Raw genomic sequence first — 52396 nt, forward strand, 5'->3', positions numbered from 1 at the left:
TAAGGCAGGGCAGCATCGTTGTCCATGCGGGCGCTGATGCGGCGCAGCACGGGCTGTTTCAGGGCCGGTCGCGCGAGGGTACGGGTGCTGCCAGCGGATGCGGCGGCGCCGGACGCGGGTGCGGCATCCACTTCGACCAGGTCGGCCGCCTCGATGGCGTCGACGGCGCTCGAGCGACGGGCGAGGTCAACGGCGAAAGCGATGAACGCGAGGGCGTAGACGGCCATCGCCGAGTACAGCGCGTAGAGCGAGTACGAGTTGAGCAGTGCGGGATCAGTCAGATTCACGATGTAAGCCTAGGTCATCTCTTCGGGGCGATTCGGGGGTGGCGACGACGGGTTGGTGGGTCTTCAACAGTTTGAGGTGACGGTCGGCCATGGCGGTGACGGCGGCTTCGAGGGCCGGGTCGTCACCACGGGCGAGGCCGGCGTATTCGAGGTGCACGCTGCCGTCGGGGCGGGTGCTGGCTTTCACCCAGACCCGGCGACGCGGCACGAGTAGTCCGGTGAACAGGCCGAACAGAACGAGCGCGGAGAACGAGATCAGCCAGACCTGGGTGGGGTCGTGGTGAATGTCGAAGCTCGCGAAGCGCGAAACTGACTGGGAGAAATCGCCGGCGGCGGAGGCGGCCGGGTCGTTGTCGACGAAGCTGACGGTGCCGAGCCCGTTCGGCAGCTCGGCCGATGCGCCCGGCTTGAGCTCGATCGAGTCGACGCCGGTGGCGCCGCCGGTCTGCTGCGTCAGGGTGTCGGTGGTGAGGGCATACACGGAGGTCGGTACACCGTCATCGAGTCCGAGATCACCGGTGTAGACGTTGAGGGTGAGCAACGGGTATTCCAGATCGGGATAGCTGGAGAAATTGGCGCCGGAGGCCATTTTGTCCTGGGTCGGGTAGAAGAAGCCGATCATGCCGAGCTGCTCGGCCAGGCCGTCGGGAACTTTCACGATGCCCAGTGAGGTCAAGTTGGCGTCCTGCGGCAAGAACGGCACCGAGTCGGAGAACACGACGGTGCCGTCGGGGGCGGTGACCGTGATGGTCGGCGCGTACCCGTTGCCGAGCAGGTAGATGTTGGTGCCGTTCGTGCGCAGCGGTGCGTTCACCTTGACGACGCCGGGGTCGGCGGCGCCACCCTTGGGGGTGACGGTCACGTCGGCGGTGAAGTCGATCGGCTGCCCGTAGGCCTGTAGGTTTTGCTGTTCGTAGGAGACAGCGAAGTCGTCCAGGTTCAGGGTGTACGGGTCGAGGGTGGCGTCGTCGAAGAACCGCCCGGGATTGAAGGAGTCGTAGGCGAGCAGGGTGTTGACAAAGGTCTGGCCCTCGACCAACACGCGTTGGCCGCTGAAGCCGTAACCGCCGCCGAAGCCGACGGTGATCAGAACGCCCACGAGAGCGGCGTGAAAGAGCAGGTTGCCGGTCTCGCGCAGGTAGCCGCGCTCCGCTGAAACGGATGACTCGCTCGCTGCGTCAAAGCGGGCGACGCGGTAGCCGCTGGATTTCAGCAGGGTGCGGGCGTGCGTGATGGCGGTGGCGGCATCCGTGTGGGCCGGTGCGTCGCGAGTGGTGAAACCCGACAGGCGGGCGAGGCGTGCCGGGGTGGTCGGCGGTTTGGCGCGCAGGGCCTGGAAGTGGTGCTTGGTGCGCGGAATGACGCAGCCGATGAGTGAGATGAACAGCAGCAGGTAGATCGCCGAGAACCAGGCCGAGCTGTACACGTCGAAGGCCTGCACCGTGTCGAGCACCGGTGCCAGGTCGGGGTGGTCGATAAAATACTGGGTGACGCCGTTCGGGTCCGACGTGCGTTGCGGCACGAGCGATCCGGGTATGGCGGCGATGGCGAGCATCAGCAGCAGGAACAGGGCGGTGCGCATGCTCGTGAGCTGACGCCAGAACCAGCGCAACCAGCCCGTGATGCCGAGCTTGGGCTGCACGACGCCGGCCTGCGGCGTTTGCGGGCGGGAATCGATGTGGTCAGATGGCCGGGACAAAGCTGCCAATCACCCCTTGCAGGTCGAGGAGCCAGGTGTTCCAGATGCCGCTCACCATGAGTACTCCGATGACGACGAGCAAAACCCCGCCGAACAGGTTGATGGCACGTATATGCCGTTTCAGGAATGCGACGGACCCAGTGGCCCAGTTGAGGCCGAGGGCGATCAGCAGAAACGGGATTCCGAGGCCGAGGGAGTAGAACAGCGCGAGCAGTCCGCCCTGCCAGGGCGAACCGGTGCCGAGGCTGAGCGAGTTAATGGCGGTGAGGGTCGGGCCGGTGCAGGGGGTCCAGCCCACCGCGAACACCGCGCCGAGCACGGGAGCGCCGGCCAGGCCCATTTTCGGACGCCAGTTGGTTTTGATCGTGCGCTGCATCGCGCCGAACTGGCCGACGAAGACCAGGCCCAGCAGAATGACAACGATGCCGGCGAGCCGCGTGATCAGGTCGCGATAGGAGTTGAGCCAGAATCCGGCGGCACCGAACACCACGCCGGTGAGTACGAACACCACGGTGAAGCCGAGCACGAACAGGCCGACCCCGGCGAGGAGCCGGGTGCGACCGCGCCGATCCCGCTTCGAGGCGCCGGTGCGTCCGTCGGTGAAGCCGCCGATATAAGCGAGGTAGCCGGGTACGAGCGGCAGGATGCACGGGGAGGCGAAGGAAACCAGACCGGCGAGCAGGGCGATGGGGATAGCGAAGAGCAGCTGACCGCTGAAGACGATCTCTCCGAAGGGATTGTTCACTCGGTGCTGCTGGTCTCGGTGGGGCTCTCCGCGATCGTGTCGCGAATCAGGGTTTCCAAAATGGACGGCGAGGTGAGCTGGCCGAGGATGCGCGCCGCGACCCGGCCTTCGGCGTCGAGCACGAGGGTGGTCGGCACAGCGTTGGGCGGAATGCTGCCGCTGAAGGCGAGCTGCATGGCGCCGGTGTCCACGTCGAGCACCGAGGGGTAGGTAACGCTGTAGGTCTCGTTGAAGGCGAGGGCGTTCGGGGCCTGGTCACGCACGTTCACTCCGAGAAAGCTCGCGCCCTCGTTCTCGAACTGCGCGTTGATGCTCTGCAGATCGGATGCCTCGGCACGGCACGGCGCGCAGCTCGCGTACCAGAAGTTGACGACGAGAACCTCACCGAGCTTGTCTGTGCTCGACACGGTCTCACCCGTCTCTGTCACGCCAGAGAAGTCGATGGGCTCGCCACGATCGGCGAGGGCGATCTCGGTCACACTGCCGTCGCCGGCGATGAACCCCTTGCTCGAGCCTTCCCGGTACTGGTCAGCGAGGGGGTCGGAGGAGCAACCGGTGAGCAGAAAGGCAGCGGCAGCCAGGGCAATCAGTGAAGAGAGACGGCGTTTCATACAGCACCCACATCATTGCTCGGGTCGAGAAGAGCCAGTGCCGGACTGGCATAGGCGGTTTCAGCGAAGTGGTCGCCGTGCCAGGAGACCGTGGTGATGCTCGACAGGTCACAGCGGCGTTTCCGCGGATCGTGGGCGAGGCGTTCGTGGACCAGCGCGCGGTGCACCATCCAGATCGGTAATTGGTGGCTGACCAGCACAACGTCACCCTCATCGACCGAGTTCCAGGCATCGTCGATAGCCGCGAGCATGCGGGTGGAGACGGAGCGGAACGGTTCGCCCCAGCTCGGCCGGAGCGGGTTGATCAGGGCCGGCCAGTTGCGAGGGTCGCGCAGCGCGCCGTCAGGGCCGCGCATCCGCTTGCCTTCAAACGCGTTCGTCGGTTCGATGAGCCGTTCGTCGGTGTCGATCGACAGTGCGAAGGCCGCGGCGATCGGCGCGGCCGATTCCTGCGCGCGTTGCAGCGGCGACGCGATGACGCGCACGACGGCGCGGCCGCGTTCGACCAGTTCCTCGGCGGCGGTGGCCGCCATGAGCACGCCCCGCTCAGAGAGCCGATAGTTCGGCAGCCGTCCGTAGAGCACGCGATCGGGGTTCAAAACCTCACCGTGACGCACGAGATGCACTTGACTGGCTACCACCCGACCAGTCTACGGAGGGGCCAGCCTAGAATCCGCCGTGAGAGCGGCCCGCGACAGCTCCGGCTAAACTCGAATAGTGACTTCGCGCGTATTGATCAAGAACCTGTCCGCTCTCGATGACGGCACCGTTTCGGTGTCGGGTTGGGTCGACACGGTGCGCGACCAGAAAAAGGTGCAATTCGTCGTGCTTCGCGACGAATCCGGTGCCGTGCAGCTGGTCAATCCCCGCAGCACGGATGCCGACGGCCAGGTTGTCGCCGACGAGCCGGCCACGAGCATCTCGGGCCTCGCCCAGGGCACCTTCGTGACCGTCACCGGGCAGCTCAAACACGACGAGCGAGTGAAGCTCGGCGGCATCGAAATTAAGCTCGCCACCCTCGAGGTGGTGTCCGCTGCCATTCCCGAGACGCCGATCGCGGCCGACTCGAGCCTCGACAAGCGGATGGACTGGCGCTTCCTCGACCTGCGCAACCCGAAGCAGAACCTCATCTTCCGCATCCAGACCACGTTCGAGCACGCGCTGCGCACGTACTGGATCGAGCACGACTTCATCGAGCTGCACACCCCCAAGCTCATGGCCAGTGCGAGCGAGTCGCGCGCCGAACTGTTCGAGGTGGGCTATTTCGACACCAAGGCGTACCTCGCGCAGAGCCCACAGTTCTTCAAGCAGATGGCCCAGTCGGCCGGTTTCGGCAAGATCTTCGAGGTGGGCCCGGCGTTCCGCGCCGACCCCTCGTTCACGAGCCGCCACGCCACCGAGTTCACCAGTATTGACTCGGAGATCAGCTGGATCGACAGCCATGACGACGTCATGGCGCTGCACGAAGATCTCATGGTCGCCGGCTTCACCGCGGTCAAAGCGAAGCACGGCGACGAGGTCAAGGCCCTGTTCGACGTTGAGGTGACCGTTCCGAGCACGCCGTTCCCGCGCATCCCGCTCGCCGAAGCCAAGGAGATCGTGAAGAGCCGCGGCTACGAGGTTCCCCGCGACGACGACGACATGGACCCGGAGGGCGAGCGTCAGATCGCCGCCTACGTGGCCGAGAAGTATGGGCACGAATTCGTGTTCCTCACCGACTACGCCTCGAGCATCCGCCCGTTTTACCACATGCGTCACGAGGGCGACGCGTCGATCACCAAGAGCTACGACCTCATCTTCAACGGCACCGAGATCTCCACCGGCGCCCAGCGCGAGCACCGCATCGAGGTGCTCGAAGCCCAGGCGATCGAAAAGGGTCTCGACCCGAAGGAGATCGGGGGCTACCTCGACTTCTTCCGCTACGGCGTACCCAGCCACGGCGGTTTCGGCATGGGCCTCGCCCGCGTGCTGATGCTCATGCTGCACCAGGCCTCGATTCGGGAGGTCACCTACCTCTTCCGCGGCCCCACGCGCCTCGAGCCTTAAGCCTTTAGGGCAAACTTCAGGGCTCACCGAGCCGTGAGTGTTGGCTTGTTTTTCGCCGGCAAACTCACGGCTTGCGGCGATCTGGCTCGGCAGCTGCACTTTTCGTTGCGGGGACGAGCACCACCACGGCCGTCTCCATTGACCGGCGACGCGCAAAGTTATCGAGTTCTTTGTCGAGGGTGCGCCAACGGTCCCACAGCCGATCGCGCTCGGCGCCGGTCGCAGCGTGCGCGACCACCCGACGGGGACCGTGAGCGAGTTGAACGTCGGCCTCCGGGTGAGCCTGCAGGTTGAGCCACCAGGCTGGTTCCCCCTCACCCCACCCGTTCATCGCCATGGTCACCAGGTTCGGCCCATCGTCGAGGTAGCCGACGATTACCGGTCGCTCCTGACCGCTGCGGCGCCCGATCGTGGTGAGGCGCAGTGTGCCCCACTTGTCGACTCGGGCGGGCCAGAGGCCGCGGCGTCCCCCTGTTGCTCGGTACAGGCCACGGTGAACCTTCCACGCCAGCTTGATGAACCATCGCGGAGGCAGCGGCGCCTTGCGCTCTGCGGTCATGATGACTCTTCCTGAGCGGATACCGCACCGACGGCTTCACAGTCGGGCGCTGGCACCATCGCGACCGTTTGAGGCGAGCGGCATCGGCGAAGACGTCGAGTGTCGGGTCGAGCGCCCATGGTCATTGTCTCCCTCAGCCGGAATCACCTGTACGGCGTCGCTCGGCAGGATCCGTCCCGCCGATTGCGACCCTACCGGCGAATCGCGCCTCGGGACAGTGGCTAAAGCCGTTTTTGCGACTATGTGCGAACACGGCGCGCCAACCACGGGCAGATCCCGCGAATGGCAGTAGGTAGGGGCGCTGAAAACGAAGGATGACTCCGGCTTCGCGGCTCGCAGCTGGAGTCCATAGGCGCCGCCCCGGGTGATCGACAGCGACAACACACTCCTGGCCATCGCCGGCGGCGGCGTCACGACCGGAGGTACGGCATCCGCTGCCCTGATCGTGCTGGGCTTTGGCGCGCTCCTGCTGCTCGTGCGCCGTCTCCCCCGCCTCCGTTAGTTCGCCGAAGCTCGCCGACCCGTGAGTCTCGACCCGTTTTTCGCGAGAATTGAGCTGAAACTCACGGCTCGGTGGCGCTGTCAGACCTTGAGGTCGACGGCGAGACGGTCGGCGACAACGGTGCGAATGAACGCGCCGACCTTCTTGTGCTCTGGGTGCTTCTGGTAGCGATCGAGCGCGTCGAGGTCGTCGAAATCGGCGATCAGCGCGACGTCCCAGTTGTCATCACCGGCAACATCCGGTCCCACGGTCAACGCACGAATTTCGGGAACGACGCCCACAAGAGCCTCGAGGCCGGCCACGATGCCCGCAGCGTCGTCAGCCTTTCTGCGCGGGGTGAGAGCGTTCAGTTTCCAGCAGACGATGTGGCGAATGGTCATGAGACCTCCAGTAGAGCACTGCGCAGGCGCACGGGGTCGATGCGCCAGTAATTATGCACCTTGCCGTTGATGAGGAGCACCGGAATGTCCTCAAGATAGCGTTCGTGCAGTTCGGCGTCATCGAGGATGGAACGTTCCTCGAAAGTGATCGTGGGTGCTGCCGCGACGCCTTCGAGCTTGGCGACGACACTGCCGACGAGGTCACGTGCGTCGTCGCAGAGGTGACAACCGGGCTTGCCGATCAGGGTCAGGTGTGCGGTGGCCATTGTTCCAGCCTACGACGTTCGGTGCCGGTGCCCGGTCGCCGGAAAGCAAAAAGCGCCAGTCCCGAAGGGCTAGCGCTTTGCTTATAGAACGATCTACTTCTTATTGCGACGCTGGTGGCGAGTCTTGCGAAGCAGCTTGCGGTGCTTCTTCTTCGCCATACGCTTGCGTCGCTTCTTAATTACAGAACCCACACGGACCTCACAAGTATTGGTTTAGTCGCGGGGCCCGCGACTGACACGAAAACACCATTCTACCGGACAAAACCGGCTCCAACTACTCAGCCGCCGGATCGGGGCTGATCTAGCCGTTTCTGCGCCACTTTTTGGCGGTGGCATCTTTGACGACATGCGACATTTGTGAGGCGTCGGCGAAGGCCTTGCCGATGGCGGAGGCGAACGCACGCTGCTCGTCTTTCAAACCGGCGTCGGTCTCCGGCTCGGCGCCCTTGACGGCCTGATCGAAGTCGACGCTGAGGAAGGGAATCAACCAATCCTCAATCTCTTCGAGCGGAGCATATTCGAGTCGGTAGAAGCGGTGCTGGCCGTCTTCGCGCACGGTGACCAGGCCGGCTTCGCGCAGCACCTTGAGGTGCTTCGAGACGGTGGGCTGGCTCAGTCCGAGATGGCCGACAATGTCGGACACGCTCAGTTCGCCGCGGGTTTCACCGGAGGGTATGTAACGCTCTAAAAGGATGCGCAAGATGTCCCGTCGCGCCGAGTCCGCCACCACGGTGAAGATGTCTGCCATACCTCAGGGTAGTCATTACTGCTGGTTAATCACCACCGCCGGGTAGTACCATGTCAAACTGGCAATGGTCGCAGGTCAATCGGGGGTTCCAGGTGTTGTCTCGAAGTGGAACCGAGTATTTTTTTCCGCGCCCGGTCTCCCTTTTGGTGCGGGTTCGGGATGGCGTGGATTCGCTCGCCCACAAGTCGCCATCGCGGTTCGCGATCCTGGTGTTCTCAGCGCTCATCATGGTATTCACCGTGTTGTTCTCCCTGCCAATCGCCTCGGCGGATCGTGCGATCACGCCGCTGCACGATGCCGTGTTCACCGCCGTCTCGGTCATCTGTGTCACCGGCCTGGCCACGGTTGACATGGCCACCCACTGGTCGCCGTTCGGCAACATTCTGGTATTCGTCGGCGTCAATATCGGCGGCATCGGCGTGCTCACCCTCGCGTCGCTGATGGGACTCGTCATCTCACGCCGACTCGGGTTGCGCGCCAAACTTATGGCGGCGAGCGACTCCAATCCCTCGCGCATTCACGCCGGGCCGGTCAATGAGGGCCAGACCGTTCGGCTTGGCGAGGTCGGCAGCCTGTTGCTCACCGTCGCGATCAGCGCCATCGTCATCGAGATCGCGGTCGCAGGGCTGCTCTTTCCTCGTATGCTGCAGGCCGGCGTGCCTCTCGGTGAAGCCTTCTGGCACAGCTTCTACTACGCCGCAATGGCCTTCACCAATACCGGGTTCAACCCGAACATCGGTGGCCTCGCACCGTTCGCGGACGACTACTGGTTTCTCGGCGCTCTCATGATCGGCGTGTTTCTCGGCAGCCTCGGCTTTCCGGTGATCTACGCCTTCGCGCGTGGCTGGCGCCGCCCGCGTCGGTGGTCGGTGCACGTGAAACTCACCCTCGTGACGACGGTGGCCCTGATGGTCTTCGGCATGGTCTTGTACATCGTCCTCGAGTTCGATAATCCGAACACGTTCGGGTCGCTCAATGCCGGCGATACCATCTTTCAATCGTTATTCATGTCGGTGATGACCCGGTCGGGCGGCTTCGCCACGATCGAGATCAGCGATCTGAACGGATCGAGTTTGCTGCTCAGCGACATGCTCATGTTCATCGGAGGAGGGTCAGCGTCGACCGCGGGCGGTATCAAGGTCACAACCCTGGCCATCCTCTTTCTCGCCGCCTTCGCTGAAGCCCGCGGCAAGCAGGAGATGGAGGCCTTCGGTCGCCGCATTCCCAGCGATATTCTGCGCCTGTCGGTCAGCGTCGTACTGTGGGGGGCCACCACCGTGGCCGTTGCGAGCATCCTCATTCTGCACATCTCGAAACAACCGTTCGACCTGGTGCTGTTCGACGTGATCAGCGCGTTCGCGACCTGTGGGTTGTCGACCGGGCTTACCGGCGATCTACCGCCGGAAGGTGTCTATGTCATGGCGGCGACCATGTTCATGGGCCGCGTTGGTACAGTGACTCTCGCGGCAGCACTGGCCGCGAGTCATAGCAGGCAATTGTTCAAACGCCCGGAAGAGAGACCCATCGTTGGTTGACCGCATCAAACACGACGCCCCCGTGCTCGTCATCGGACTTGGACGCTTCGGCGCGGCCACCGCCGGTCAGCTCGACCGGCTGGGCCGCGAGGTACTCGTCGTCGACACCAGCGAGGCGCTCGTCTCGAAGTGGTCGGAGCGGGTGACCCACGCCGTTCAGGCGGATGCCCGCTCGCTCGAGGCTCTGCAACAGATCGGCGCTCAGGACTTCTCCATCGCCGTCTGCGCGACCGGTTCCTCGGTCGAAGCCAGCGTGCTGATCGTCGCCAATCTGGTGGACCTGAAGATTCAGCAGATCTGGGCCAAGGCGATCTCCAAGTCTCATGGCAAGATTCTCGAACGTATCGGCGCCAACCACGTCATCTACCCCGAGGCGGAAGCCGGCGAGCGCGTCGCCCACCTGGTGTCAGGCCGCATGCTCGACTTTATCGAGTTCGACGATGACTTCGCCCTAGTGAAGATGTACCCACCCAAGGCGATTCGCGGACTCAACCTCGTCGATTCTGCGGTGCGCCGTAAGTACAACGTCACCGTCGTCGGCGTCAAGAGCCCCGGACAGCCGTTCACCTACGCGACCGCGGAGACCGTCGTTTCCAACCACGACCTCATCATCGTGTCGGGCGCCGAGGCCGATATCGAACGGTTCGCAGCTCTCGGTTCGTAACGCTCCCCCCTATTCGGGGGATTCGACCGGCTATTCTCCTACTACGGACATTTCTCAGGCAGTTCACCCGTGGCTGCGCGCTGACGAGGTGTGCGTGGACGGAAAGGCTCTCCCATGTCACCCGACGTGCCCGCTCTCACCAATACGACGGCCGACATCGTCGCCGCAGTTCAGACCGACACGACGGGCGAGGTGACCATTGACGGCTCCAGGCACCGCGTCACCGGCACCGATGAAGCCGGCGTTCGCGAGGAGATCATCGGCCTCGTGGTCGAAACCGCTCGCAATCGCGGGCAATCCGTTCTGTTGCAGGTCAGTGACGAGCAGGGCGAATGGCCGCTGACCGTGCACCCCAACGGACGAGTCGAGTCGGCCGGTCCGGTCGTGCTCCCGAGCCGGCCGACGGCGGGCGTCCTTCCACCCCCGGTTGTGCCGCCGACCCACGCACCGACACCGGCGGCCACGTTGGTGCAGCCTCCCGTCGCTGCGCCGACAAGTGCCCTGTTCGAATCGTTGCTCACTCCCCCAGCGGATGCTGCGCCCACGTTCGCCGCTCCTGTCGCGCCCAACCTGGCCGACTTTCTCAGCTCGCGGCCACCGGCACCCGCCGGACCCGCCGAGCAGGGCTGGCAGGGCGTGCTCCGACGCCTCAGCGGCGGGCTGGTCTCACCAACGCCGAGTTCCGCTGAACGCGCACAGCGCACCGCCATCGCGGCCGTGCAGCGCAGCCTGAACGGCCCACGCACGATCGTGGTGCTCAATCCCAAGGGTGGAGCGCACAAGACGACGGCGACTCTGCTCATCGCGGCCACGTTCGGCATCTACCGCGGCGGATACACCCTCGCCTGGGACAACAACGAGACCATGGGCACCCTGGGTGTGCGCGCCCAGGCCGCCCGGCACACCAATACGGCCGTGGACCTGCTGCGCGACCTCGACCGATTCGGCGATGCCCGTTCCCGGGTGGGCGACCTCGACAACTATGTGCGTTCGCAGGGCGATGCCCAGTTCGACGCGCTCGCCTCCGACCTCGATCCGGCGGGTGCCGCGAGCATCGACGACGACGCTTTTCGCAAACTCCACACGACGCTGAGCCGCTTCTACCGGGTGCTCGTCATCGACACCGGCAACAACATGCGGGCCAGCAATTGGGAAGCGGCCGTCGATACCGCCGACCAGCTGGTGATCGTGTCGACCATCCGCGAAGACACCGGCTACGGTGCGGCATCACTGATCGACGGTCTGCGGCAAAAGGGTCACGCCGCCAAGGTCGCCCAAGCGGTGACCGTGCTCGCGTCGCCGTCGAAAACCGCCGACGAACAGCTCTCCAAGCGTCTGCACGACCACTTTCGCCAGCTCACCCGCACGGTCGTCGACGTTCCCTACGACGCTTCACTGGTCGGTGGCGGCCCGCTCAATATCGACGCCTTGGCGCCGCGCACCCGCGCCGCGTGGCTGCAGGCGACGGCCGCTACCGCCGAAGGGCTGTAGCGCGCGCAGCGTTCTGGGCCCGTTCTAGGAGGCGGCGAGTTCCCTGGCGCGCGCGAGGGCGGCATCCGTTGCGGTGTCGAACAGCTCCTTCAGACCGCCCTTTTCCAGTTCCCCCACGGCCCGCTCTGTCGTGCCGGCCGGGCTGGTGACCTGACGGCGCAGTTCGCTCGGCGACTTGTCGGACACAGCCAGGAGCGCGCTCGCGCCGAGGAAGGTGCCGTTGACCATGACCGCGGCCTCTTCGGGGGTGAAGCCCTTACTGATAGCCGTTTCGGTGAGCTGTTCGATGAGGTAGAACACGTAGGCCGGGCCGGAGCCGGAGATGGTACTGAGGGCGTCGAGCTTGCTCTCCGGAACGACCAGTACGTCGCCGACGGTGGCGAACAGGGCGCTAGCGAGCGTGAGGTCCGCCTCGCTCGACCGGGTGCCGGCGCTGATGCCGGTGACGGCCATGCCCACGATGGCCGGAGTGTTGGGCATGGTGCGAATGACGTGCACCGAGTCGGGCAGCAGGGACTCGAAGGTATCGATCGTAACTCCGGCCGCGACGCTCAACACGAGCGTACCGGGCGCGAGGGAGGCGCCGATTTCGGCGAGCAGATCAGCGACCATGTAGGGCTTGACCGCGATGATGACGATCTGGGCGCCATCGACGGCTTTGACGTTGGCGAAGGCGTCGACCTCGGTGGCGTAGGCGGTGACGCCCTCGGTGCCGGCCAGCTCAGCGGCCTTCGCCGCGGTGCGATTGGTGACACGAATGCCGCCGTTCACGGTCACGCCGGGCTTCTGCAGACCGGCCAGAATGGCGCGGGCCATGGAGCCGGCGCCGAGGAAGGCGATCGTGGGCAGAGTCACATTCTGGGGAGAAGTCATTAGACCAGTCTACTTTTCTGCGCCGCGGGTGCCCGAAACGGTGCGCCGGAGGCGTGCGTCGGTGATCCTGCGTGCAGTTCTAAGATGATTTTATGAGCGCATCGGGTGGGAACAAGGCAATCGTCGCGGCATTCACGGCCAATCTGGGCATCGCCGTCACCAAGTTCGTAGCCTGGGCCTTTTCCGGTTCCTCCTCCATGCTCGCCGAGGGGGTGCACTCGGTAGCGGATGCCGGCAATCAGCTGCTCCTGCTGCTGGGCGGTCGCAAGTCAAAGAAGCGGGCCGACCTGGAGCATCCGTTCGGCTATGGGCGGGAACGTTACGTCTACGCCTTCGTGGTGTCGATCATCTTGTTCTCGATCGGCGGTGTCTTCTCGCTCTATGAGGGCTTCGATAAGCTGCAGCACCCGCATCCGTTAGAGAATGCCTGGCTGCCGATTCTGGTGCTCGCTATCGCCATGGTGCTCGAAAGCTTCTCTCTGCGCACCGCGATCAAGGAATCGAATCATGTGCGCGGTAACGAGTCCTGGGTGCAGTTCATCCGCCACGCCAAGGCGCCCGAGTTGCCGGTCGTGCTGCTCGAAGACGTCGCGGCCCTCACCGGCCTCGCCTTCGCTTTCGTGGGTGTCGGCCTGACCGTCATCACCGGTGAGCCGATCTGGGACGCCATCGGAACGCTCTTCATTGGCGCACTGCTCGTGCTCGTCGCGATCATTCTCGGCATCGAGACCAAGAGTCTGCTGGTGGGCGAGGGGGCCAGCAAGAAGGACCTCGACGCGATCAAAGCGGCTATTCTCGACGGCCCGGAGACCAAACGCATCATTCATCTCAAGACGCTCTACCTGGGCCCGGATGAAATTCTGGTCGGCGCCAAGCTCGCCTTCGACGGCGAGCACCGCTTTGCCGACATCGCCGCCGACATCGATGCCGTCGAAAGCCGCATTCGCACCGCGGTGCCGCTCGCGCGCACGATCTATCTCGAGCCCGATATCTTCTTCGACCCGAACCTGGCCAATCCGCCGACCGACACCTTCGTGATCAAAGGACTCGAATAGGAGTCAGCGCCGCGCGGGATCCTCGAAGAACGCGCGCAGGATCGCCCCGCACTCGGTCTCGTTGACCCCGGCGAACACCTCGACGCGGTGGTTGAGTCGACGGTCTCGCAGCACGTCGTAAACGCTTCCGGCCGCTCCGGCTTTCTCATCCCAGGCGCCGAACACGACGGTGGGCAGCCGTGCGGCGAGAATGGCACCGGCGCACATGACGCAGGGCTCGAGCGTCACGATCAGGGTGGCGCCGGTCAGGTGCCAGTCGCCGGTGTGTGCAGCGGCCTGCCGAATGGCGACGACCTCGGCGTGCAGGGTGGGGTCCTGATGCAGTTCCCGCTCGTTCCGGCCTCGGCCGATCACCGTGCCCGCAGCATCGACGATGACGGCGCCGACGGGAACGTCGTCGGAGATCAAGGCCGCGCGCGCCTCGGCCAGGGCGAGCAGCATCCACTCGGTGTGCTGATCTCGAGCGCGCATCTGTCACCTCAAACCGTAGGAGTGCCTCTAGTAGAATTGAGCCTATGCGAGTCCATGTTGCCGACCACCCGCTCATCACGCACAAGCTCACCGTGCTTCGCGATAAGGACACGCCGTCGCCGCTGTTCAGATCGCTCGTCGAAGAGCTCATGACGTTGCTCGCCTACGAGGGCACGCGCGGCGTGCGCGTCGAGGCGGTCACCGTACAGACGCCGGTGTCGGCCGCGCAGGGTGTGCGCATCAGCGACCCGAAGCCGCTCGTCGTACCGATTCTGCGCGCCGGCCTCGGCATGCTCGAGGGCATGGTCAAGCTGCTGCCGACCGCCGAGGTCGGATTTCTGGGCATGGCGCGCAACGAAGAGACGCTGCAGCCCACGACCTACGCCGAACGACTGCCCGATGATCTCTCAGATCGGCAGTGCTTCGTGCTCGACCCGATGCTTGCCACCGGCGGTTCGCTCATCGCCGCCATCAACTTTCTGTTCGACCGCGGCGCGGTCGACGTGACGGCCATCTGCATCCTGGCCGCGCCGGAAGGCCTCGCCGCCGTCGAGAAAGCCCTGGCCGGCCGAGAAGTGACCATTGTGCTGGGCGCCGTCGACGAGAAACTCAACGAGCAGGGCTACATCGTGCCCGGCCTCGGCGACGCCGGAGACCGCCTGTACGGGTTGGTCTGACGGCCGGACCCACCAAGCCCGGCCGGGCGCACGCAGGTTCTGCGACCGGCGACACGCCAGGCCGGGTTCAGATCAATAATCTTTGACAACAGCCGAATTCAGTACGGAATATTTCACAAAAACGTGATTGTGCTTGGAATCGCCTAAATGGGCGTGGCCGCGCGAACGTGATGCGCGTCATCCGGAGACATACCGCGACATCGAATTGACACACAGCGTCACATTCCGCTTTACTCGCAGTTATGACAACCAGCGCACGCCCCCTGACCTCCCTCGAGGCCCCCGGGACTGCCGCCATGCTGATGGCCGGCACTCCCGCCATCCGCTGTTGCCGAATGTGCCGCTAACCGAGACTTTTCTCCGCGTCCCTGCCTGACTTACCTCTGAACGGTCAGGCCGACGCCCCGAGTGCTTGTTTGAAGCACTCGACCTCCGGCCCTGCGGGCCATCCGGAGCTTCTACGACGAACATCGCGCTTTCGCGCTCCCGTCGGGCTCCCTTCGATCAAACAGTCAAGGACCCCCATGTCTCTCGCACACATCCACGCCACCCGCCCTACCCCGTTCAACCGCCCGGATCTCACCCTGGCTCCGCCGGTTGCCGCTCCCCGAATTCGCGCCGTACCGACCGGCACCGAGGCCCGCGGCTTCGTGCTCTACGTCGGCATCGACGAGGCCAAGGCGGCCGCAGCCGGTACAAGCCTGAATCGCATCGTGGAGGCGCTCAAGGCCCTCGCCGCCGACCTCGCCCCCTCGGCCGAAACGTACGCCGCCGTCGCCCTGGCCCCCGAGGGCGCCGGCGGCCGTGACGTGGACGTCGTGCGACTGGCCCTGCAGGACCCGGCCGCTCTGGCTGCGCACCGCACTGAGCCGGAGGAACCGGACCGCGCCCGCAGCGGCGTCGTCGTGGACATCTCCCGCAAGCGCGTCATTCTCGACAACGAGACGGCCGCGCTGACCTACAAGGAGTTCGAGCTGCTGCAGTACCTGGTGCTGCGTGAGGGCCGCACGATCGACCGTGCCGAGATCATTGCCTCCCTGTGGAACTCCGCCGACGATGAAGACACCCCGAACGAACGCACCATCGACGTACACGTTCGTCGTCTGCGCTCCAAGCTCGGCCGCTACGAAGACATCGTGCGTACCGTGCGCGGCGTCGGCTACCGCTTCGACCGTCACGCCGACGTCGCGATTCGCCAGTCGACCACGCCGAGCCCCGACCTGTTCTAAACCATTCGTGCCGGTGTGACGCCGGTAGGTGCAGGGCCGCTTAACGTGATTGAGGGCCAGTCGCAGAGGCTACGACTGACCCTCTTCCCTTGCACCAAGAGTGTCCTGCAATCACATTTCACGTCGTCCGCCACAGCAAACGGTTGACGCACCTAAAACATATAACGAATAGGTAACGGGCGCCACCTTTCGTTCAGAAAATCACCTGCGAGTTTCATGCCAAGCACCTGACCGTTTCCCACTCAAGCGGATGCAGCACCCACAGCACGTCCGGTGCCCGCCGGCCTCCCCAAGTCTCTATCCTTGGAGAACGACGTGGTGAACGAGGCGAGGAGCCGCAGGTGGTGGATCGAACGATCGCGGTGGGCGCGTGGGAATCCCTGTTTCGGGCCCAGGTGGCCATCATGCGCAGTCTGGCAGCGAATTTTCCCTCCAAGGAAATCTCACTCAACGAATACGACGTGATGTTCAACCTGTCTCGGCAGCCGGACCGGCGCATCCGCTTGCGTGAACTCAACCAACACGTGCTGCTGACCCAACCGAGCGTGAGCCGCCTCGTGGACCGGCTCGTCTCGCGCGGATACCTGCACAAACACACCGACCCGACCGACGGGCGCGGTGCCATCGTCGAGCTCACGGATGCCGGGCTGGCCTTGTTTCGGCGGGTGGCCGTCGACCACATGGGTTCAATCGCCGCGCGCATCGGCGAAACCCTCAGCGAGACCGAGCTGGAACAGCTGACAGCACTCTGTGACAAGCTGCGCGTTGATTGCCCAGGCGACGGTTCAGCGCCCCCCGAGTGACCCCGGGGATGGGGCGATGGAACGAGGGCCCTACCCCTCGCCCCACCGAGGCAGTCCCTCGCAGGAATGCCTTCCTCACCGGGCGCCCGAACATTGCCCGGTGAGAAACTCAGGCACAAGCACGTATCGGATTGTGCAAATCAGAACGAATGCAAACTAGTGAATTTTACTCACATCTGCCGATGTTAGCCCAGCTTGGGGGTGGAAAGCCTAATCTTGCGCAACCACACAGCATCCCGCCTACGCTGAAGGTATGACTTCTCTCGCCGGTTCCTCCATCCTCGTCGTCGGCGCCACCGGGGGTCTGGGCCGCGAAATCGCACAGATTCTCAGCGCGGAGGGCGCCCTGCTCACCCTGCACGGACGCACCCCCGAGCGCTTGGCAAGTCTGGGTATCGCAGCAGCGCGGGTCACCGGAGATCTGCTTGAGCCGGAGACGGCCGCCCAGCTCGTGGCCGCGTCCCTCAACGCGCACGGGCGCCTCGACGGCGTTGTCAACGCGGCTGGAGTCGTGGCCTTCGGACCGATGGCGGAGGTTTCAGACGACACAATCGACACGCTGATGACCGTGAACGCCACTGCGCCGATGCGTTTACTCCGCGCCGCCTATCCCGCCCTGGCTGAGTCCTCCGGCAGTCACCGTGACCCGTTCTTCCTGACGCTCAGCGGAGTCGTCAGTGAGAGTCCGACGGCGAACATGGCGGCCTATTCGGCCTCGAAGGCCGCACTCGCCGCATTTGCGAAAGCGGCGGGACGTGAACTGCGTCGGGACGGCATCCGCTTTCTCGATGCCCGTCCCGGCCACACCGAAACCGGACTCGCCACACGACCGATCCAGGGTTCCACCCCGCGACTGCCGGCCGGCTTCAGCCCAGCGGATGTGGCCCGTCGCGTTGTCGACGCGATCGTCGCCGGCGAGCGCGACCTGCCGAGCACCGCCTTCACGTCGTAGCACGCGCTACCAGTTGGTGCGCTCGCGCTCCTGAGCGACGACTGCGTCGCGGTCCACGAGACGCCGCAGGCCGGCGAGCGGTTGGGCCATGCGGTGATTGCCGCGGATGCGCGGCTCCACCCGATCGAGGAATGCCCAGTACCCGGCGGTGAACGGGCAGGCCTCCGGCCCCAGCCGGATCTTGGGATTGAACCGGCAGCTCCCGCAGAAATCGGTCATCTTCGAGATGTAAGCACCACCGGACGCATACGGCTTGGTCGCGACGATTCCGCCGTCGGCGTGCTGCGACATGCCAACGACGTTGGCCGGCATGACCCACGGCGTTCCGTCGACGAAGGCATTGATGAACCAATCCGACAGTGCCGACGGCTCGTACCCGCGCTGCAACGACCAATTGCCCAGAATCATCAGCCGCTGAATGTGATGCGCCCACCCGGTGCGAGAGACCTCATCGAGCACGTGGCTCAGGCACCGCGCTTCGACGGCATCACCGTTCAACTCCAGGAAGGCCGGCGGAAGCGGTTCGTGGGCGGCGAGAAAGTTGCTCTCCGCAACGTAGTTCTCGCCGAGGTGCCAATACAGGTGCCAGACCCAATCCCGCCAGCCCATGACCTGGCGCACCACGGCTTCGGTGCTGGCCAGCGGCGCCTGGCCGGAGTGGTAAGCCTCCACGACCGCGTCGATGACTTCCTGCGGATGCAGCAGGCCCAGGTTGAGCGGAACGCTCAGCCGCGAGTGGGCCATCGTGCTGTCCCCGATCAGCGAGGCGTCCTCGAACGGCCCGAAGTCCGACAGCCGCGTCTCGATGAAATCGTGAAGCGCCGCGAGTGCTTCCGCTCGGGTGGCGGCGAACCGGCGCGGGCCATCCGCTCCGATCAAGTGCACTCGCCCCTCGGCGACGAGACGGTCGAGGTCTCGGCGCACCTGCTCGTCGATGTCGTCTTCGACGGGAGCCCACGGATCGGGCAGGCCGAGACCGACGGCATTTTTCGGGGGCGGCTGCCGGTTGTCGTGATCGAAGTTGAAGCGCCCGCCCTCCGGCTCCGGGCCGCGCATGAGGATTCCCGTGCTCGTGCGCACGTGTCGGTAGAACTGCTCCATCACGAGACGTGATGCTGGCCGGCCGTCGGCCCAATGGGCGAAATCCTGCTCGCTGGTGACGAAGCCCCGACTCGGCAGAACGGATGCCCCGAGTTCGGCTACCAGCGCCCGCGCACCCCACGAGGTGGGATTGACCACCTCGAGATCTCGACCCTTGAGCACATCCCGGTAGTGCTCGGCGTGCAGCAACTCGACGCGATCACCCAGCTCCCGCGCGCGATGGCGGAGGGCGCTCAGAATGAGGTGGGCTTTGGCCCGATGATAAGTGCGTCGCCCCAGCACGGCCGTCGCCTCGACCAGCACGATCGGCCCGCCGTCGTCGTAGTGCGGGCCGAGCTGATCGGCGAAGAGAAAGCGTGAAGGAGGCATGCCACCGAGTCTATGGACGCGGCCTGTGCCCGTCCGGAGGCCGGCAAGAGGGTGGGCATAAAAAAGCCCCGCTCGACGCTAGGTCGAACGGGGCTAAACCTGTGCGCCCGAAGGGATTCGAACCCCCAACCTTCTGTTCCGTAGCCCAGAGCAACTGGGAGCTGGCGGCATAATGGCCACGATCATCGAGACAGACGACGGCGGGTTCATTGCTGGCGACCCACCCGAAACGCTGCCAGAGGGGCACCACTGGTGCGCCTATTGCGCCGGATCGGGCCTTGAATACGGCGACAGCGGCAGCGTCGAGATTTGCAGCGGGTGCCATGGTGCCTGCACGGAGGGGTGCGACAAAGACACGTGCGACGAGCACGTCCACCTCAAACGTCACGCGCCGGCGGGAGCCGAAGCGTGACCGTCTCGACCTACAGGTCGTCGCGCCGCCCGGCCACCTTGCGCTTTGCCAAGTCAGCGCGGAATGCGCCCAGCGCGGATACGACACGACTCCACCGCTTCCGACGATCCGCGTCTGAATCGAAATACAGATACCGATTCCCATCTGCGGGCCGTTTCCAACGAACCTGCACGACATCCACACTCTGGTGGATGGGCCGATCGATTGTGAAGCTCACACTTTCGCCGTCATGGACAATGTCCCGCTCAAACAAGAATGATCCACCACCCGGAAACAGGTTCGCTGAAACGTGGCTCGCGTCCTCTCCTGTGCGGTTGATCACAGTCCCCGTGTCGTGCTTCGCGTGGATTGTCCAGTTCGCGGCGTACTTCCTTGCCCGGCGCTCCGCTCGAATGCCAAGAACCAGCGCGCCGAAAGCGACACTCCAAGTTCCAAGCCATCGCGCCAATTCCCACCCATCAACCATGCGTTCATGCTACCGGCTGCGCGCTAGACGATGCCGCGCCGGCCTCCTATCTGCGGAACGTCCGATTCGGTGGCCAGTTAGGAAGGTGATTCAGAATGTCGCGGTTTCGTGATCCGCGTCTGATCAGCTGGAAGGCATGAACCCCCCGCAACATTACGCTCGAGGAACTTTGACCGATGACTGGCTCGCGGTGATCGACCGCTACCTGATCCACCAACGCGCGGGAGGGTCGCCGGAGACCACGATCAGCACGCGTCGACAACACCTCCAGCACCTCGCCCGCCGGATCGAGTGCGGGCCGTGGCAGGTCACCGGCGACCTGCTGCTGGAGTGGACCGGGGCGCAGACTTGGGCGCGCGAGACCCGCCGAGGTCGCCGGTCGACGTTCCGCAGTTTCTACGGGTGGGCGCACGGTCGCGGCCTGATCACCGTCAACCCCGCCATCGACCTCCCCCGCGTGAATGCGAGCGAGCCGACGCCGCGGCCGGCACCCGATCGGGTATATCACGAGGCGCTGCTGCACGCGGGCCCGCGCGACCGGCTGATCCTGCGGCTCGGCGCGGAGATCGGGATGCGGCGCGGAGAGGTCGCCGTGGTGCACTCCGACGACCTGGTTGAGGACCTGGTCGGCTGGTCGCTGCTCGTGCACGGGAAGGGATTGAAGAATCGCACCGTGCCGCTGACTGAGGGTGTGTCGATCGACCTGAGGAACCTTCCTGCCGGGTGGGCGTTCCCGGGGTCCGTTGACGGGCACCTGTCGCCTCGCTGGGTCGGCAAGATCGTAACGCAGCTCATGCCCGGCAAGTGGACGATGCACACGCTGCGGCACCGGTTCGCCACGAGGGCGTATTCGGTCGATCGCGACGTGTTCACCGTCCAGACCCTGCTCGGGCACGCCTCCCCCGCGACGACGCGACGCTATGTGCAGCTCGACCAGGCGCAGCTGCGCCGGACCGTGGTGGCCGCATCGGCCTGATTGTAGGTACTCCACAAGCCCGTCCGGGACGATTCGGACGGGCTTGTGGCATTACTGCACGATCACGTGGCAATCGTTGCCGATACCTCCGAGCGACCTGGTCGCGATCGCTTCGTCGACGCAGCGGCCGCGGTGGCCGGCTGAGAGGTTTCCTCTAAACGTGCTTGCCCGTCGTGATGAGGGCGTCGACGTCGTCGGTCGGGGCTCCGGGCTGGACTGCGTGGAGGAGGTTGGTCAGGCGGGTGTTTTCGGCGAGTAGGGCGGTGGTGGTGCCGTTGGTCTGCTTCTGGATCGTCTCGATCGTGGCGGTCTGTTTGCTGAGCACCTCGCCCTGCTTGCCGAGCGCGTAGAACGTGACGACGCCGGTCGATGCGAGGCCGAGGATCGTCACGACCAGGCCGATCGCGGTGGCGGCTGCCTCGGGCCGGACGAGGAGCACGAGGATCGCCCCGGCGAAGCCGAGTATGGCGAGGGTAATGAAGGCGAGGGTGACGGCGGTCTTGTTCATCATTATTTCAGACCGTCGACTGCCATCGTTTTCCATAGGTCAAATTGGCGGTCGTTTCCATTGAGGTGCTTGGTGACGAGGGGGTGGGATTGTTCAACCTCCTCGTTGCTGGTGAGGTGGCGGTAGTAGCCAGCGCCGATCAGGGCGATCCCCCGGCCAGGTGATTGAATGCGTATCATTTCGAACTCTCCTAAGGGTTGGTTTGGGATGGGTGTTGTGGCCGCGCCGGATGTTGCGGAGACACCTGTCGGCGCTGCGGACGTGTGGGCATTGATCCAAACGAGCGGGTCCTGCACGTGGCCGCTCAAGACGCCCGTGATGTCGTCGCCAATTGTGTAGTGCAAATGTCGGCCGGTCTGCGCTGTGCCGGTCGCGCCGATTGCCGCCCCCACGGATTCGCCGCGATTGACGTAGACCCCGATGGCATAGGTTGACGGGGTAGCGAGGTGGCAGTATCCGCTGTACTTGCCATCGGCGTGCTGAAGCACGACGATGTTACCGAGGGCCGCAGACCAGATCTTGCGGACGATGCGGCCACGGGCCACGGCGAGGGCTGGTAGGCCGCCCGGGGCGGTGTCCTGCCCGCGGTGGGGGCCGCTGCGCCCCTTTGTTGCTCCATATCGGTCGCCACGGGACGACGGATATGGCTCAGAGTATTGGACGTAGCTCATGCGGGGCTCAAATAGTTCACGTCGAAGTAGGTATCACCATCAGTGGCGCCGATGGCTGAGGCGTTACCTACGAGGTTCATGACTCGCAATACGTCACCGGTCGTTAGCCGGGCAAACGCTGTGCCGATAGCTGATAATCCGTACAGCTCACTTTTAAGAATCATGCCTGCTGCATCCGGAGAGGTCGTGTTTCGTGACACTTGGATGGAGCGCCTGCCGTCAACATTGTTGTTGGCAATCTGATAGGCGGCGGACACGTGATACAGGCCGGTCTGGGCGATTGTCAGCGCACCGAAGTTGAACCCGCCTACACCCCGACTGATGCTCGGAGGACCCCAGATACTGTTGAGCACGGTCCAGGTGCTGTTTCCGCCATTCTGGGGACCGCCTTTTCTGACGTGGAAGCTGGGAAGCTTCCCTGCGATGGGGTACCAGCCTGCTTGAGGTAGTCCTTGCACGTTGTTCAGTGAGTGGTACGTCGCGTAGTACATCTCCGTCCAACCCGTGTCGGTGCGAACGACGACGGCCCCCTGCGCCTGAAGCGCGAGTCGATCGGCTTCTACAAATGGAGTGCCGAATATCTCATCCCGGACGGCGGCTGACGCAGCGGGAGTGAAACGGCTCTTTGCCAGCTGATCAGAAATTGACCTCGTACCTTTGTTCATGTAGTCGGACCACGGGCTCACCGGGTCATCTTCGGCGTAGATGAACACGCCCTGGGCGTCAAGTGTTCCTAGCATTTTGTACTCCTTATTGCAACAGGTCGTTGGTGCGGATGATCATGATGTCGGCGGGGTACTCGAATTTCACGGCTGTGGTACGAGCCATCTGGGTTCCACCGTCGAAGATGGTTAGGTTGACGGTTCGGCCCAGAAATACTGAGTAGTCGGCGATGGCCGTGATGGTGTTTTCTCGAGCACGGCGCTGGAACGCAGCAACAAAAGCTGCCGCCTGGCCGGGTCCCGGATACGGGCTCTCATAAGTTTCCGTAAACACCCGTGCGGGGTAGGCATTGAGGGTATGGACATCGTATTGAGTGCGATTGACGCCGACAGAATCAGTCCACCGGTACGTGAGCACTGCCGCCGTGTACCAGTCCGCGTCACGGCTGATGTCATCCGCGATGTCTTGCACGTTCACACTGGTGTCCAGAGCGTACGGCGGTTCCCAGACAGGTCGCCGGTCCTGCAAATGCCAGCGACTTTGACCGTCGGCCCATAATGACAACCCAGCGGCTTTGACCTGAGAATAGAGATATTCGAAGGAGGTAATTCCCGGCTGCCAGACCTTTAGGTCAGGGTGCAGCATTGTGTCCCTGGCTGGGCTGCTCATGTCGTCAATCTCGGTCCCTATGCGGTTCAAGACATAGTTGACCACCTCCCACAAGTACGTGAACGGCGGCGTCCATGGGGTGGCTGAGATATGTGCATCATCCTGCAGCAGTGTCTCTTGACTGGCGAGCTCAATAGTTACTTCGCCGTCGGCGTAGTTGATTCTCCGCCGACGTAACGACAGCCGACTGTGTAGCTGCGTCGGCGGCTCATAGGCTCCGCCTGATTCGTCATAGGAGTGGTAGCGAGCCTGGGTCAAGGCGTTGGCGACCTCGCCCGTGTGCATGGTACTCAAATATTCGGACAACTGACCGACCAGCTCCGCCGTCAGGCTAGCCGCCGTGTCCCGTGCTCCATAATGCTGATCTATCTGTACTTCAACGGTACGGCCTGGCAGGGGGTCCAGCGCTGTGAGGAGCGCTCGGTCCGTTAGGGCACACACCAGTGTTGCCTGTACCGATGGCGCCCACGCTTCGTCATTGCCCAGCGTGGCCGACTTGATGTCTAGCTGCAAGAATGGAGCTACGAGCCAGGCGAAAGCGGTGATGGTGCTGGGGCGTTGCGGCGCCATTACGCTACCTCCTGAAATGGGACGGATACGATGCATCGTCGACGGGTGTCGTCCAGCGTGATATCGGTTGTATCCGTGGTGATGTAGCGCATACCGGCGGCGGGGAGGTCCGTGTCAGTGAACGTGAAAATACCGGCCGTTTTGTGTGCCAGCTCGCACGCGTGAGCGGTCGCGAAGTCCAAGAAAAACAGTTCCAGGACACCCGTCAACCGACCGGCCGGGCGTAACGTGACGGCCGGGTCCGGGCTGTCGAGCAGCTCGTGGACGACGTTTCGACTGCGCCGGCTGGCCGCATAGCCCAGGACCAGCTGCGGCACGATGGTGCCCCCGTCATAGCTAATCGTGCTCGTCATCAGATGACCGGCCTTCCGGCCCGGTCGACGACGGTCGCGACGACCTTCACCGACCGGGCCTTGTCGATCAGCCTGTCCAGCGCCCGCTCGGCGGCAGCTACGTCGGCCTGCGCGGTGATCTTGGCCGTGTAGGTCTTGGCCGCTGCGGCCTTCAGGTCGGCCTCGGCGGTGGTCGTTTCGGCCTTGGCCGTCACCTTCGTGCCGCGCTCCTTGTCCTCCGTCGCCTTCAGCTTCTGCTCGGCCTCGGTCAGTTCGGGCTTTACTTCGACCGACACGGAGAGGTCGGTCGCGAGGGTGCCGTCGATCGCCGCGTTACCGGCGTTGGCGGCGGCGGTGAACTTGGTGTTGAAGTCGGTGATCATCGCGTCGCCGCCGGAGAGGATCGACGCGAGCATGGGCGCGAAGTCGATGCCCTGGTCGACGAGGTATTGGTAGGCCTCGGGGCTGAGCCGATCCTGCGCGGTCTGGAGGTTCGCGGCATACCCGATCGCGGCATCCATTCGCACCTGGATGCTCGCGAGGTAACCGGCTGGGTCGATCGCTTTCTCTTCAGTCGCGGCGAAGTCTTCCCAGCTCCCAGCAGCGTCGTCGATGCCGGACTGGATATCGTCTATCAAGTCGTTTTTCAGCTGGAGTTCGGGGCCTCCGACCGCTGCCCAATCGGCTTCTTGTTGACGGGCTTCCTCCGTGGCCTTGGCAACCTTTTCGAGTGAAGTCTTCTGCTCCTCGAGAGCGGTGACCTTGGCCGCGGCATTGAGGTCGTACTGGTTGTACTGGGTGACGTTCTCTCGATAGTGGTCATTCTCTTCATCGATCAGATCCTGCACAGCTGCGATCTGGTCTTCGATGTTGGCCGTTCCGCCGGCGTAGGACTGAGCGAGATCTTTGAACGGGATATCGAGCTTCTCGGCCTGCGCGCGGATCTTCGACAGGCTGATCTCGCCGTCATCTGACTCGGTGGCAAGGTCCTTGAGCCTGTCGGCGATATACCCGATGGATGCTCCACCGCTGGTGCCCGTATCGATCAGGTCGGTAGCGAGGTCCTTGACGCTCTGCCGGAATTCTTCGTTGTCGACGTTCGCCTGGTCGAGGGCGGTCATGATCAGTCCGATGCCGATTGCGCCGGCGGCGCCAGCCGCTGCGCCGATCGGGCCGAGGCTGGACACGACGCCGCCGAGGGTGCCCTGGATGGCATCCCCGAAGCTCGACGCCGAGCCGTCGAAAGACGAGAACGTTTCGGCGGCATTCTGCTTGGCTTCGTTGCCCAGCTCCTGCAGGTCGCGTTTGGCGGCGCTCGTGCCGTCGGTCATGTTGCGCTTGAGCGCTCCGCTGCCGTCCGACGAGGCCCGGGCCATGGATTTGCCTAGCTCTGTTTGTTCCTTGGCGAGGTCTTCCGTCTCCCGCTGCGCGCCCTCCATGGCCTTTTCGAGCTTGTCTCCGGCTTTGTCGCCGTCGCGGGCTACGTCGTCGAGGGTGTCGGAGGCGTCTTCGAGGGGCTTGATGACGCCGGTCTTGACGCCCTTGGAGAATTCGCGGGTGTCGGAGGCTACTCCGATGCTGATGCCCTTGGCCATGCGTTATCTCTTCTCAATCAGTTCGTAGAACGTGCGGACGGTGGTCTGTACCCAGAGGGCGGCGATCCGTGGTATGACTTCGGCGACGGCAGGGAACACGACGTAGCCGGTCGCCTTGCGGGGGCGGAGCTGATGCTGGGTGCGGCGGGTGACGTTGAACTGCTTGCCCTTCACCGACCGGGCGGCGTAGGTCCGTTTGACGCCTTGCTCGGCTCCGAACTCGACGCCGCCGTAGCTCTCCGAGGGTTTGAGTCCCCCGGAGAGGGTCTTACCGATCGCCGCCGACTTCAGTGTCACGTTCTGGTCACTGACGGCGACACGAGCGGTGTTGGCAAGCACGCGGGCTTCGAGTCGGGTCGAGGTGTTCTCGGCCACGGCTTTCTGCCAGGCGGGCTGGATGACGGCTTTGGTCTGCTGGCGGATCTGCTTGGCGACCTCACGGTCGAAGCCCTTCATGGCGACGATGACGGCCTGCAACTCCTTCGAGTTGAAGACGCTGATGCTCGACGCCATGAGGGGCTCCTGCCGGTGTTGGTTAGGCGTAGGTGAACGAGGCGGTGGTGGTGGACTGGCCGGAGGCGTTGGTGACCTTGACGGGCTTGGACCCGGCTGCCTGTGCGGGGGCGACGGCGACCAGCAGCGAGTCGGAGATCTTGGTGAAGCTCGACGCGGTGAGGGTGCCGAAGAAGACGGCGGTCGCGCCGAGCAGGCCGGAACCGGTGATCTGGACGAGGGTGCCGCCGGCAATGGGGCCAGTGGTCGGGGTGGACGTGGCGAGGATGGGGATGCCCGAACCGGCGGCGATCTTGATGGGCTTGCCGGTGACGGGCAGCGTGACCGAGCCTTCCGCGACGGCGTTGCCCGCGCCACCGATCGGTCCCGGGGTGAGGGTAACGACGGCCTGGTAGCTGGGGCCACTGCCGCTTTTGGGCTTGAAGATCATGGTGACCTGCGAGCCCTCGTTCATGTACAGGTAGTCCGAGAGGCTGCCGACCGTTTCGTGGTCCTGTGCGTAGTTGATCCCGGCGACCCAGTCGGCCATGGGCATGTCGCTGTAGGACGCGCCGGGGCTCATCCCCTTGAACACGACCGGCGACGCGGATGGGGTCAGGGTGACCGAGGAGACCTGCTTTTCGAAGTTGTCCGCGCCGATCTGCACGAGCACGTCTTTGAGGACGATGGGGTTGGGACTGATCTGGGTCATGGCTATTCCTTCTTTGAGATGAGGGTGAGGGTGATGTCGTAGGCGAGGCGGGTGCCGTCGAGGACCTTCTCTGCGGTCGTCCAGGCGATGCCGAGGCCGTCGAGTGCGTGGATGAGGGTGTTCACCTGATCATCGAGCGCGTCTTCGGCTTTCTCGAAGTCGTCGTGCGGGGAGCTGATCGTGACCGTGAAGCCGATGTCGTGCGCGCCCTGGGGAGCGGCAGCGGTGCGCTCGATGCGGGTTTGCTTGAGCATGACCACCACGGTCGCCGGGCTGTCGAGGGTGACCTGGTACGGGACGATGCGCCACGCGAGCGGGAGCAGCGGCTTGAGGAGCTCAGCGAGCACGTGGCGGGGCGCGGCGCCCATCAGCCAACCGCCGGGACTGCGGTCACGGGGCGGATGATCTGCTTGATCATCCAGTCGAGCGGGAAGGGTCGCATGACGAAGGTGTCCTCTCCTTGACCGCCGGATGCCGGGTCGACCTTGCCGGCGTTCCAGAGGTTGCGTGCCTGCATGAGTTGTGCTCGTAGGTAGTTCAGGGGTGGGTGTGCTCCCTCGGCGAGCTTCGGGCCGTAGGCGACGACCTGCTGCCGCGCCGACCAGAGCAGCTCGTACAGCCACGAGTCGAACCCGGGGGCGTCGCGCCAGTCGTCCCGGCACGATTCGAGGGTGTGCCAGCCGTCGTCGATGTCGGCGACCAGGCGCACGGCGGGGACACGCTCGCGCGTGTCCGCCGTCGTGCTGCTGAGGGTGAGCCGGAGGGAGTAGATGCCGGCTATGGCGAACGGGCTGGTGCCGGGCCATTCGACGACGATGGTTTCCGGGCCGAGGGTACCGAGGAATCCCGGCCCGTCGACGAGGACCCCGGCGGGGTCGTAGAGCTTCACATCGACTTCGTCGAACGGGGCGAGGTCGATGGGCTCCTCACGGCGGACAGGCTCGATGACGAGGTCTTGCGCGGGGATGTCTCCGACGTAGTAGCCCATGATCGTGCCTGTCCTTCCGGGGTGTGTGGGGCGGGTGCTGCCGGTGGTTAGACGGTGGCGGCGGTGACGAGCTGGAGGCCGGCTGCATCGTTGACGACGACGCCGGCGTAGCCGAATGCGGCCTTGTCCACGCCACCTCGGGCGAGGTCGAGCGCGTCGACGCGGATCGGGACGCCGGGCAGCTCGTAGACCGTGACGGCCTCACGGGCACCGACGAGGACCTTTCCGGCGGCGATGCTCGCAGACGGTCGGATGATGAACCCTTCCAGCGATCCCTCCTCGAGGCCGAGGGCCGCGTTGAGGTAGCCGATGACGTTGGACTGGGGCATCTTCACCATCTGCTTCCAGAGCGCCGTGGCGACCAGGGCGAAGGTGGGCAGCGTGCCGGCGGTGACCAGCGCGGTCGCGCCGTCGATGATCGCCGATGCGGCCGACCCGATGGTGCCGCCGGTCGCGCCGGGCAGCGTGCTGAGCGCGTCCCCGGCGAGGGCGGTGGCACCGGCGAGAACCTTGGTGGCGACCTTGCCGTCGGCCCAGCGGGCGTAATCCTCAGTCACTGCGGCGGTGTAGGACTCGAAGAATCCCGGGACGTTGAAGTCCACGAACTCGCGGGCGATGTCGTGACCGATCGCGTACCGGTCGGCGCTGCCGGTTACCGGGGCGACGACGAGCGTGTTCGACGGCACGTTGCCCTTGTTGCCGAGCCAGTCGCCGCCGGCGGGCTTGGTGGTCCACTTGAACCCGTTCAGCGTGAGCGAGGTCAGGTTCTCGTGGGCGAACAGCGGGAGGACCTGCTGGCGGTAGTGCAGCGCCGACCAGGCCTCACCGATCCACTGCGGCTGGGTGATGGTCGGGGCGAGTCCGCCGGTGCCGTCGAACTTCACATCGGACAGCGCGGCGAACATCGACGCACCGTTGTTGGCCTGGAGGGCTTTGCGACCGGTGTCGTCGAGGGTGCCCTGGTTCGCGGCGAAGAGGAGGCCTGCCATGTCGCGGAGGGACAGCGGGCGGTCGGTGGTGGCCGTGGTGGCCGCCAGAGTGTTGGGTACGGTTGCAGCGGGCACGGCGGGGTCCTGTTCTGTGGTGGGGTCGGTGATGGTGGTGGTCGTGTCGATGGTCGTGGTCGACCCGTCGATGGTCGTGGTGGTGACGGTTTCGCGGATGCGGGTCAGCCCGTTCTCGTCGGTAAATTCCTCGGAGGTCTTCTCGACCGTCACCACCGGGCCAGACGCTGCGGCGGGTGGTGGGTCGGTGGGGAGCGTGCCGACATCGGCAGCCATGAGCGAGGCCGAGGGGAATGCGCCCTTGGCGACGAACGCCGCGCCGAACAGCTTCCCGGCGAGTAGCTGGCCCTTGCGGATGACGGTGTCGGCGACTTCGACGGACAGGTTGCGGCGGGCGGTTGGGGAGTCGGATTCGATCTCGGCGAGCAGCGCGTCACCCTCGGGGTTCTTACCAACGACGAAGCTCGCGACGAGGCCGGCGGCGGTATCGACGGCGGTCAGGAACCGGGCGACGGGGTGTTCGCGGCTGTGGTCGGTGTTGGCGGCGAGCACGGTCACGTCGGCGGGGATCGTGACGACGCCGGGGGCGACGGTGAACTTGCCGAGGTTGGTGTTGCCGACCTCGCCGTAGGGCAGCAGCAGCCCGGAGACGATGCGGTCTTGCCGGTTGGCGGTGAGCGTCCCGGCCTCGATCTGAGCGGTTGTCATGGTGTTAGTCCTCCTGGATGGGGCCGGTGGCGGTGGGCAGGTTGTAGGCCTCGTACTTGTCGAAGCGGGAGCGCTGGCCGCGCGGGAGCACGTCGTCCATGGACAGGCGTGCCTCGATGGGGTCAGTCCAGAACGGCAGGTCGAACTCGTAGAAGCTGTTCTTCTCGCCCTGCGTGGTGGAGTACGTCAGCGAGTCGACACCGGCGGTGCCGTCGAGCATCGACGCGCGTACGTTTAGGAATGAGCCGACATCGGTGCGGACAGCGTTGCGGCCCTCGACCATCAGGTCGGCACTGACCTCGCCGTGGGTGCGGATCTCTAACCCGGACGGGGTGTAACCAATCGCTCCGTTTTCGCTTCGCCGGGCGAGGCTCCACGCGTCGACGAACGCGGGGATCTCGGTGGTGTCCATTGCGTCGTCGGTCTGGTGCAGTTCGATCAGGGGGATAGGGTTGCGCGCTCGTCCGACCCATGCGGCCTCTTGGTCGCGGGCACCCTTCAGGGTGCGGTTAGCGATGTTCAGCAGGCCCTCGAACGGGAAGTTGAAGAAGATCACGTCGGCGGCGTCGACCGGCTGGTCGTGCACGAGGATGCCGCCGTCGACGATCTTCCAGTCGCTCATCGGGCAGTACGCCGCGTGGAGGATTGGGCGGCGTCCGCTGGAGTCGGGAGCGCCGCGCTCGACAAGCCACAGCGCGTAGCCGTAGAAGATCCCGTCGTCGACGGTCCAGACCATCCGCTCGTAGGGGGTGACGTTGCCGTTCGTGCGGAACATCCATGACGGCTGCACGGCGACGAGCCCGGCGGTGTCGAGGGCTCGGAGCGGGAACTTGGCAATGGTCGACACGAGCAGGTTGCGGGCCTTCGACACGGCGGGGATGGTGATTGCCTCGGCGCGGCTGAGCGGGAGCGAATCGATCAGCTCCGCACCGTAGATGTCGGAGAGCACGACCTGTGTCAGGCTGTGCTCTCCGCTCGCCCAGGGGGACGTGACGCCGAGATCAATCGACGACGCGAGAAAGTCAGACGCGCGCTTTCCGACTCCGAGTCGATCCAAGATTCCCATGTAGAGAATGCTCCGGACTCCGTGGGGCATTGATGGAATCGGCGGCGTGTCGCTCCTCACGCAGACGCCGGTTTTTGGCGACTTGACGGCGGAATTCCCAGTCGTCGGGGTGCACGTTTTCCTCGTGCTTTTCGCCGGCGCGTTCGCCTTCCTCGCGGTCCCAGGCGAAGGCGCGCCAGTGGCCGCACTCGTCGCAGTAGACGACGACGGAGACGGGTGATGGATCGAGTCTGATAGTCATGCGGTGTTCCCCTACTTGCCCATGATCGGTGTGGTGCTGCTGGCTTTGCCGGCAAAGTGTTGGTCCCAGTTGCGCAGCGCCCGTGTCGCTGCGTCGAGGGTGGTGATGTCGGGTAAGACCGTGGACTCGCCGGAGCGTTTCGGTGTCCACAGCCACACGCCCTGGTCTCCGCGCACTTCACGCTTCGCGGCGTTGTCGACGGCGGCGTTCAGGCCGGGGTCATCGAAGTGAATGAGGTTGTTACGTTCGAGCTCGCGGAGGATCTGCACGCATCCGGCGGCAATCTCGCGGTACGTCTGCACCCGGAGGCGCGGGCGCGGCGTGAGGAGCTGCATTTCGGTGGCGGTGGCTTTGCCCTCGCCGATGTCGTCGTAGGCGATGGTGCTGCCGCGGTACTTGCGCGTGAGCTCCTGCGCACGGATCGGCATCCAGTCCGTGCCGGATCGGTGCTCGATGATCTCGACGTAGGCCTTGCCCCGGGAGTTGCGCCATGCAGCGGCCAGGCATGCGACACCGCCGCCGGGCTTGATCGCCATGCCGAACGCGACGCGTGCCGGGATGGGCACGTGTCGGCCAGCGGTGGCGTTGGCCCAGAGGGTCGGGTCGATCGCCCGGGTGCCGAAGGTCTCCGGCCAGAGGCTGAGGTATTCGCGGGCCCACTGCGGTTTCGGCAGGGCCCGCCAGTTCTTCCGCATCTTCTCCAGCGTGGTCAGGGTGCCGATGCCGGGGTGGTGCTGCTTGAGCAGCTCCATGGCCTGGTCTTCGTCTTCGATGACTTCCCACGATGTGTCCTCCGGGGCGCAGTAGTCGACGCCGCCGATATCGGGGGACGCGTTGCGGAGGCGGTCGAGGATGTCCCAGAGCACACCGACACGAGCCTCTCCGGCGGTGCCGCTGATCACGATTGCGGAATCCATTTTCGTGTCCTGGAGCGGGACGATCCCGGCGAGTAGCTCGGCGCCCTCGGCGGGGTCGATCTCCTGCGCCTCGTCGAGCCAGGACACGTCGGCGGCTTCACCACGGTAGGCGTCGGCCTCGGGCTTGAGCACGAGAAACGACGAGCCGTTGTCGAAGTAGATTCCCTTCCCGACTTCGCCGCGCATGATGCGGAACCCTCGACCCTGCGGGGTGGCAGAGGCGGGCAGCACGTCCTCACCGAACAGGGCCACGGCGCGCTGTGCTGCCTTGGTGGGGGCGCGGGGACGGCCTCGCATCCACGGCGGCAGGTTGGCATCGTCGATGGGGTTGACCGCGTCGAGGATGCCCGCCCACTCCCGGAGCCGACGACTGCCGGCGGTGCCGCTCTGCGCTGAGAACGTGACCTGGTAGCCCGGGCGGGACTTCATCCGACCGAGCAGCCACGCGAAAATCGTGGTGGTCTTGGAGGCGCGCCGCATGATCTCGACGACGTAGCTGTCGTAGGGCATGTTCAGCGCGTCGGCGATCCACAGTTGCTGCGGTTGGATCGGATGCCGCGCCGGCGTCATGGCCTTGAGCCGCGCGAGCTCGTCGAGATCGTCGAGATCTACGAGCTCCAAGCCAAGCAGCCGAGCACCCTCGAGGAACTCAATTCGAAGCTCGGCCGAGTCCGAGAACCCTCCGTCGTAGTTCGGGTGAATCCCCCGGTCACGTACCGTTTCCCACAAGTAGAGAGAGAAATCCTTGCTGCCCTCAGGCGGAGGTATGGACGATCTGTCAAAAGACTCGATCGACGGCGCGACGATGGTCATCGGACGCTCCGAGTGCCGACGCGACCGCCACAGATGCACTCGTGCTCGTCGACGTGATCGACCGCGAGGTAGCAGCGGCATCGGCTCGACCAGTGCTGATCGCGGGGGAACCGGAGGGCGCACACCTCGGCTACCATGCGCGGCGTCCGAGCGCGGTGCGCTTGGCTACGTTGGTGACTGCGGCGCCCATCTTGCCACCGGCCCGGAGGTTGCACTTGGCATGGGCGGGGCCGGTGTTGGCCGGCGTCGTGCGTCCACCCTGACTCGCAGGTTGGATGTGCGCCACGTGCCACGCCTGGCCACGCTCGACCAGGTGGCCACAGCCCTCGACGCACGGCATCGGCAACCGCGCCTCGATGCTGGCCCGGATCTTCGGGCTCGCGGTGGTGTGCTTCGTGCGGCGGTGGTGCTGGCTCATGACTGAGCCATGGTGACTACTCGGGCAGGAAGATCCTGTCGAACTCGTCTTGACTCATCGACTCCAAGTTCTCGAGACATTTGTCGAGCACGTCGCCCGACTCCAACACCGGCGCCACGTCGACCCCACGCATCGTCAACTCGGTAATCATGTACGTGACGCAGTCGTCGACCGTGGCGTGAGCGGGTGCGCAGGCCGTCAACGAGGCGAGCACGAGCAGCGGCAAGGCGAGCACGAGCACTCGGGGATGTTTCATACCACGAGACTATCGCCCAGCCAATCCACAGGATGACCGCGACCGGCACAGCGAACCAGACCGGCAGCGTGTCGACGGGCATCATGAGCTGCGCCGAGCTGCTCGTGATTCGTGGACCTGGTCCATGGCTCGTTCGGCGCTGAAGGTGCGCCAGAAGATCCCGTGGCTGATGCGCTGCCCGATGCTCAGCGGCTGGCGTTTGACCAGGGCGTGCAGTATCCCGGCGCGCCCGATCGCCAGCGGCCACTCGACGGCGAGGAACGCCCCGATGGTCGACCAGGTCTCGACGCGTTTGGTCAGCATGTTGGCTCCATCGTCGGCGCGGCCTGCTCGTTTGCGAACGCGAGGGCTGCGGCGTGAGTGGGGAAGAATGCGCCGACCTCGGTCGTGACGCACGTGGCGTACCATCCAAGCCCGTAGCCGATCCCTCGGGCCGCTCCAGCCCGCTCGACGCGCCAGCGTTGACCTGACGCTCTCGGGAACGGGGCGGGGGTCGGTGTCGTGGGCACTGTGTGGCTCCTGTCCTTGGCCGCTTTGGCTTTTGGTATCTGAATGTGGATCATGCAGCTCATGCGGTCTCCTGATAGCTGGGTGGGCGTTTGCCGCAGACGGCGCAGCATGAGCCGTCCGCGACGAGGTCGTGAAGGTGGCCGAGGCGTCCGCAGCCGACCCAGTAGGGTCTCGGCGCGGCAGACGCGGCAGCGTCCCGGAGGGAGTCGCCGGAGGCGTCCGTGTTGCTCTCGTGCGCTTGCGCACGTTCAGGAACTAGAGCTGTTTTCTTAAGTGTGGTTAAGTTAGTTCTCTTAGTTCCTAGGTGAACCTCAGTTGTCACCCCGTTTGTCACCCCGTGAGTACCTGTGGAAAACTCTGTCACCCCGTGGAAATCGCTCCATTCGTTGAGCGCGTCGGGGTTCGGAACGTCCTCGCCGTCTTCGGGCAGGGGTAGCTCTGGCTGCCCGAACTCGCGGGCGTATCCAAAGTTCAGGTCGTAGACCGTAGGGCGGCGGTCTGCCCTGATGTGGGCCAAGATGCGTTGGTCGCCCTTGTGGATGAGTTCGGCGGTCTCAAGCTCGCGGAGGGCCCGCATGATGCTGCGGCGGTCCACCCCGAGTTCGGTGGCGACCTCCCAGCTGTTGCGGTAGGCGGCGGTGCCGTCCTGGGCTGCGACGTTGGCCAGCTTAAGCAGCATGCGGATGGCGAGCGGTTTGGCCACGTCGTACGCGAGGGAGTCCATCCACGCGGAGGCTTGCCAGCTCATGAGGCAAGCAATTCATCGATGCTGAAGTCAAGGCACTCCGAGAGCGCGTGGAGGGTAGTAACCTTTGGCAGCGCATCGAAGTTTTCGAGACGCACCATGGTGTTGACGGAGACGCCGGCGTAGGCGGCGACCTCTGATCGCGTGAGGCAGCGTGCTTCTCGCGCTTTTCGTATTTTCGCGCCGGGGCTCGTTTTTGGCATATCGCAATTAGAACACAGACGCACCCACTTGCGCTTGCACGGTCTCGTCACATATCATTTCTGGCATGTCGCAAAAAACATCAGTTCACATCTGGATGCCCAACGGGCGCAACCTTTGCGACAGGCACGACAGATCGACCGCGACACCTGTCGAGGATGCCAAGCTGCCGCTGTGCGGGTCATGCGTGATCGTTGCGGAGACCCTGTACCGTCATGCGCTCCGGCTCTTTGAGCGCCACGAGGCACCCGCCATCGATCCATTCGCGGCCACCGAGTTACTTCGTACCACGGGATGGACGAGGAGCTTCAACCTAGACGAGCTCCTGGAAAATCTTGCGAAGGCTTCATATTCGTACCCGACAGTTGAAACTGGAGAAGCATTATGACAATCACAATGAACCGAACCGTAACCTGGGGGGACGCGCTCGTCGTGGCCGCATTCCACTCCCCCGGTGGCCTCAAGTCGGCCGTGACCGCTATCGCACGCGAGGTGGGCCCACACATTGGGAACCGAAACACGTTCGCAAAGCTGCTGCGGGTCACGAGCCCGACAGACCTCTCGGAGAAAGACCGCTGGAGGGCATGGCTCCTGTTGGCTGCATTTGGTGAGGATCCCCGCGACTGGGGGATCCTCGACCAGGTCGTACCGACCTCGATTGACCGGCCTGCCTTGCTGGAACGTCTTACTGTGCGCCCGAAGGGATTCGAACCCCCAACCTTCTGATCCGTAGTCAGATGCTCTATCCGTTGAGCTACGAGCGCATGTCAATCCCGCGAACTGTAACGCCCGGAGACAACTTGAAAACTATACCAGCTATCGGAGGCCCTTCGCGCCCCAGCCCTGCTCGATCGCGCCGACGCCGTCAAAATCAACCCCTGTTATCGCTTGCAGTCGGATGATTTACTAACCAGATGAATGCGACGAGTGGTGCCGAACGAGAATCCTACGACTACTCCGGCCTGCGCGCCGTCTTCATCAACTGCACCCTCAAACGCAGTCCTGAGATCAGCAACACCCAGGGAATCGTTGATCTCAGCGCCCGGATCATGCGGGAACAGGGAGTGCAAGTCGAGCTCATTCGCGCCATCGACCACGACATCGCCACCGGGGTCTACCCCGACATGACCGAACACGGCTGGTCAACGGATGCCTGGCCGTCGCTGTTCACGACGGTGCAGGCCGCCGATATCCTCGTGTTGGCCGGACCGATCTGGCTCGGCGACAACGGCTCGGTGACCAAACGCATCGTGGAACGCCTCTACGCCCACTCGGGTGAATTCAACGACAAGGGCCAATACATCTTCTACGGCAAGGTCGGCGGGGCCATCATCACCGGCAACGAAGACGGCGTGAAGCACTGCACATCAAACCTGCTCTACAGCCTGCAACACATCGGCTATTCGATTCCACCCGCCGCCGATTCCGGCTGGATCGGCGAAATCGGACCTGGCCCGAGTTACCTCGACGAGGGGTCGGGCGGCCCACAGAACGACTTCACCAATCGCAATACGACCTTCATGAGCTGGAATCTCATGCACCTCGCCTCGATCCTGAAGAAGAACGGGGGCATTCCGGCCTTTGGCAACCTGCGCCAGGACTGGGACCGCGGCGAACACTTCGGGTTTGAGCCGAACCCGGAATATCGGTAGCAATCCGGAGCTCGATTCGACAGATCGGGGAACCCAGTGGTACTCCAAACACTTTCGTCCGAGTCTTCCTTCGCGCCGCCCTTGCCCGCGCCGGGCGCACTCGACGTGCGCGTCACCGGCGCCTGGCCACGCCGGTCATGGTGTTCGTGCACGGTGGCGGCTACAGCACCGGGTCAGCCCAGGATTTTCCGGGACAGGGCGAAGGGTTCGTGAGCAGCGGCCGGGTGGTCTACGTGAGCTTCACCTATCGGCTGGGCGCCCTCGGCTACCTCGACTTCAGCCGGTATTCCACGCCCACCCGCCCGATCGAGAACAATTTGGGGCTGCGTGATCAGGTGGCCGCTCTCCAGTGGGTGCGGGCAAACATCCGCTCTTTTGGCGGCAACCCGCACAACGTGACCGTGTTCGGCGAATCGGCCGGCGGCAACGCGATCATCACCCTCATGGCAACACCCGCCACACAGGGATTGTTCGCCCGGGCGATCGCGCAGAGCCCGCCAAGCAACGCCGCCTACACGAGTGCGCTCACCGACGAATGGGCTGAACATTTTCTCAGCGTGCCGGGCGGTGATGGCGACCCCATCGAACTGCTGGCGACCGCCGAGGTCAGCGCCCTGACCCGGGCGGCGCTTGCCCTGCAGGTGCGCACCCCCGACGCGAATCCGGGCACGTTCTGCCTGGCGCCGGTCATTGACGGAATCATGCTTCCGGAGCATCCGCTCGAGGCCTTTCGCGGCGGTCGAGCACACCGCGAACCGCTGATCATCGGCACCTACGATCGAGAGGGCGCAACGGTTTCTGTCGCGACTGTGACCTCTAGCATGGGGTGATGGTCATCGCCCGTTCCCGCCGCGCTGCTGGCCGGGGCAGCTATCTCGCCATCGCCGTCTTCGCCGGGGTCTACCTGGCCGTCGCCGCGTATTGGCCTCAGCCGCCCTGGGCGCTCTGGGCCCTCGGACTGTACCTGGTCGCCAGCCTGATCTGTTCCGGGCTGTATGCCACGGACAAGCGGCGGGCGAGGAACGGCAGCTGGCGGGTGCCGGAACGTACCCTGCTGTTCTGGGGCTTCCTCGGCGGCTGGCCTGGTGCGATCGTGGCCCAGCAGGTGTTGCGCCACAAGACGCAGAAGACGAGCTTTCGCACGGCGTTCTGGATCACGGTCGTGCTCAACGTGGGGCTTTTCGTCGCCCTGAGCTCACCCGCGGTCGATCGAGTGACGACTCGCGCGGTGCAGGCGTTGTTCACGCTCTAAAATCGGTTTTTCGCCCTGTTGTCGCGCCGTCACCGTATCCGAATCAGTCGCGGGGTAGATACTTCGGGTTTCGAGGCGCCGTTTCTGTCCCGGCATGACGTCACTGAGATAGACCCGCGGCAGAATCTTCGCAATCGCGAGCGCCGCGTACATCACCGTGTTGATGGCGACGAACGTCGCAAGGATGGCGAAGAAGTCGGATTGCAGCACCGATCCCGGCAGCAGAATACCCAGGGGTGGCAACATCAGACTGGTCATGTGATTACGACCGGTCGCTCGGTGATCGGCTGCATCACGTGCCCCCAGCTGCCTTGCCGTCCCAGCGTGATATCGATGATTCCCTTAATGTAGACGGCGTTGAGGTACATGTCGAAGAGCAGTTCCGGAATCACGGTGACGGCAAGCACGCGGGCGGCCCACCCGCCCTTCCAGACGGACACGACACGTTCAACAGTGAAGACGGTTCCGATGCCCAGCCAGAAGGGAAACCACACCCAGCCATCCACCGACAGCAGCGTCAGAACGATGAGAAGCAGAAAGGCCGAGAGGGCGATCACGCTGTACCCGATGCCGAGCTGCTGGGCCCAATACCGCAGGGTGGACGGCGTGATGCCGTAAGCGCCGATGTTCTCCAAAGCACCGCGCTGCCAGCGCAGGCGCTGCACCCACAGGCTGCGCAGTGTGGGCATGACCTCGGTCACCACCGTGCACTCCGACGGCGAGATAATGAGCGCCCCGAGCGATTTCAACGCAATCGTCAGCTCGTTGTCTTCGGTGAGCGCCTGAGTATCGTACACATCACCGTTGTGGCCGGGGAGCGCCGAGCCTCGATTGCTCGCGACCGCCCGCAGCGCACGGGACCTGAACATGGATGCCGTTCCCGTCAGCACGAAGACCATTCCGCGACGGCGCTTGATCTGAGCGGAGTAGCGCACGTACTCGTTGCGCTGCATCTGACCGAGTATTCCGGAGCCCGGTTCGCCGTAAAAGAGTCCTCCAACCGCCATCAGTGCACGATCACTGGTGAAACGGGCGACGCCGGTCTCGAGAAAGCCAGCATCCAGAGTCGTGTCGGCATCGACGATCATGATGATGTCATTGTCGCCCTGGTCGGGCAGAATGCGCGCCAGAACCTGATTCAGGGCGCCCGCCTTCTTTTTGGTGTTGCCTGCCGACTCATGCACTTCGACTCCATGCTCCAGCGCCACGGCCACGGTGCCATCGGTGCAGTTGTCGGCAACGAGAATGATCCGTCCGGGTCGGTGGGACTGCGACAGGAGCGAACAGAGGGTGGCCGGTAGGGAGGCTTCCTCGTTGTGGGCGGGAATCAAGACGGTGATCGCGACCGGACCGGCAAAGACGCCTCGCGTGGCTGCCATCACGATCTTCGGAGCGAGCGGGGCCGTGCGGTAGTCCGACGACCGCCGCGATTTGTTGGTCACCCGGCGTTCGATCAGGGCAACTCCGGCAGCGAAGAAGATCGCCAGGGCAACGGCTGCCAGCAGCACTCGGGGGGCTGGTATGTCCAGGGCGTAGAGGTAGGTCCACATGCCGAGGAGCAATCCTTCGTCAACCGTGCGGCCCGCCGCGGGTTCGTCGGACGCGACGGCGACCCAGAGCAGGATCGCGGCACCAGCGGCAGTCGCGGCAACTAGAAGACCCACCGACCGGCTATATATTTTTACCCCCATAATGGGCACTGTAACGATTAGATCTGTCTTCTTGCTGTGGAGTGATTTCTTCTCGGCAAGTGGTCAGTCTGGTGACACGCCGAGTACCGATCGGGCTGCGGGCCGATGGACAGCCACAGACAATCAGCGAATTTAGTATTCGTTGAATTCGGGAGAGGTCTCAGCGTCATGCTTGGCTTTTAGAATGGCGAGGTTGATGAGGACGAACGCTTCGAGACGTTCGTCGCGGTGTTCGGCGTAATCAGGTTCGCGCTGATCAACGGCCAGTTCGATGAGCTTCGACGAGACCGCCGAGCTGACCTCCTCGCTCGCTGACCGTTGGGCACTCGCCACGATCCGCGCCACCTGGTCGTCGTCCTCGGCCACGGCGTCGAGGGCGAGCGTCAACCGTTCGTGCACCCGGAATCTGAGCGCGAACTGCTTGAGGTCGTGTCTTTGGTCGTCGGTAAAGCTCAGCCGCCACTTCATCGCTGCGAGGTCTTTGCCCAAGCGACTGACCCGTCGGGCATACTCTTCGTTCTGCCGAGCCAGCCGATGCAGCTCGCTGCGGGCGTTGTCGGCGTACCGCGCAAGATCGTAGTCGAAGTGTTCTCGCAGTGCGCCGACGATTATGTCGTTTTTCACGGCCATCCGCACGGCCGACAACGCGATGAGCAGGCCTTCATCGACCGTACGCTCGAGGTCGGGCAGCTCGGCGTTCACGTCGGGCTCACTGACGTGTGCGTGAGCGTCAGCACGACGCCGGGACCGGTTCCAAATGATTGCGCCACCACTTCCTCGTGCAGGTGACTCCTATTTTATGCTGTCCGAGAATTTACTCCCGACCGTTTTCAGGTCTGTCAGTCGGTGACGACGAACAGCCCGCGCGCGCCCTTCTCCTACGTCGGAGGCGACAACGGAAGGTCGAGCTCGAGGAGTTTTGCGGTGGGGCGACAGTTCTGCCGCCCCACCGAGAAGCTCAGGCGATCGGCGTTGGGACGCCCTCGGGTACGGCCACCGGGTGGGTCCGTTCGAGCGAGGCCCCCTCCACGTCCACGTTGGGCAGGATGCGGTCGAGCCACTTCGGCAGCCACCAGGCCGCGTCACCGAGGAGGTGCATCACGGCCGGGATGATCAGCAGCCGCACCACGAAGGCGTCGAGCAGTACGCCACCGGCCAGCCCGAACCCAATCGACTGGATCATCACCGAGTTCGAGAAGATAAAGCCGGAGAAGACCGAGGCCATGATGAGCGCGGCGGCGATGACCACCGTGCGCCCGGCGTGCACCCCCCGCTGCACCGCGAGGCGCGCCGAGGCGCCGTGCACGTACGATTCGCGCATGCCGCTCACCAGGAACAGCTGGTAATCCATCGCCAGTCCGAACAGCACGCCCACGACCAGAATGGGCAGGAAGCTGAGGATCGGCCCCGGGTCGTGAATGCCGAACACTGCCCCGAGCCAGCCCCACTGGAAGACTGCCGTGATGGCTCCAAAAGATGCGAACAGCGACAAGACAAAGCCCAGCGTCGCGGTGATCGGCACCAGGATCGAGCGGAACACGAAGATCAGAATGATCAAGGAGAGCCCCACGACAACGAGAAGGTACAGCGGGAGCGCGGCGGCGAGTTTTTCGCTCACGTCGATGTTTCCGGAGGCGTTCCCGGCGACGCCGAGAGAGGTGACACCGTCCAGGTCGAGGCCACGGAGGTCACGGACGAGCTGTTCGGTCGATTGGCTGTTCGGCCCCTCCGCCGGAATGACCTGAAAGGCCAGCAGCAGGTCATCGTCGGATGCTCCGATCGGCGCGACGGCGACGACATCGTTCTCCGCTCGCAAGGCCATGCCGATGCGCACCTGTTCAGCAAGCAGTTCGTTCTGGGTGATGGCTGTCTCGAGATCGGCCACGACGAGCAGCGGTCCGTTCACGCCGGCCCCGAATTTGTCGTCGGCGAGTTTGTAGGCGTTGTACGCGCTCGAGCCCAGCGGTTCGGAGGAGCCTGCGGGGAGTCCGAGACGCATCGAGAGGGCGGGAATGGCCACGATGAGCAGCACGACGATGCCCACGACCACCGCGACGACGGCGCGCACGGTGTTCATCGGCTTGACCGGCACCTTGGCCGTGTTGCTGGCGTGGCCGACCCGGGCGCGGGCCTTCGTCGTGAGAATCTTCGTGCCGACCAGTCCCAGCACGGCCGGCGTCAGCGTGATCGCAATGAGAATCGCGACGAAGACGCAGACGGCACCGACCGTACCCATGAGCCCGAGAAAGGGGATGCCGGTGAGGTTGAGGGCGAGCAGGGCGATGAGCACGGTGGCGCCGGCGAACACGACCGCGTTTCCGGAGGTGCCGTTCGCCAGTCCGATCGACTCCTGCAGGGGCAGACCACGGCTGAGTTGGGTGCGGTGTCGGTTGAGAATGAACAGTGAGTAGTCGATGCCGACCGCGAGTCCGAGCATCACTCCGAGGACCGGGGTGACGGAAAGCATTTCGACGGATCCGGACAGCGCGAGGGAAGCGAGCACACCGACGCCCACGCCGATCAGCGCGTTCAGCAAGGGCAATCCCGCACCGATCAGGGTACCCAGCATGACCCACAGCACGATCGCCGCAACGATCACACCGCCGATCTCGCCCGGGCCGAGGATCTCGGGAATGCTGGAGGCAATGTCGTTGGAGACTTCAGCCGTGACACCGTCGATCCCGGCGTCGTTCATCTCCGCGACAACGGCTTCCTTGGCTTCCGCGGGAACCAGGTTGAGCGATGTGTCGAATTGCACGCTCGCGACAGCCGTGGTCCCGTCGGTTGACACCTGACGGATGCCTGCGGCCAGGTCGAGCAGGTCGGCTCCCTGCTCGAGCGTGGTGCTCTGCGTTTCGAGTTCGCTGCGGTTGGCATCGAGGGTGGCCTGCTGCGCGGCGATCTCGGTCAGCCCCGCGTCGAGCTGGGCCTGCTGCGCATCGAGGGTCGGCTGCGCGGCTGCGAGTTGCCCCGCAGCCTCGGCCTGCGTGCGACTGGCATCGAGCTGCGCCTGCCCGGCCGCGGCCTGGGCCGTGGCCGCGTCGATCTGAGCCTGCCCCGCCTCGAGCTGGGCCATGGCGTCAGCTATTTTCTGGCGGCCGTCCACAACCTGCTGGGACTGATCGTCAATCTGGGCCTGGGTGTCGAATGGGTTCGTCGCCGATTTCACACTGTCAAGGTCGACGGTGCGGCTGAGGAGGTCACCGATTGCGGTTTTTTGTGCGGCGGTGAAGGTGGAGTCATCCGCTGTGGTGAAGATGACGGTGCCACGCCCACCACTGGCCGAAGGGAACTTCTCCGCGAGCTCGTCACTGACTTTCTGGGTGGCGGTGCCGGGAATACTGACGGACGAGGTGAGAGTGCCTCCGAAGACAGCGAAGGCACCGACCGCGAGACCGAGAATGACCATCCAGGCGACAATGACCGGCCAGGCTCGGCGGGCGGAGAACCGCCCGAGACGGTAGAGAAGGGAAGCCATAGTTCTCAGATACTTTCTGCGTGTCGGGTGTGGTCGGGTGACCGGGGTGGCACCTCGCGTTGCGTCATCGGGAACCGAGGGTGGTGCATCGAAGGGAGCCAGCTCAGCTGGGCGGTGCGTAGCCGGTGCGGATGGTGGTGATGAGGCGGTCGAGGAGCTCGTTCCAGACTGTGCGCGAGGACGCGTCGAGCGCCCCGCCGGTGCGGGCCAGCCAATGGCCAGACACCACGGCGATGCCGTTCATCACCGAACTCACGAGGACAGCGACCTCAAATTCGTCGATTGCGCTCGTGCGTTGGGCGATTTCTGTCGAAAGCTGTTCGGTCGTGCGGGTGAAGACGTCGCCGATGCTGTGCTGAGAGCGACCATTCTCGCCCTCGACGGTGAGCACGCCGGCGAGGTAGGCCACCACGGGCGGTAGGTCGATGTTGCGCAGCACGGCCGTGAGCTCATCGAACAGTCCGTTACGACTACCGTCTCCAGCCGGAGTGGTTGCCGTCGCCGCGCGGAATTCGTCGACTGTGGCGCTGAGCAACTGAGTGCAGGTGGTCATGATCACGTCGTCGAGCGAGGAGAAGTGGTTGAAGACCGTGCGCCGGGAGACGTCGGCACGCTCAGCGAGTTCGTCGACGCTGAACTGCGGCTTGCCCCGTTCGCGGATGAGCGCGGCAGCGGCATCCAGAATGGCTTGACGGTACCGAGCCTTGAGTTCGGCCCGCCGATCGGGAGCGATATTGGGGAATGTCACGTGCCTACACTAAGTGCAACGACGCACAAAGTGCAAGAACTTCACCACTCTCTCAGACATGGCTGAAGACGACCCCCTGTCCCGGGAAACGAAAACCCCCGCAGCCCAATGACTACGGGGGAGGGCTCTTGACAGGTCAAGGAGGCGGATAGCTGCATCATTCCAACTTCGGTGCCCTGTCAAATGTGGACCAGATGGCATAAACTGCCAATGGAGGTAACTGCCGTGGCCACGAGGAATGTTGTTCTGAGTCAGCACCAGCACGAGCTCGTTGAGTCGCTGGTAAAGGCCGGGCGTTACCAAAACGCCAGCGAAGTACTGCGCGACGGACTCCGACTCCTGGAGCGCCAGGAGTTGGAGAATGCAGCCAAGGTTGCTGCCCTGCGAGATGCCGCACAGAAGGGCTGGTTGGACATCGCCACCGGGCGTTATGACGACATCGCCGACGAGAACCTCGATGATTTCATTCGAGAGCTCGGTGGTCGCGCAGCGCGGGCCAGCTCGACCGACTGATGGCGGACTACCGTCTAACTCATTCGGCGCAGGCCGATATCGTGCGGATTCTTGCGTGGTCTGAAGAGGAGTTCGGTACGGATGCGCGCAATCGCTATCAGGCGCTGATCGCCACGGCCATCCGGGACGCGGCTTCGCGTGCCGACAATGTTGGGCATATCGACCGACCAGAACTGGGGGACGGCGTTTTTTCCTGGCATCTGGCGCAGAGTCGTACCCGCTCCCCTGGCGTGGCTGTTCGACGACCGCGACACTTCCTCGTCTGTCGTTGGGACGGGGAGGTACTGGTCATTAGCCGAGTCCTTCACGACGCCATGGAACCACGCCTCCACGTCGATTACCCACAGACTTGGGATTAGCCATCGTCACGTCATTCACTTACTGCGGCTTGCGTTTCGGAACGGCCGCACGCGCCCGGCGGAGGACCTTCTCCGTGTCGATTGCCACACGGATATCAATGAGCGGGCAGACGACTTGCTCCCGGTCGACGAGGCGCGCCTCCAAGAGATGACCAGTGAGATATTCAGCCAACCGCAATTGGGTTGCGCGTTGCACAGGATCGTCGGGGAGCCAGGGGTCGCACACGAACAACGAGAGCATGAAGACCAGATCGTCGGCGTGCATCGTGCGGGCCACTGCGCCATCCTGCATGAATTGCCGTTCGGCTGCCAGAATTTCCAAATCCCCGGTCACGAGAATTCGCTCAGCCTCTGCCTCGAGGCACTCCCGCAGGCGACGCTCGACTACCTCGATGCGAGAACGGGACAGGCCGGCCTTGCCGGCCAACTCGTGGTCGAAGAATTGTCGCAGGATGGGGTCAATTGTGGATCGTTGAATTTGCATGCGCCAATAGTCCCGCGTACCACCGACAGGGCGATCCATCCCGTCGCGTTACCGACCAGACGTGGGTAGGCGATAATTCCGCGCCGCCTGTAGCTTTGCTGCGCGTATCCACGAACATGCGGAGAGCCCGGACGACGTGGGCCGGAACGTGCTCGAGCGACGTGAGACGTGAGACGTGAGACGTGAGAAAATATGGGCAGGATGTGGGCAGACGCCAAATTACCAGCGCAAATTGTGCCGCTGATCAGTGATTTCTTGTGCGGGTATTTTCACGTAATTCCTAATTCGCATTGTTGGCGCGGGACTCGGAGGTCGTGCCAGATCACTTTTCCATCACATCGCGGAATTAATTCCACGGGCGCGGCCATCCGAAGCGCCCGATGCCGGTTGTGGAAAGTCCGACGACCAGCGGGCTGCAAAACCGGACCCTAAGGCAGGCAACCCGCGGCAGCGGCCCGGCACAGCACTGGCCCTGTTTTCGATCCGCACGAGATCGACGCAGAGCTCGAAGCCCGTGACGCCCACCCATCCAGCGCCCCACCCATTCCCACGATATTGACCGGCATTTCGTGGCAGCAACGTCGAATAGGTGTTACCGACCCACACTCGTAGTGCACGCAAGGGATAATTGCATTTTGGCGCACCTATTGCCCGAGGAGAAGCGGAACTCACATGTCAACTGCGGCTGAAGCAGACCGGGCACGACTGGCCAGATTGCCTGGTCAGCCACTCTGGTTGCGCGTCCATGACGACATTCTCAACCGGATAACCTCGGGCGAATTCGCGGACACGTTCCCCGGTGAAATTCAACTAACCGCGGAATATCAGGTGAGCCGCAGTACCGTTCGACTTGCGCTGAACCCTCTGCGTCGAGTGGGGCTGGTTTCATCAAGTCGGGGTAAACGCCCGGTGGTGCACGTTAACCACGGCGATGAACATCGCTTTGGGCCGGTTTACAGCTTGTTTGCGGCAGTTGAGGCCTCTGGGATGAGGCAGCACAGCGAGTTGATCCGGTGCGAGATCCGTGTCGACGCGCGGATTGCTGACCGGCTCGACCTGCCCGGCGACGCTCCGCTGATCAATATTGAGCGCCGTCGTTTCGCTGACGACTATGTCTTTGCCGTTGACAGCGCCTGGCTGCCTGCCGATCGCGCTGCCGGCCTTCTCGACGTCGATTTCAGCAACACTGCTCTCTATCAGGAGCTGACGCTCCGGTGTGGGATCACGCTGGACGGCGGACAGGAAACCCTGACAGCGATTGCCGTTACCGCCGAACAGGCGCGAGTTCTTGACTGCCCGGTCGGCACTGCCGCTTTCTTCATTGAACGGTGTGGTCGTGCGGCGGGACGTCCGGTGGAATGGCGGGAGACTGTCGTCCGTGGCGACCGTTTCGCGGTCACCACATCATTCTCACCCCGGTGAGCTTTAGTCTTTATCGGTTCTCCGCCTTAAGGCCGTCGAGCTGAGGGCTTGCCAGGACGTACTCGTAGGGGTCCCCGGTGGGAAAAAGCCCGGTTCCGTTAGGGAGAACAGGCATCGGAATTCTTTCCTGACCGCGTTGCTGCTGGTGTCCGTCGGACCAGGTGATCGTAACGTTTCCCATCCCGACACGAAGGTAGATCGCTTTGTCAGAGGCCGATGCCGGGGTCGTGTCGCCCTCCAGAACCTGCTCCCACAGCATTCCGGAGTCCGGATCAATTGCGGTGAGCATCGTCGCCCCGTCCGGTGGACGGAAGGAGGACACGGCGAGGTTTTCTGATGACTCGTTGCTGATTGACGGTCCGGCCAGATGTCCCGAAAATTCCGCGAGAATAGCGCCAGTTCTCGGATTGTGGGCGCTCACGAATGTGTCGCCGGCGGGGTTGACCCAGTCCAGAAAGACGATATCGCCCTGAGATGCGTTGACGGCAACCGAGACCGCTGAGGAAGATTCGACGTCCGTGGGGCGTGAGAGTGTGTTCGCGTCCCAGCGTATTTCTCCGGTGGTGGTGTCGACAGCCGTGAGTAAGCCTGCCGTCTCGATGAGGCCGGTGCCATTGCTTCCCTACTCGATCGCTGACGCTCCCGTCGCGTCTTCGGCAACACTGACAGTACCGTCGTGCGCGCGGAGCATGACCGCGGGCGAGACGTCGTCGGAGACACGATGAGCGCCGAGCTGCGACGAAGGTCCGGAACACGCGGCCAGCAACACAACGCTAACGAGCGTGGCGGCTGCGGCTCCGGCAGCGCGTCTCATTCTTGCTTTTGAGGTATTCGCTGCCGGCGCGTGCGACGGTTCCAAGCCGCGTAGGCCAGCGCGATGAGGCCTAGCACGACGATCGCGGCGATCCCGAATCCGAGATTGGTCACCAGTGAGGACATATCGAGTACCCAGGCCTCGGTGGCGAACTGATCTCCGATGGTCAAAACTCCGCCGAGGCTCGCGGTACCGTCGGTGAGGAACAGGAAGATTCCGATCAGGATTGACAGGATCCCGGATACGATCAGCAACCACGAGTTCTCCCATCTTCCGATAGTGAGCATCCGCGGGCGCAGCCACCGACTCTTTCCCAGTGAAAGTCGGTCCCACAACAAGGCGAGCACGATCAGGGGCGCTGCCATGCCGAGCGCGTAGATCGCTAAGAGCACTCCCCCGTAGACGGCGTTACTGCCGAGGGCTGCCACGGTAAGCACCGAGCCGAGGATGGGGCCTGCACACACTCCGGCTACTCCGTAGACAGCGCCGAGGAGGTAGACCGATATTGCCGAGGTCCCTTCGGCTGCGCTGCCGCGGGTAAAGGCGGGAAAACGTAGTCCAGAAATTTGGATGATACCCATCAACACCACGAGCAATGAGGCGATCCCGACGAAGGCCGTGCGATTTTGCGTGACGAACACCCCGACCGTACCAGCCAGCACTCCCAGCGGCACCAACGTGGTAATTAGTCCCAGGTAAAACAATCCGGTACGGGCAAGCAGCTCGGACGGCTTCGCGAACGCGTAGGCGAAGAACGCAGGAAGGAGCATGACCGAGCAGGGACTCAAAAGTGTCAGCATCCCACCAATCAGGGCGCCGGCGTAGCCAATATCCATGTCTAGCGTCCGGCCTTCGCCAGTTCGCTGTCGATCGTGTCGCGAAACACCTGCACCGGCATCGCGCCGGAAATCGGCGTTTCGTTCACCACGAACATGGGCGTGCTGGTAATTCCGAGGTACCGTGCCTCTGCCGCGTCAATGTTGACTTTCTCCAAGAGTTCAGCATTGTCCAGGTCGGAGACGAACTGCTCAAGGTTGGGAACACCAATTTCTGTCGCGATTTCCAAAAGACGTTCCGGGGGCAGTGCCACATGTCCGCGTTCCGGGGCACCCGCGAAGACGACTTCAGCAAACTCCCAGAAGAAACCTTGCTCGCCCGCCGCGCGGGCAGCCACAGCCGCAGCCGTGGATTCCTCGCCGAACACCGGCAGATCCCGCCATTCGATGCGCACTTGACCGCTGTCCACATACTCCTCGACAAGGACAGGGAGGGTATCGCGCGCGAAAACCCCACAAAACGGACACCGGAAATCGGCGTATTCGACCAAAACAACCGGCGCGTCGACCTCTCCGAGTGCCGTCACCTCGCCATCGACACGTCGGGCGAGATCGAGCGTCTGCTCGCCGCTTTTTCCCCCGGATTGTTCAGCGGGGGCCGAAGTGGATTCTTGGACGGGTTGTTGTGCAACCACTCCGACGATGACGACTGCGAGAACTGCCGCCGCTCCTAAAAGCATCAGGAGCGTGCGTCGCCGCACCTTGACTCGTCGGATCGGCCTATTTTTTGTGAAGTTCTGTTGTGTCGGCACCATCTTAAATGTACGCACATTAGGGTAAAAAAGACAGTTATAGCAGCCTCCCCGTCCGAGTCTGGGAACATTCCCGGTTTTCTGATTAAAAGAGTCCAGTCATGCTCCAAGCAACCATCGCCCCGCCACTAATGGCCCTCAAGGCTGACCGCATCGTTGCCCTCGCCGGCGAGCCGCATCTCCACCTCGATGATGCCCGGGCCTACCGCCGCGTCATGAACGAAGCGCCTCGGTTACAACTCCGCTCCGAGGCGTGGGGCAAGGCTCCACAGTCTACGCAGCGATGTCACTACCGTCGCGTACGCGTCGTCGCGGTGGCCTACCTCGGCGTGGCGGCAGCACTGGTGATCCCGCCACTACTTTCGGTCAATTCATGAACGCCGTTCACGCGTCGGCTCTCCAGAGCGTTCCGCAACTTCTTCTTCATGTGCTTGGTCCGGATGAAGCCTCCGTTACCGCGGGCCTGCAGGTTGTGCGCAACGCCCATCACGGATTCGCCACCGTGAGCACAATTGCCCTCGTGATTCAAGGCCGAGCCGTCCAGTTTCTCGCGGCCAATTCCGGCCTCGGTGACGAAATCAACACGGCACTTGCTTTGCCGGGCGTGTCGGTGGTGGCATGTGAAAACAGCCTTCGGTCCGTGGGTCTTAGCCTAAAGGCTTAGTTGGTCGAGCTGAAGTCCTTCAGTATACCCCATGGGGTATTAAATTAAGTGCGAACAGAGGAAACTTATTTGTCGACGACGATGGCCAGTCCGGTGGCGGCAGACGCGTCCGTGATGCCACCAGCATCGGTCAGTGCGGTGAACCCGAGGTCGGCCATACGGGTGACTGCTGCAGCCGGCCGGTTTCCGGTGGCGCAGTAGACGATGTAGTCCCCGTCGATTGGCAGCGCCTTGATCAGCGTGTCGAAGTCCGCGGATTGCACGTCAATATTGATGGCGTCCTGAAGGTGTCCACCGACATACTCTGGTGCGGTGCGCACATCGATGATGACCGTACTGGAGGTGACAGCGATGGAGGGCGCCGGCGGGGGGCTCGCGCAGGCGGCCATGCTGAGCAGTGCCGCCACGGCGATTGTGATTGCAGTGAGTGCTTTCTTCATGGCGGGGTGTCCTGACGGGTGCGTGACGGGGGTGGCAATGTGATCGGCTCTGGGGCGACTTTCCGGGAGCGAGGGAACAAAGGCGTGCAGGTAGTGCAGACCTCACCCTCAGCGGACTCTGACGATTCGCGGCGGGTGGTGGCTCGGCGTTCGCTGACCAGTCGTTCGCGCAGTGCCCAGATCAATAGGGCGAGGGCGGCGGCGGCCAGGGCCGGGCGCGCAGCACCGCTCACTATCGGGTCGAGGGAGCGGACTTCGGTCGTCAGATACAGCGCGATCAGACCCAGAGCTGGCCACCGTATGTCGCAGAGAGTTGCGTCGGCGCCGATGGGGGTTCCGACATAACTGGCAACGATCAAGCCGATCAAGCTCGCTCCGAGCGCGGTGGCCGCGACCGTCCACCACAGGGCGCCGTCTGCGTCGTCCGCCCGGGGCGCGTAGCCGGTTACAAAAGCAATGAACGCGGCTGCGGCTGCGGCGGCCGTGATCATCCAGCGTCGAGTCGACCAAGTTTGTAGGTCAGAGAACACGATCAAGGGCCTCTGTCGCGGCAGCGGTGCGAGCGGGAAGACCGCAAGAATTTTCTCGAGTCATGCGCGCATAGAGAGCCCCGCCGAGCAAGACGATGGACGCGGCGGCCAGATACGGCTGGACCGGCTCGAAGAATTGCATCGCTCCGGTTGTCCCGAGAGCGAGGAGAACCAATTTGTTGCAGACGGGGCATCCCACTGCGAAGAACGTCACCAGCCAACCGGCCATGCCCAATCGTCCGGCCGCCCTACTGGGCGGGGCACCTTCCGGGTGCGCCACATAGGTGGCGGTGACCAGACCCGCTAAAACCGCACTGAGAATAAGCACCGGCCACGACCAGGCGGTCGGCGGGATCTGTCGCGAAAAGAATGGCGTGTCAATCAAGTCCGTCGGAATGGCAATGAAGACCACCGTAAATAGTGCTGTTGCCAGGGCAACCCACCAGCGACGGGAGGGCCAGCGACGCAGGTCCCCGCCGAGCCTGGCCAGCTTGCCGCGCCAAGGGGCACGCCGTGATGATTCGTCCCTGCTGGTGCGCTGGTCACGCATTCGAATAGCCCTCATTTACTTTTCATCGTAAAACGCTTGCTGCCATATTTGAATATACTGATACCCTAAGGGGTATCGTGGTCTCAGGCAAAACCAGCCTCGCATCCGCCTACGAACAGGAGCACACCCTCATGGGGATTACCGAACCCGCGACCCACGCCAGCGGCGACCTGCGCAAGACCCTCAATCGACTCAAGCGCGCGCAGGGGCAACTCGGCGCCGTCATCACAGCCGTTGAGTCTGGCGCTGATTGTCGTGCCGTGGTCACCCAGCTGGCTGCTGTCTCGAGTGCCATTGACCGGGCGGGGTTCACGATCATCTCGTCGGCGATGAAGGAGTGCCTCATTGATAGCGGCGCGGATGGGGAAACCCAGCAGCTCAGTGTCAATGAGCTTGAAAAGCTTTTCCTCTCCCTCGCCTGACCCCGCTCGCGAGAGCTAGCCGGCGACGGCGCGAATCGCGACGTACACGGCGATGCAGAGCACAAGGATCGCGAAGCTTGTTTTGAGAACGCGGTCGGGGAGTCTTCGGCTGAGTCTGCCCGTGATTAGGGATGCCAGCATAGCGGTGCCCGCGAAGGCGCTGGTGACGGCCCAGTCGATCTGCACGTCGCTCAGGTGGGCGCTGAAGCCGGCGACCGAATTGATGACGATGATCACGAGGGACGTGCCGATCGTGACGCCCATGGGGAGTCCGAGCACGAGGGCCAGTGCCGGAACGATGAGGAACCCGCCGCCGACGCCGAGCAGTCCGGTCAGGAACCCGACCACGGTGCCCGTTGCCAGCACACGGGGCAGACAACTGCGCCACCGGGTTCCGCCGCCGGGCAGCGCGCAGGGGCCGGTTGCGGCGGGGGTGGCAAAGAACATTCGCACGCCAGCGATGACCATGATCACGCTAAAAGCGCCGAGCAGAAGCTGAGGGTCAACCAGTCGGTTTACGAGGGTGCCGAGGTAGGCGGTGGGAATGCCGGCGGCGCCGATGATGCCGGCCAGACGCCAGTTCACGCCGGTGCGCAGCCGCGGAAGCACAGCAACCGCCGACGCCGCTCCCACGACGATCAGCGAGGTTGGTATCGCCTCCTCGAGGGGTAACCCGACACCGTAGACCAAGGCCGGAACGGCCAGAATTGACCCGCCTCCGCCGACTAGGCCGAGCAGCGCACCCACGAACACTCCCAGAAGCAGCGCGGCCAGGATCATGCGTGCGGCGCCA

General features: G+C 64.0%; 71 protein-coding genes and 1 tRNA gene (2 of these 72 cut by a window edge). 24 read left to right on the plus strand and 48 right to left on the minus strand.

The annotated features are described in order from the left end of the window. The 5 genes in view from ccsB to BMW72_RS01370 are tightly spaced (at most 46 nt apart) and all read right to left on the minus strand, a layout consistent with a single transcriptional unit that may run on beyond the window. Nucleotides 1–227, minus strand: partial view of a c-type cytochrome biogenesis protein CcsB gene (gene ccsB, locus BMW72_RS01350; RefSeq protein WP_092106821.1) — the start only. Its footprint begins 790 nt before the window's first position; 227 of the gene's 1017 nt are visible here — the first part of the coding sequence; the start codon lies at nt 225–227; the stop codon falls past the left edge of the window. Between the two features lie 46 nt (nt 228–273). Next, on the minus strand, nt 274–1986 hold the full coding sequence (gene resB, locus BMW72_RS01355) for a cytochrome c biogenesis protein ResB (RefSeq protein ID WP_092106471.1): 1713 nt from the start codon (nt 1984–1986) through the stop codon (nt 274–276). Then, nucleotides 1970–2731, minus strand: coding sequence for a cytochrome c biogenesis CcdA family protein (locus BMW72_RS01360; RefSeq protein WP_092106473.1), 762 nt, complete (start codon nt 2729–2731; stop codon nt 1970–1972). The genes resB and BMW72_RS01360 overlap by 17 nt, the downstream gene beginning before the upstream one ends. Continuing rightward, nucleotides 2728–3342 carry a TlpA family protein disulfide reductase gene (locus BMW72_RS01365; RefSeq protein WP_092106475.1) on the minus strand — a complete coding sequence of 205 codons (615 nt, stop codon included), beginning with the start codon at nt 3340–3342 and terminating at the stop codon, nt 2728–2730. The genes BMW72_RS01360 and BMW72_RS01365 overlap by 4 nt, the downstream gene beginning before the upstream one ends. After that, the gene (locus BMW72_RS01370) at nt 3339–3983 is read right to left on the minus strand and encodes a histidine phosphatase family protein (RefSeq protein WP_092106477.1); all 645 of its coding nucleotides are present in this window, start codon (nt 3981–3983) and stop codon (nt 3339–3341) included. The genes BMW72_RS01365 and BMW72_RS01370 overlap by 4 nt, the downstream gene beginning before the upstream one ends. A gap of 76 nt (nt 3984–4059) precedes the next feature. Here BMW72_RS01370 and aspS point away from each other — a divergent pair, with 76 nt between their 5' ends. Beyond that, on the plus strand, nt 4060–5388 hold the full coding sequence (gene aspS, locus BMW72_RS01375; protein WP_166787770.1) for an aspartate--tRNA(Asn) ligase: 1329 nt from the start codon (nt 4060–4062) through the stop codon (nt 5386–5388). Between the two features lie 64 nt (nt 5389–5452). Here the strand turns inward: aspS and BMW72_RS01380 are convergent, their stop codons facing one another. After that, nucleotides 5453–5947, minus strand: coding sequence for a nitroreductase/quinone reductase family protein (locus tag BMW72_RS01380; RefSeq protein WP_092106481.1), 495 nt, complete (start codon nt 5945–5947; stop codon nt 5453–5455). 364 nt (nt 5948–6311) lie between these two features. On the opposite strand from BMW72_RS01380, the gene BMW72_RS18595 reads away from it, so the two are divergent. Next, nucleotides 6312–6449 (plus strand): hypothetical protein, encoded by a 138-nt coding sequence (locus tag BMW72_RS18595; protein WP_166787771.1) that lies wholly within the window; start codon nt 6312–6314, stop codon nt 6447–6449. A gap of 80 nt (nt 6450–6529) precedes the next feature. Here BMW72_RS18595 and BMW72_RS01385 read toward each other — a convergent pair whose 3' ends face one another. From BMW72_RS01385 to BMW72_RS01400, 4 genes are all read right to left on the minus strand, one after another. Further along, nucleotides 6530–6829 (minus strand): Dabb family protein, encoded by a 300-nt coding sequence (locus BMW72_RS01385; protein ID WP_092106483.1) that lies wholly within the window; start codon nt 6827–6829, stop codon nt 6530–6532. Next, nucleotides 6826–7095, minus strand: coding sequence for a glutaredoxin family protein (locus tag BMW72_RS01390; RefSeq protein WP_092106485.1), 270 nt, complete (start codon nt 7093–7095; stop codon nt 6826–6828). Before BMW72_RS01390 ends, BMW72_RS01385 begins: the two co-directional genes overlap by 4 nt. A gap of 93 nt (nt 7096–7188) precedes the next feature. Next, nucleotides 7189–7287, minus strand: a complete 99-nt coding sequence (locus BMW72_RS01395) for a 30S ribosomal protein bS22 (protein WP_003792170.1) — start codon at nt 7285–7287, stop codon at nt 7189–7191. Between the two features lie 109 nt (nt 7288–7396). Then, nucleotides 7397–7843 (minus strand): ArsR/SmtB family transcription factor, encoded by a 447-nt coding sequence (locus tag BMW72_RS01400; protein ID WP_092106487.1) that lies wholly within the window; start codon nt 7841–7843, stop codon nt 7397–7399. A gap of 50 nt (nt 7844–7893) precedes the next feature. On the opposite strand from BMW72_RS01400, the gene BMW72_RS01405 reads away from it, so the two are divergent. From BMW72_RS01405 to BMW72_RS01415, 3 genes are all read left to right on the plus strand, one after another. Next, the gene (locus BMW72_RS01405) at nt 7894–9378 is read left to right on the plus strand and encodes a TrkH family potassium uptake protein (RefSeq protein ID WP_092106489.1); all 1485 of its coding nucleotides are present in this window, start codon (nt 7894–7896) and stop codon (nt 9376–9378) included. Then, nucleotides 9371–10042, plus strand: a complete 672-nt coding sequence (locus tag BMW72_RS01410; protein WP_092106491.1) for a potassium channel family protein — start codon at nt 9371–9373, stop codon at nt 10040–10042. The genes BMW72_RS01405 and BMW72_RS01410 overlap by 8 nt, the downstream gene beginning before the upstream one ends. A gap of 114 nt (nt 10043–10156) precedes the next feature. Next, entirely contained in the window at nt 10157–11533 is a 1377-nt protein-coding gene (locus BMW72_RS01415; protein WP_092106493.1) for a MinD/ParA family ATP-binding protein, read from the plus strand. 24 nt (nt 11534–11557) lie between these two features. Here the strand turns inward: BMW72_RS01415 and proC are convergent, their stop codons facing one another. Next, on the minus strand, nt 11558–12406 hold the full coding sequence (gene proC / locus BMW72_RS01420; RefSeq protein WP_092106495.1) for a pyrroline-5-carboxylate reductase: 849 nt from the start codon (nt 12404–12406) through the stop codon (nt 11558–11560). 92 nt (nt 12407–12498) lie between these two features. Here proC and BMW72_RS01425 point away from each other — a divergent pair, with 92 nt between their 5' ends. After that, on the plus strand, nt 12499–13461 hold the full coding sequence (locus tag BMW72_RS01425; protein ID WP_092106497.1) for a cation diffusion facilitator family transporter: 963 nt from the start codon (nt 12499–12501) through the stop codon (nt 13459–13461). A 3-nt stretch (nt 13462–13464) separates the two neighbouring features. Here the strand turns inward: BMW72_RS01425 and tadA are convergent, their stop codons facing one another. Then, a complete protein-coding gene (tadA, locus tag BMW72_RS01430; protein ID WP_206750223.1) occupies nt 13465–13932 on the minus strand; it encodes a tRNA adenosine(34) deaminase TadA in 468 nt (155 codons plus the stop codon). A 44-nt stretch (nt 13933–13976) separates the two neighbouring features. On the opposite strand from tadA, the gene upp reads away from it, so the two are divergent. From upp to BMW72_RS01450, 4 genes are all read left to right on the plus strand, one after another. Beyond that, nucleotides 13977–14609, plus strand: coding sequence for a uracil phosphoribosyltransferase (upp, locus tag BMW72_RS01435; RefSeq protein WP_092106501.1), 633 nt, complete (start codon nt 13977–13979; stop codon nt 14607–14609). 524 nt (nt 14610–15133) lie between these two features. Then, nucleotides 15134–15838 carry a winged helix-turn-helix domain-containing protein gene (locus tag BMW72_RS01440; protein WP_092106503.1) on the plus strand — a complete coding sequence of 235 codons (705 nt, stop codon included), beginning with the start codon at nt 15134–15136 and terminating at the stop codon, nt 15836–15838. A 404-nt stretch (nt 15839–16242) separates the two neighbouring features. Continuing rightward, nucleotides 16243–16641 carry a MarR family winged helix-turn-helix transcriptional regulator gene (locus BMW72_RS01445; RefSeq protein ID WP_092106823.1) on the plus strand — a complete coding sequence of 133 codons (399 nt, stop codon included), beginning with the start codon at nt 16243–16245 and terminating at the stop codon, nt 16639–16641. Nucleotides 16642–16894: 253 nt separating this feature from the next. Beyond that, on the plus strand, nt 16895–17593 hold the full coding sequence (locus BMW72_RS01450; RefSeq protein ID WP_092106505.1) for an SDR family NAD(P)-dependent oxidoreductase: 699 nt from the start codon (nt 16895–16897) through the stop codon (nt 17591–17593). 6 nt (nt 17594–17599) lie between these two features. Here the strand turns inward: BMW72_RS01450 and BMW72_RS01455 are convergent, their stop codons facing one another. Beyond that, nucleotides 17600–19063, minus strand: coding sequence for a cryptochrome/photolyase family protein (locus BMW72_RS01455; RefSeq protein WP_092106507.1), 1464 nt, complete (start codon nt 19061–19063; stop codon nt 17600–17602). A gap of 172 nt (nt 19064–19235) precedes the next feature. On the opposite strand from BMW72_RS01455, the gene BMW72_RS01460 reads away from it, so the two are divergent. Further along, complete coding sequence (locus BMW72_RS01460; RefSeq protein WP_092106508.1) at nt 19236–19475, plus strand: hypothetical protein; 240 nt, start codon at nt 19236–19238, stop codon at nt 19473–19475. A 10-nt stretch (nt 19476–19485) separates the two neighbouring features. Here the strand turns inward: BMW72_RS01460 and BMW72_RS01465 are convergent, their stop codons facing one another. Further along, entirely contained in the window at nt 19486–19941 is a 456-nt protein-coding gene (locus BMW72_RS01465; protein WP_092106510.1) for a hypothetical protein, read from the minus strand. A gap of 169 nt (nt 19942–20110) precedes the next feature. Here BMW72_RS01465 and BMW72_RS01470 point away from each other — a divergent pair, with 169 nt between their 5' ends. Next, nucleotides 20111–20917, plus strand: coding sequence for a tyrosine-type recombinase/integrase (locus BMW72_RS01470; RefSeq protein ID WP_198416346.1), 807 nt, complete (start codon nt 20111–20113; stop codon nt 20915–20917). Nucleotides 20918–21071: 154 nt separating this feature from the next. Here the strand turns inward: BMW72_RS01470 and BMW72_RS01475 are convergent, their stop codons facing one another. From BMW72_RS01475 to BMW72_RS01530, 12 genes are read right to left on the minus strand one after another with little or no spacing between them, the layout of a single operon-like run. Then, nucleotides 21072–21428, minus strand: a complete 357-nt coding sequence (locus BMW72_RS01475; protein ID WP_134450404.1) for a hypothetical protein — start codon at nt 21426–21428, stop codon at nt 21072–21074. Further along, a complete protein-coding gene (locus tag BMW72_RS01480; protein WP_092106516.1) occupies nt 21428–22096 on the minus strand; it encodes a M23 family metallopeptidase in 669 nt (222 codons plus the stop codon). Before BMW72_RS01480 ends, BMW72_RS01475 begins: the two co-directional genes overlap by 1 nt. After that, a complete protein-coding gene (locus tag BMW72_RS01485) occupies nt 22093–22836 on the minus strand; it encodes a hypothetical protein (RefSeq protein ID WP_092106518.1) in 744 nt (247 codons plus the stop codon). Before BMW72_RS01485 ends, BMW72_RS01480 begins: the two co-directional genes overlap by 4 nt. Nucleotides 22837–22846: 10 nt before the next feature. Next, nucleotides 22847–23998, minus strand: a complete 1152-nt coding sequence (locus tag BMW72_RS01490) for a hypothetical protein (protein ID WP_092106520.1) — start codon at nt 23996–23998, stop codon at nt 22847–22849. Beyond that, a complete protein-coding gene (locus BMW72_RS01495) occupies nt 23998–24351 on the minus strand; it encodes a hypothetical protein (RefSeq protein WP_092106522.1) in 354 nt (117 codons plus the stop codon). Before BMW72_RS01495 ends, BMW72_RS01490 begins: the two co-directional genes overlap by 1 nt. After that, complete coding sequence (locus tag BMW72_RS01500) at nt 24351–25925, minus strand: hypothetical protein (protein ID WP_092106524.1); 1575 nt, start codon at nt 25923–25925, stop codon at nt 24351–24353. Before BMW72_RS01500 ends, BMW72_RS01495 begins: the two co-directional genes overlap by 1 nt. A gap of 3 nt (nt 25926–25928) precedes the next feature. Next, nucleotides 25929–26438, minus strand: coding sequence for a hypothetical protein (locus BMW72_RS01505; RefSeq protein WP_092106526.1), 510 nt, complete (start codon nt 26436–26438; stop codon nt 25929–25931). A gap of 22 nt (nt 26439–26460) precedes the next feature. Next, nucleotides 26461–27129, minus strand: a complete 669-nt coding sequence (locus tag BMW72_RS01510) for an IPT/TIG domain-containing protein (RefSeq protein WP_092106528.1) — start codon at nt 27127–27129, stop codon at nt 26461–26463. A gap of 2 nt (nt 27130–27131) precedes the next feature. Next, entirely contained in the window at nt 27132–27497 is a 366-nt protein-coding gene (locus BMW72_RS01515; protein ID WP_092106530.1) for a hypothetical protein, read from the minus strand. Then, nucleotides 27497–28117, minus strand: a complete 621-nt coding sequence (locus tag BMW72_RS01520; protein ID WP_092106532.1) for a hypothetical protein — start codon at nt 28115–28117, stop codon at nt 27497–27499. Before BMW72_RS01520 ends, BMW72_RS01515 begins: the two co-directional genes overlap by 1 nt. A 47-nt stretch (nt 28118–28164) precedes the next feature. Further along, nucleotides 28165–29829 (minus strand): hypothetical protein, encoded by a 1665-nt coding sequence (locus BMW72_RS01525; protein ID WP_092106534.1) that lies wholly within the window; start codon nt 29827–29829, stop codon nt 28165–28167. Nucleotides 29830–29833: 4 nt separating this feature from the next. Next, complete coding sequence (locus BMW72_RS01530; protein WP_166787772.1) at nt 29834–30895, minus strand: phage portal protein; 1062 nt, start codon at nt 30893–30895, stop codon at nt 29834–29836. A 46-nt stretch (nt 30896–30941) separates the two neighbouring features. Between BMW72_RS01530 and BMW72_RS18600 the strand changes: the two genes are divergently transcribed. Beyond that, nucleotides 30942–31115 (plus strand): hypothetical protein, encoded by a 174-nt coding sequence (locus tag BMW72_RS18600; protein ID WP_166787773.1) that lies wholly within the window; start codon nt 30942–30944, stop codon nt 31113–31115. Nucleotides 31116–31147: 32 nt separating this feature from the next. On the opposite strand, the gene BMW72_RS01535 is transcribed toward BMW72_RS18600, so the two are convergent. The 6 genes from BMW72_RS01535 to BMW72_RS01565 form a co-directional block, all read right to left on the minus strand. After that, entirely contained in the window at nt 31148–32674 is a 1527-nt protein-coding gene (locus tag BMW72_RS01535; protein WP_134450405.1) for a hypothetical protein, read from the minus strand. 322 nt (nt 32675–32996) lie between these two features. Then, nucleotides 32997–33284 carry an HNH endonuclease gene (locus BMW72_RS01540; RefSeq protein WP_092106540.1) on the minus strand — a complete coding sequence of 96 codons (288 nt, stop codon included), beginning with the start codon at nt 33282–33284 and terminating at the stop codon, nt 32997–32999. Nucleotides 33285–33300: 16 nt separating this feature from the next. Next, nucleotides 33301–33540 (minus strand): hypothetical protein, encoded by a 240-nt coding sequence (locus tag BMW72_RS01545; RefSeq protein ID WP_134450406.1) that lies wholly within the window; start codon nt 33538–33540, stop codon nt 33301–33303. Nucleotides 33541–33621: 81 nt separating this feature from the next. After that, on the minus strand, nt 33622–33843 hold the full coding sequence (locus BMW72_RS01550) for a hypothetical protein (RefSeq protein ID WP_092106544.1): 222 nt from the start codon (nt 33841–33843) through the stop codon (nt 33622–33624). A gap of 265 nt (nt 33844–34108) precedes the next feature. After that, the gene (locus BMW72_RS01560; RefSeq protein ID WP_134450407.1) at nt 34109–34774 is read right to left on the minus strand and encodes a helix-turn-helix domain-containing protein; all 666 of its coding nucleotides are present in this window, start codon (nt 34772–34774) and stop codon (nt 34109–34111) included. A gap of 20 nt (nt 34775–34794) precedes the next feature. Beyond that, a complete protein-coding gene (locus BMW72_RS01565; RefSeq protein WP_092106550.1) occupies nt 34795–34998 on the minus strand; it encodes a helix-turn-helix domain-containing protein in 204 nt (67 codons plus the stop codon). A 65-nt stretch (nt 34999–35063) separates the two neighbouring features. Between BMW72_RS01565 and BMW72_RS18290 the strand changes: the two genes are divergently transcribed. Continuing rightward, complete coding sequence (locus BMW72_RS18290; protein WP_134450408.1) at nt 35064–35384, plus strand: hypothetical protein; 321 nt, start codon at nt 35064–35066, stop codon at nt 35382–35384. An 8-nt stretch (nt 35385–35392) separates the two neighbouring features. After that, complete coding sequence (locus BMW72_RS01570; RefSeq protein ID WP_134450409.1) at nt 35393–35722, plus strand: hypothetical protein; 330 nt, start codon at nt 35393–35395, stop codon at nt 35720–35722. Here the strand turns inward: BMW72_RS01570 and BMW72_RS01575 are convergent. After that, nucleotides 35688–35760, minus strand: a tRNA-Arg gene (locus BMW72_RS01575). The two genes, BMW72_RS01570 and BMW72_RS01575, sit on opposite strands and share 35 nt — an antisense overlap. A gap of 150 nt (nt 35761–35910) precedes the next feature. Here BMW72_RS01575 and BMW72_RS01580 point away from each other — a divergent pair. The 3 genes from BMW72_RS01580 to BMW72_RS01590 all read left to right on the plus strand — a co-directional run bounded on the left by BMW72_RS01580 (nt 35911) and on the right by BMW72_RS01590 (nt 37900). Further along, a complete protein-coding gene (locus BMW72_RS01580; protein WP_092106554.1) occupies nt 35911–36648 on the plus strand; it encodes a flavodoxin family protein in 738 nt (245 codons plus the stop codon). 122 nt (nt 36649–36770) lie between these two features. After that, nucleotides 36771–37478: a carboxylesterase family protein gene (locus BMW72_RS01585; RefSeq protein WP_277871554.1), complete on the plus strand. Its 708-nt coding sequence runs from the start codon at nt 36771–36773 to the stop codon at nt 37476–37478. Beyond that, on the plus strand, nt 37478–37900 hold the full coding sequence (locus BMW72_RS01590; protein WP_092106558.1) for a DUF1294 domain-containing protein: 423 nt from the start codon (nt 37478–37480) through the stop codon (nt 37898–37900). Before BMW72_RS01585 ends, BMW72_RS01590 begins: the two co-directional genes overlap by 1 nt. Here BMW72_RS01590 and BMW72_RS18930 read toward each other — a convergent pair. From BMW72_RS18930 to BMW72_RS01615, 5 genes are all read right to left on the minus strand, one after another. Continuing rightward, nucleotides 37844–38158, minus strand: coding sequence for a hypothetical protein (locus tag BMW72_RS18930; protein ID WP_198411003.1), 315 nt, complete (start codon nt 38156–38158; stop codon nt 37844–37846). The two genes, BMW72_RS01590 and BMW72_RS18930, sit on opposite strands and share 57 nt — an antisense overlap. Continuing rightward, nucleotides 38155–39564, minus strand: coding sequence for a glycosyltransferase family 2 protein (locus BMW72_RS01600; protein ID WP_241983976.1), 1410 nt, complete (start codon nt 39562–39564; stop codon nt 38155–38157). The genes BMW72_RS18930 and BMW72_RS01600 overlap by 4 nt, the downstream gene beginning before the upstream one ends. Before the next feature lie 159 nt (nt 39565–39723). Further along, complete coding sequence (locus BMW72_RS01605; RefSeq protein WP_092106562.1) at nt 39724–40293, minus strand: hypothetical protein; 570 nt, start codon at nt 40291–40293, stop codon at nt 39724–39726. A gap of 256 nt (nt 40294–40549) precedes the next feature. Beyond that, entirely contained in the window at nt 40550–43069 is a 2520-nt protein-coding gene (locus BMW72_RS01610; RefSeq protein ID WP_092106564.1) for an MMPL family transporter, read from the minus strand. A 103-nt stretch (nt 43070–43172) separates the two neighbouring features. Further along, nucleotides 43173–43817: a TetR/AcrR family transcriptional regulator gene (locus BMW72_RS01615; protein WP_092106566.1), complete on the minus strand. Its 645-nt coding sequence runs from the start codon at nt 43815–43817 to the stop codon at nt 43173–43175. A gap of 225 nt (nt 43818–44042) precedes the next feature. Here BMW72_RS01615 and BMW72_RS01620 point away from each other — a divergent pair, with 225 nt between their 5' ends. Both BMW72_RS01620 and BMW72_RS19655 read left to right on the plus strand, forming a co-directional pair. Beyond that, the gene (locus BMW72_RS01620; protein ID WP_092106825.1) at nt 44043–44330 is read left to right on the plus strand and encodes a type II toxin-antitoxin system ParD family antitoxin; all 288 of its coding nucleotides are present in this window, start codon (nt 44043–44045) and stop codon (nt 44328–44330) included. After that, nucleotides 44330–44689, plus strand: coding sequence for a type II toxin-antitoxin system RelE/ParE family toxin (locus BMW72_RS19655; RefSeq protein ID WP_092106568.1), 360 nt, complete (start codon nt 44330–44332; stop codon nt 44687–44689). The genes BMW72_RS01620 and BMW72_RS19655 overlap by 1 nt, the downstream gene beginning before the upstream one ends. A 19-nt stretch (nt 44690–44708) precedes the next feature. On the opposite strand, the gene BMW72_RS01630 is transcribed toward BMW72_RS19655, so the two are convergent. Then, complete coding sequence (locus BMW72_RS01630; RefSeq protein WP_134450410.1) at nt 44709–45212, minus strand: hypothetical protein; 504 nt, start codon at nt 45210–45212, stop codon at nt 44709–44711. Nucleotides 45213–45845: 633 nt separating this feature from the next. Between BMW72_RS01630 and BMW72_RS01635 the strand changes: the two genes are divergently transcribed. Further along, the gene (locus tag BMW72_RS01635) at nt 45846–46595 is read left to right on the plus strand and encodes a GntR family transcriptional regulator (RefSeq protein WP_092106572.1); all 750 of its coding nucleotides are present in this window, start codon (nt 45846–45848) and stop codon (nt 46593–46595) included. A gap of 10 nt (nt 46596–46605) precedes the next feature. Here the strand turns inward: BMW72_RS01635 and BMW72_RS01640 are convergent, their stop codons facing one another. The 4 genes from BMW72_RS01640 to BMW72_RS01650 all read right to left on the minus strand — a co-directional run bounded on the left by BMW72_RS01640 (nt 46606) and on the right by BMW72_RS01650 (nt 49000). Then, on the minus strand, nt 46606–47016 hold the full coding sequence (locus tag BMW72_RS01640; RefSeq protein ID WP_134361619.1) for a hypothetical protein: 411 nt from the start codon (nt 47014–47016) through the stop codon (nt 46606–46608). 201 nt (nt 47017–47217) lie between these two features. Next, complete coding sequence (locus tag BMW72_RS18295) at nt 47218–47409, minus strand: hypothetical protein (RefSeq protein WP_134361620.1); 192 nt, start codon at nt 47407–47409, stop codon at nt 47218–47220. Further along, complete coding sequence (locus BMW72_RS01645; RefSeq protein ID WP_092106576.1) at nt 47406–48245, minus strand: cytochrome c biogenesis CcdA family protein; 840 nt, start codon at nt 48243–48245, stop codon at nt 47406–47408. Before BMW72_RS01645 ends, BMW72_RS18295 begins: the two co-directional genes overlap by 4 nt. A 2-nt stretch (nt 48246–48247) precedes the next feature. Beyond that, nucleotides 48248–49000, minus strand: coding sequence for a DsbA family protein (locus BMW72_RS01650; protein WP_241983977.1), 753 nt, complete (start codon nt 48998–49000; stop codon nt 48248–48250). A 98-nt stretch (nt 49001–49098) separates the two neighbouring features. On the opposite strand from BMW72_RS01650, the gene BMW72_RS01655 reads away from it, so the two are divergent. Then, complete coding sequence (locus tag BMW72_RS01655; RefSeq protein ID WP_092106580.1) at nt 49099–49374, plus strand: hypothetical protein; 276 nt, start codon at nt 49099–49101, stop codon at nt 49372–49374. Continuing rightward, on the plus strand, nt 49371–49661 hold the full coding sequence (locus BMW72_RS01660; RefSeq protein ID WP_092106582.1) for a hypothetical protein: 291 nt from the start codon (nt 49371–49373) through the stop codon (nt 49659–49661). The genes BMW72_RS01655 and BMW72_RS01660 overlap by 4 nt, the downstream gene beginning before the upstream one ends. A 65-nt stretch (nt 49662–49726) precedes the next feature. On the opposite strand, the gene BMW72_RS01665 is transcribed toward BMW72_RS01660, so the two are convergent. From BMW72_RS01665 to BMW72_RS01675, 3 genes are read right to left on the minus strand one after another with little or no spacing between them, the layout of a single operon-like run. Next, complete coding sequence (locus BMW72_RS01665) at nt 49727–50101, minus strand: rhodanese-like domain-containing protein (protein WP_092106584.1); 375 nt, start codon at nt 50099–50101, stop codon at nt 49727–49729. Next, complete coding sequence (locus BMW72_RS01670) at nt 50098–50592, minus strand: hypothetical protein (protein WP_092106586.1); 495 nt, start codon at nt 50590–50592, stop codon at nt 50098–50100. The genes BMW72_RS01665 and BMW72_RS01670 overlap by 4 nt, the downstream gene beginning before the upstream one ends. 28 nt (nt 50593–50620) lie before the next feature. Beyond that, nucleotides 50621–51181, minus strand: a complete 561-nt coding sequence (locus BMW72_RS01675) for a hypothetical protein (protein WP_241983978.1) — start codon at nt 51179–51181, stop codon at nt 50621–50623. A 131-nt stretch (nt 51182–51312) separates the two neighbouring features. On the opposite strand from BMW72_RS01675, the gene BMW72_RS01680 reads away from it, so the two are divergent. Next, a complete protein-coding gene (locus BMW72_RS01680; RefSeq protein ID WP_092106829.1) occupies nt 51313–51603 on the plus strand; it encodes a metal-sensitive transcriptional regulator in 291 nt (96 codons plus the stop codon). Nucleotides 51604–51618: 15 nt separating this feature from the next. Here BMW72_RS01680 and BMW72_RS01685 read toward each other — a convergent pair whose 3' ends face one another. Together BMW72_RS01685 and BMW72_RS01690 are read right to left on the minus strand one after the other, a co-directional pair. After that, complete coding sequence (locus BMW72_RS01685) at nt 51619–52383, minus strand: sulfite exporter TauE/SafE family protein (protein WP_092106588.1); 765 nt, start codon at nt 52381–52383, stop codon at nt 51619–51621. After that, a protein-coding gene (locus BMW72_RS01690; protein WP_092106590.1) for a rhodanese-like domain-containing protein crosses the window boundary here: on the minus strand, nt 52380–52396 show its end. 496 nt of this gene lie beyond the right edge of the window; the window shows 17 of its 513 coding nt (coding positions 497–513); the start codon falls outside the window, past its right edge; the stop codon is at nt 52380–52382. The genes BMW72_RS01685 and BMW72_RS01690 overlap by 4 nt, the downstream gene beginning before the upstream one ends.

The sequence above is a fragment of the Cryobacterium luteum genome, from assembly GCF_900110125.1.
Taxonomy (GTDB): Bacteria; Actinomycetota; Actinomycetes; order Actinomycetales; family Microbacteriaceae; genus Cryobacterium; species Cryobacterium luteum.

Excerpts from the sequence above, each read along its gene's own strand:
- BMW72_RS01365 (WP_092106475.1), bottom strand. The coding sequence starts at position 3,342 with ATGAAACGCCGTCTCTCTTCACTGATTGCCCTGGCTGCCGCTGCCTTT.
- BMW72_RS01380 (WP_092106481.1), bottom strand. The coding sequence starts at position 5,947 with ATGACCGCAGAGCGCAAGGCGCCGCTGCCTCCGCGATGGTTCATCAAG.
- BMW72_RS01385 (WP_092106483.1), bottom strand. The coding sequence starts at position 6,829 with ATGACCATTCGCCACATCGTCTGCTGGAAACTGAACGCTCTCACCCCG.
- BMW72_RS01390 (WP_092106485.1), bottom strand. The coding sequence starts at position 7,095 with ATGGCCACCGCACACCTGACCCTGATCGGCAAGCCCGGTTGTCACCTC.
- BMW72_RS01400 (WP_092106487.1), bottom strand. The coding sequence starts at position 7,843 with ATGGCAGACATCTTCACCGTGGTGGCGGACTCGGCGCGACGGGACATC.
- BMW72_RS01405 (WP_092106489.1), top strand. The coding sequence starts at position 7,894 with ATGTCAAACTGGCAATGGTCGCAGGTCAATCGGGGGTTCCAGGTGTTG.
- BMW72_RS01415 (WP_092106493.1), top strand. The coding sequence starts at position 10,157 with ATGTCACCCGACGTGCCCGCTCTCACCAATACGACGGCCGACATCGTC.
- proC (WP_092106495.1), bottom strand. The coding sequence starts at position 12,406 with ATGACTTCTCCCCAGAATGTGACTCTGCCCACGATCGCCTTCCTCGGC.
- BMW72_RS01425 (WP_092106497.1), top strand. The coding sequence starts at position 12,499 with ATGAGCGCATCGGGTGGGAACAAGGCAATCGTCGCGGCATTCACGGCC.
- tadA (WP_206750223.1), bottom strand. The coding sequence starts at position 13,932 with ATGCGCGCTCGAGATCAGCACACCGAGTGGATGCTGCTCGCCCTGGCC.
- upp (WP_092106501.1), top strand. The coding sequence starts at position 13,977 with ATGCGAGTCCATGTTGCCGACCACCCGCTCATCACGCACAAGCTCACC.
- BMW72_RS01440 (WP_092106503.1), top strand. The coding sequence starts at position 15,134 with ATGTCTCTCGCACACATCCACGCCACCCGCCCTACCCCGTTCAACCGC.
- BMW72_RS01445 (WP_092106823.1), top strand. The coding sequence starts at position 16,243 with ATGCGCAGTCTGGCAGCGAATTTTCCCTCCAAGGAAATCTCACTCAAC.
- BMW72_RS01450 (WP_092106505.1), top strand. The coding sequence starts at position 16,895 with ATGACTTCTCTCGCCGGTTCCTCCATCCTCGTCGTCGGCGCCACCGGG.
- BMW72_RS01455 (WP_092106507.1), bottom strand. The coding sequence starts at position 19,063 with ATGCCTCCTTCACGCTTTCTCTTCGCCGATCAGCTCGGCCCGCACTAC.
- BMW72_RS01460 (WP_092106508.1), top strand. The coding sequence starts at position 19,236 with ATGGCCACGATCATCGAGACAGACGACGGCGGGTTCATTGCTGGCGAC.
- BMW72_RS01465 (WP_092106510.1), bottom strand. The coding sequence starts at position 19,941 with ATGGTTGATGGGTGGGAATTGGCGCGATGGCTTGGAACTTGGAGTGTC.
- BMW72_RS01475 (WP_134450404.1), bottom strand. The coding sequence starts at position 21,428 with ATGATGAACAAGACCGCCGTCACCCTCGCCTTCATTACCCTCGCCATA.
- BMW72_RS01480 (WP_092106516.1), bottom strand. The coding sequence starts at position 22,096 with ATGAGCTACGTCCAATACTCTGAGCCATATCCGTCGTCCCGTGGCGAC.
- BMW72_RS01485 (WP_092106518.1), bottom strand. The coding sequence starts at position 22,836 with ATGCTAGGAACACTTGACGCCCAGGGCGTGTTCATCTACGCCGAAGAT.
- BMW72_RS01490 (WP_092106520.1), bottom strand. The coding sequence starts at position 23,998 with ATGGCGCCGCAACGCCCCAGCACCATCACCGCTTTCGCCTGGCTCGTA.
- BMW72_RS01495 (WP_092106522.1), bottom strand. The coding sequence starts at position 24,351 with ATGACGAGCACGATTAGCTATGACGGGGGCACCATCGTGCCGCAGCTG.
- BMW72_RS01500 (WP_092106524.1), bottom strand. The coding sequence starts at position 25,925 with ATGGCCAAGGGCATCAGCATCGGAGTAGCCTCCGACACCCGCGAATTC.
- BMW72_RS01505 (WP_092106526.1), bottom strand. The coding sequence starts at position 26,438 with ATGGCGTCGAGCATCAGCGTCTTCAACTCGAAGGAGTTGCAGGCCGTC.
- BMW72_RS01510 (WP_092106528.1), bottom strand. The coding sequence starts at position 27,129 with ATGACCCAGATCAGTCCCAACCCCATCGTCCTCAAAGACGTGCTCGTG.
- BMW72_RS01515 (WP_092106530.1), bottom strand. The coding sequence starts at position 27,497 with ATGGGCGCCGCGCCCCGCCACGTGCTCGCTGAGCTCCTCAAGCCGCTG.
- BMW72_RS01520 (WP_092106532.1), bottom strand. The coding sequence starts at position 28,117 with ATGGGCTACTACGTCGGAGACATCCCCGCGCAAGACCTCGTCATCGAG.
- BMW72_RS01525 (WP_092106534.1), bottom strand. The coding sequence starts at position 29,829 with ATGACAACCGCTCAGATCGAGGCCGGGACGCTCACCGCCAACCGGCAA.
- BMW72_RS01530 (WP_166787772.1), bottom strand. The coding sequence starts at position 30,895 with ATGGGAATCTTGGATCGACTCGGAGTCGGAAAGCGCGCGTCTGACTTT.
- BMW72_RS01540 (WP_092106540.1), bottom strand. The coding sequence starts at position 33,284 with ATGAGCCAGCACCACCGCCGCACGAAGCACACCACCGCGAGCCCGAAG.
- BMW72_RS01545 (WP_134450406.1), bottom strand. The coding sequence starts at position 33,540 with ATGAAACATCCCCGAGTGCTCGTGCTCGCCTTGCCGCTGCTCGTGCTC.
- BMW72_RS01550 (WP_092106544.1), bottom strand. The coding sequence starts at position 33,843 with ATGCTGACCAAACGCGTCGAGACCTGGTCGACCATCGGGGCGTTCCTC.
- BMW72_RS01560 (WP_134450407.1), bottom strand. The coding sequence starts at position 34,774 with ATGGACTCCCTCGCGTACGACGTGGCCAAACCGCTCGCCATCCGCATG.
- BMW72_RS01565 (WP_092106550.1), bottom strand. The coding sequence starts at position 34,998 with ATGCCAAAAACGAGCCCCGGCGCGAAAATACGAAAAGCGCGAGAAGCA.
- BMW72_RS18290 (WP_134450408.1), top strand. The coding sequence starts at position 35,064 with ATGTCGCAAAAAACATCAGTTCACATCTGGATGCCCAACGGGCGCAAC.
- BMW72_RS01570 (WP_134450409.1), top strand. The coding sequence starts at position 35,393 with ATGAACCGAACCGTAACCTGGGGGGACGCGCTCGTCGTGGCCGCATTC.
- BMW72_RS01580 (WP_092106554.1), top strand. The coding sequence starts at position 35,911 with ATGAATGCGACGAGTGGTGCCGAACGAGAATCCTACGACTACTCCGGC.
- BMW72_RS01590 (WP_092106558.1), top strand. The coding sequence starts at position 37,478 with ATGGTCATCGCCCGTTCCCGCCGCGCTGCTGGCCGGGGCAGCTATCTC.
- BMW72_RS18930 (WP_198411003.1), bottom strand. The coding sequence starts at position 38,158 with ATGACCAGTCTGATGTTGCCACCCCTGGGTATTCTGCTGCCGGGATCG.
- BMW72_RS01610 (WP_092106564.1), bottom strand. The coding sequence starts at position 43,069 with ATGGCTTCCCTTCTCTACCGTCTCGGGCGGTTCTCCGCCCGCCGAGCC.
- BMW72_RS19655 (WP_092106568.1), top strand. The coding sequence starts at position 44,330 with ATGGCGGACTACCGTCTAACTCATTCGGCGCAGGCCGATATCGTGCGG.
- BMW72_RS01630 (WP_134450410.1), bottom strand. The coding sequence starts at position 45,212 with ATGGATCGCCCTGTCGGTGGTACGCGGGACTATTGGCGCATGCAAATT.
- BMW72_RS01635 (WP_092106572.1), top strand. The coding sequence starts at position 45,846 with ATGTCAACTGCGGCTGAAGCAGACCGGGCACGACTGGCCAGATTGCCT.
- BMW72_RS18295 (WP_134361620.1), bottom strand. The coding sequence starts at position 47,409 with ATGAGACGCGCTGCCGGAGCCGCAGCCGCCACGCTCGTTAGCGTTGTG.
- BMW72_RS01645 (WP_092106576.1), bottom strand. The coding sequence starts at position 48,245 with ATGGATATTGGCTACGCCGGCGCCCTGATTGGTGGGATGCTGACACTT.
- BMW72_RS01650 (WP_241983977.1), bottom strand. The coding sequence starts at position 49,000 with ATGGTGCCGACACAACAGAACTTCACAAAAAATAGGCCGATCCGACGA.
- BMW72_RS01655 (WP_092106580.1), top strand. The coding sequence starts at position 49,099 with ATGCTCCAAGCAACCATCGCCCCGCCACTAATGGCCCTCAAGGCTGAC.
- BMW72_RS01660 (WP_092106582.1), top strand. The coding sequence starts at position 49,371 with ATGAACGCCGTTCACGCGTCGGCTCTCCAGAGCGTTCCGCAACTTCTT.
- BMW72_RS01665 (WP_092106584.1), bottom strand. The coding sequence starts at position 50,101 with ATGAAGAAAGCACTCACTGCAATCACAATCGCCGTGGCGGCACTGCTC.
- BMW72_RS01670 (WP_092106586.1), bottom strand. The coding sequence starts at position 50,592 with ATGATCACGGCCGCCGCAGCCGCAGCCGCGTTCATTGCTTTTGTAACC.
- BMW72_RS01675 (WP_241983978.1), bottom strand. The coding sequence starts at position 51,181 with ATGCGTGACCAGCGCACCAGCAGGGACGAATCATCACGGCGTGCCCCT.
- BMW72_RS01680 (WP_092106829.1), top strand. The coding sequence starts at position 51,313 with ATGGGGATTACCGAACCCGCGACCCACGCCAGCGGCGACCTGCGCAAG.
- BMW72_RS01685 (WP_092106588.1), bottom strand. The coding sequence starts at position 52,383 with ATGATCCTGGCCGCGCTGCTTCTGGGAGTGTTCGTGGGTGCGCTGCTC.